At 62.5% G+C, this 57,671-nt stretch carries 42 protein-coding genes (1 of these 42 running past the window's edge); 27 read left to right on the top strand and 15 right to left on the bottom strand.

Going from position 1 to position 57,671, the window contains the following annotated elements; genetic code table 11:
* Window positions 1-757: 757 nt before the first annotated feature.
* From M0D67_RS33620 to M0D67_RS33635, 4 genes are all read left to right on the top strand, one after another.
* The gene (locus M0D67_RS33620; RefSeq protein ID WP_266241227.1) at window positions 758-3,490 is read left to right on the top strand and encodes a type VI secretion system Vgr family protein; all 2,733 of its coding nucleotides are present in this window, start codon (window positions 758-760) and stop codon (window positions 3,488-3,490) included.
* 39 nt (window positions 3,491-3,529) lie between these two features.
* A complete protein-coding gene (locus M0D67_RS33625) occupies window positions 3,530-5,500 on the top strand; it encodes a phospholipase D-like domain-containing protein (protein ID WP_266241228.1) in 1,971 nt (656 codons plus the stop codon).
* 67 nt (window positions 5,501-5,567) lie between these two features.
* The gene (locus tag M0D67_RS33630) at window positions 5,568-7,166 is read left to right on the top strand and encodes a tetratricopeptide repeat protein (protein WP_266241229.1); all 1,599 of its coding nucleotides are present in this window, start codon (window positions 5,568-5,570) and stop codon (window positions 7,164-7,166) included.
* 49 nt (window positions 7,167-7,215) lie between these two features.
* Entirely contained in the window at window positions 7,216-7,479 is a 264-nt protein-coding gene (locus tag M0D67_RS33635; RefSeq protein WP_154562036.1) for a PAAR domain-containing protein, read from the top strand.
* Window positions 7,480-7,714: 235 nt separating this feature from the next.
* Here the strand turns inward: M0D67_RS33635 and M0D67_RS33640 are convergent, their stop codons facing one another.
* Together M0D67_RS33640 and M0D67_RS33645 are read right to left on the bottom strand one after the other, a co-directional pair.
* On the bottom strand, window positions 7,715-8,062 hold the full coding sequence (locus M0D67_RS33640) for a hypothetical protein (protein ID WP_154562034.1): 348 nt from the start codon (window positions 8,060-8,062) through the stop codon (window positions 7,715-7,717).
* Window positions 8,063-8,510: 448 nt separating this feature from the next.
* Window positions 8,511-9,029 carry a hypothetical protein gene (locus tag M0D67_RS33645; RefSeq protein ID WP_171925000.1) on the bottom strand — a complete coding sequence of 173 codons (519 nt, stop codon included), beginning with the start codon at window positions 9,027-9,029 and terminating at the stop codon, window positions 8,511-8,513.
* Between the two features lie 758 nt (window positions 9,030-9,787).
* On the opposite strand from M0D67_RS33645, the gene M0D67_RS33650 reads away from it, so the two are divergent.
* The 11 genes from M0D67_RS33650 (at window position 9,788) to M0D67_RS33700 (ending at window position 19,851) form a co-directional block, all read left to right on the top strand.
* Complete coding sequence (locus M0D67_RS33650; RefSeq protein ID WP_154558920.1) at window positions 9,788-10,546, top strand: hypothetical protein; 759 nt, start codon at window positions 9,788-9,790, stop codon at window positions 10,544-10,546.
* Window positions 10,547-10,588: 42 nt separating this feature from the next.
* Window positions 10,589-11,758 (top strand): transporter substrate-binding domain-containing protein, encoded by a 1,170-nt coding sequence (locus M0D67_RS33655; protein WP_154558921.1) that lies wholly within the window; start codon window positions 10,589-10,591, stop codon window positions 11,756-11,758.
* A gap of 243 nt (window positions 11,759-12,001) precedes the next feature.
* The gene (locus M0D67_RS33660; RefSeq protein WP_266241230.1) at window positions 12,002-13,306 is read left to right on the top strand and encodes an NAD(P)/FAD-dependent oxidoreductase; all 1,305 of its coding nucleotides are present in this window, start codon (window positions 12,002-12,004) and stop codon (window positions 13,304-13,306) included.
* The gene (locus M0D67_RS33665; RefSeq protein ID WP_266241232.1) at window positions 13,303-14,154 is read left to right on the top strand and encodes a DUF1365 domain-containing protein; all 852 of its coding nucleotides are present in this window, start codon (window positions 13,303-13,305) and stop codon (window positions 14,152-14,154) included. The genes M0D67_RS33660 and M0D67_RS33665 overlap by 4 nt, the downstream gene beginning before the upstream one ends.
* A gap of 12 nt (window positions 14,155-14,166) precedes the next feature.
* Window positions 14,167-15,378, top strand: a complete 1,212-nt coding sequence (locus M0D67_RS33670) for a cyclopropane-fatty-acyl-phospholipid synthase family protein (RefSeq protein WP_154558924.1) — start codon at window positions 14,167-14,169, stop codon at window positions 15,376-15,378.
* A 111-nt stretch (window positions 15,379-15,489) separates the two neighbouring features.
* Window positions 15,490-16,275 (top strand): type I methionyl aminopeptidase, encoded by a 786-nt coding sequence (gene map / locus M0D67_RS33675; RefSeq protein ID WP_154558925.1) that lies wholly within the window; start codon window positions 15,490-15,492, stop codon window positions 16,273-16,275.
* A gap of 185 nt (window positions 16,276-16,460) precedes the next feature.
* Window positions 16,461-16,994 carry a GNAT family N-acetyltransferase gene (locus M0D67_RS33680; RefSeq protein WP_266241234.1) on the top strand — a complete coding sequence of 178 codons (534 nt, stop codon included), beginning with the start codon at window positions 16,461-16,463 and terminating at the stop codon, window positions 16,992-16,994.
* Between the two features lie 208 nt (window positions 16,995-17,202).
* Window positions 17,203-18,036 carry a septum site-determining protein MinC gene (minC, locus tag M0D67_RS33685; protein WP_154558927.1) on the top strand — a complete coding sequence of 278 codons (834 nt, stop codon included), beginning with the start codon at window positions 17,203-17,205 and terminating at the stop codon, window positions 18,034-18,036.
* Between the two features lie 104 nt (window positions 18,037-18,140).
* Window positions 18,141-18,956 (top strand): septum site-determining protein MinD, encoded by an 816-nt coding sequence (gene minD, locus M0D67_RS33690; protein WP_054035077.1) that lies wholly within the window; start codon window positions 18,141-18,143, stop codon window positions 18,954-18,956.
* A gap of 14 nt (window positions 18,957-18,970) precedes the next feature.
* Window positions 18,971-19,234, top strand: a complete 264-nt coding sequence (minE, locus tag M0D67_RS33695) for a cell division topological specificity factor MinE (protein ID WP_028196771.1) — start codon at window positions 18,971-18,973, stop codon at window positions 19,232-19,234.
* Window positions 19,235-19,539: 305 nt separating this feature from the next.
* A complete protein-coding gene (locus M0D67_RS33700) occupies window positions 19,540-19,851 on the top strand; it encodes a YXWGXW repeat-containing protein (RefSeq protein ID WP_154558928.1) in 312 nt (103 codons plus the stop codon).
* Between the two features lie 233 nt (window positions 19,852-20,084).
* Here M0D67_RS33700 and M0D67_RS33705 read toward each other — a convergent pair whose 3' ends face one another.
* Window positions 20,085-21,500, bottom strand: a complete 1,416-nt coding sequence (locus M0D67_RS33705) for a chloride channel protein (RefSeq protein WP_154558929.1) — start codon at window positions 21,498-21,500, stop codon at window positions 20,085-20,087.
* 212 nt (window positions 21,501-21,712) lie between these two features.
* On the opposite strand from M0D67_RS33705, the gene waaC reads away from it, so the two are divergent.
* Window positions 21,713-22,723: a lipopolysaccharide heptosyltransferase I gene (gene waaC / locus M0D67_RS33710; RefSeq protein WP_154558930.1), complete on the top strand. Its 1,011-nt coding sequence runs from the start codon at window positions 21,713-21,715 to the stop codon at window positions 22,721-22,723.
* 720 nt (window positions 22,724-23,443) lie between these two features.
* Window positions 23,444-23,575, top strand: a complete 132-nt coding sequence (locus tag M0D67_RS33715) for a hypothetical protein (protein ID WP_266241240.1) — start codon at window positions 23,444-23,446, stop codon at window positions 23,573-23,575.
* A 154-nt stretch (window positions 23,576-23,729) separates the two neighbouring features.
* Here M0D67_RS33715 and M0D67_RS33720 read toward each other — a convergent pair whose 3' ends face one another.
* The 3 genes from M0D67_RS33720 to M0D67_RS33730 form a co-directional block, all read right to left on the bottom strand.
* Window positions 23,730-23,909 carry a hypothetical protein gene (locus tag M0D67_RS33720; RefSeq protein ID WP_093643889.1) on the bottom strand — a complete coding sequence of 60 codons (180 nt, stop codon included), beginning with the start codon at window positions 23,907-23,909 and terminating at the stop codon, window positions 23,730-23,732.
* 98 nt (window positions 23,910-24,007) lie between these two features.
* Complete coding sequence (locus M0D67_RS33725; protein ID WP_054035072.1) at window positions 24,008-25,315, bottom strand: MFS transporter; 1,308 nt, start codon at window positions 25,313-25,315, stop codon at window positions 24,008-24,010.
* Between the two features lie 247 nt (window positions 25,316-25,562).
* A complete protein-coding gene (locus tag M0D67_RS33730) occupies window positions 25,563-26,117 on the bottom strand; it encodes an energy transducer TonB (RefSeq protein ID WP_154558931.1) in 555 nt (184 codons plus the stop codon).
* 391 nt (window positions 26,118-26,508) lie between these two features.
* On the opposite strand from M0D67_RS33730, the gene M0D67_RS33735 reads away from it, so the two are divergent.
* Window positions 26,509-33,930 carry a non-ribosomal peptide synthetase gene (locus M0D67_RS33735; protein WP_266241242.1) on the top strand — a complete coding sequence of 2,474 codons (7,422 nt, stop codon included), beginning with the start codon at window positions 26,509-26,511 and terminating at the stop codon, window positions 33,928-33,930.
* Window positions 33,931-34,157: 227 nt separating this feature from the next.
* Here M0D67_RS33735 and argH read toward each other — a convergent pair whose 3' ends face one another.
* Window positions 34,158-35,564: an argininosuccinate lyase gene (gene argH, locus M0D67_RS33740; RefSeq protein WP_266241244.1), complete on the bottom strand. Its 1,407-nt coding sequence runs from the start codon at window positions 35,562-35,564 to the stop codon at window positions 34,158-34,160.
* A gap of 99 nt (window positions 35,565-35,663) precedes the next feature.
* Complete coding sequence (locus M0D67_RS33745; protein ID WP_266241246.1) at window positions 35,664-36,476, bottom strand: helix-turn-helix transcriptional regulator; 813 nt, start codon at window positions 36,474-36,476, stop codon at window positions 35,664-35,666.
* 168 nt (window positions 36,477-36,644) lie between these two features.
* Here M0D67_RS33745 and M0D67_RS33750 point away from each other — a divergent pair, with 168 nt between their 5' ends.
* Together M0D67_RS33750 and M0D67_RS33755 are read left to right on the top strand one after the other, a co-directional pair.
* Window positions 36,645-37,397: a class I SAM-dependent methyltransferase gene (locus M0D67_RS33750; protein WP_266241248.1), complete on the top strand. Its 753-nt coding sequence runs from the start codon at window positions 36,645-36,647 to the stop codon at window positions 37,395-37,397.
* Window positions 37,398-37,526: 129 nt separating this feature from the next.
* Window positions 37,527-37,856: a hypothetical protein gene (locus M0D67_RS33755; protein ID WP_266241250.1), complete on the top strand. Its 330-nt coding sequence runs from the start codon at window positions 37,527-37,529 to the stop codon at window positions 37,854-37,856.
* Between the two features lie 59 nt (window positions 37,857-37,915).
* On the opposite strand, the gene ppc is transcribed toward M0D67_RS33755, so the two are convergent.
* Window positions 37,916-41,110 carry a phosphoenolpyruvate carboxylase gene (gene ppc, locus M0D67_RS33760; protein ID WP_266241252.1) on the bottom strand — a complete coding sequence of 1,065 codons (3,195 nt, stop codon included), beginning with the start codon at window positions 41,108-41,110 and terminating at the stop codon, window positions 37,916-37,918.
* Window positions 41,111-41,518: 408 nt separating this feature from the next.
* Between ppc and hemC the strand changes: the two genes are divergently transcribed.
* From hemC to M0D67_RS33775, 3 genes are read left to right on the top strand one after another with little or no spacing between them, the layout of a single operon-like run.
* A complete protein-coding gene (gene hemC, locus M0D67_RS33765; RefSeq protein ID WP_266241254.1) occupies window positions 41,519-42,523 on the top strand; it encodes a hydroxymethylbilane synthase in 1,005 nt (334 codons plus the stop codon).
* Window positions 42,523-44,544, top strand: coding sequence for a fused uroporphyrinogen-III synthase HemD/membrane protein HemX (gene hemDX / locus M0D67_RS33770; RefSeq protein ID WP_266241256.1), 2,022 nt, complete (start codon window positions 42,523-42,525; stop codon window positions 44,542-44,544). Before hemC ends, hemDX begins: the two co-directional genes overlap by 1 nt.
* 2 nt (window positions 44,545-44,546) lie before the next feature.
* The gene (locus tag M0D67_RS33775; protein WP_154558940.1) at window positions 44,547-45,737 is read left to right on the top strand and encodes a heme biosynthesis protein HemY; all 1,191 of its coding nucleotides are present in this window, start codon (window positions 44,547-44,549) and stop codon (window positions 45,735-45,737) included.
* Window positions 45,738-45,926: 189 nt separating this feature from the next.
* On the opposite strand, the gene M0D67_RS33780 is transcribed toward M0D67_RS33775, so the two are convergent.
* From M0D67_RS33780 to M0D67_RS33790, 3 genes are all read right to left on the bottom strand, one after another.
* The gene (locus M0D67_RS33780; protein ID WP_266241259.1) at window positions 45,927-47,246 is read right to left on the bottom strand and encodes an MFS transporter; all 1,320 of its coding nucleotides are present in this window, start codon (window positions 47,244-47,246) and stop codon (window positions 45,927-45,929) included.
* Window positions 47,247-47,330: 84 nt separating this feature from the next.
* A complete protein-coding gene (locus M0D67_RS33785) occupies window positions 47,331-48,089 on the bottom strand; it encodes an SDR family oxidoreductase (RefSeq protein ID WP_154558942.1) in 759 nt (252 codons plus the stop codon).
* Window positions 48,090-48,167: 78 nt separating this feature from the next.
* The gene (locus M0D67_RS33790) at window positions 48,168-49,607 is read right to left on the bottom strand and encodes an aldehyde dehydrogenase family protein (protein WP_266241261.1); all 1,440 of its coding nucleotides are present in this window, start codon (window positions 49,605-49,607) and stop codon (window positions 48,168-48,170) included.
* A 273-nt stretch (window positions 49,608-49,880) separates the two neighbouring features.
* Between M0D67_RS33790 and ppa the strand changes: the two genes are divergently transcribed.
* Together ppa and M0D67_RS33800 are read left to right on the top strand one after the other, a co-directional pair.
* The gene (ppa, locus tag M0D67_RS33795; protein ID WP_154558944.1) at window positions 49,881-50,408 is read left to right on the top strand and encodes an inorganic diphosphatase; all 528 of its coding nucleotides are present in this window, start codon (window positions 49,881-49,883) and stop codon (window positions 50,406-50,408) included.
* Between the two features lie 304 nt (window positions 50,409-50,712).
* Entirely contained in the window at window positions 50,713-52,818 is a 2,106-nt protein-coding gene (locus tag M0D67_RS33800) for an FUSC family protein (protein ID WP_154558945.1), read from the top strand.
* 84 nt (window positions 52,819-52,902) lie between these two features.
* On the opposite strand, the gene M0D67_RS33805 is transcribed toward M0D67_RS33800, so the two are convergent.
* Both M0D67_RS33805 and M0D67_RS33810 read right to left on the bottom strand, forming a co-directional pair.
* Entirely contained in the window at window positions 52,903-53,229 is a 327-nt protein-coding gene (locus M0D67_RS33805; RefSeq protein ID WP_266241264.1) for a GIY-YIG nuclease family protein, read from the bottom strand.
* Window positions 53,230-53,238: 9 nt separating this feature from the next.
* A complete protein-coding gene (locus M0D67_RS33810; protein ID WP_266241266.1) occupies window positions 53,239-54,408 on the bottom strand; it encodes a GNAT family N-acetyltransferase in 1,170 nt (389 codons plus the stop codon).
* Window positions 54,409-54,541: 133 nt separating this feature from the next.
* On the opposite strand from M0D67_RS33810, the gene M0D67_RS33815 reads away from it, so the two are divergent.
* Both M0D67_RS33815 and glnK read left to right on the top strand, forming a co-directional pair.
* Window positions 54,542-56,242, top strand: a complete 1,701-nt coding sequence (locus M0D67_RS33815; protein ID WP_266241268.1) for an NAD+ synthase — start codon at window positions 54,542-54,544, stop codon at window positions 56,240-56,242.
* A 138-nt stretch (window positions 56,243-56,380) separates the two neighbouring features.
* Window positions 56,381-56,719: a P-II family nitrogen regulator gene (gene glnK / locus M0D67_RS33820; RefSeq protein ID WP_006048444.1), complete on the top strand. Its 339-nt coding sequence runs from the start codon at window positions 56,381-56,383 to the stop codon at window positions 56,717-56,719.
* Between the two features lie 238 nt (window positions 56,720-56,957).
* On the opposite strand, the gene M0D67_RS33825 is transcribed toward glnK, so the two are convergent.
* Window positions 56,958-57,671: the 3' portion of a porin gene (locus tag M0D67_RS33825; protein ID WP_154558949.1), read on the bottom strand. Its footprint extends 411 nt past the window's final position; 714 of the gene's 1,125 nt are visible here — the last part of the coding sequence; its start codon lies off the right edge, out of view; the stop codon is at window positions 56,958-56,960.

Here is a 57,671-nt window from a genome sequence, read left to right on the forward strand (position 1 = left end):
GTCCTCGGCTACGTTCGCGATGACCGCCGAGCTTCATTAATCAGCGTTTCCCTAGTCGAACCTGAACAATCCGGAAGCTCTTGTGTGGTGAGGCTTTACGGTCGAAATGGTGTATGGGAATTGCAGGGACCTGACATATTGATACATGAAGCTACGGCCTCTTTATGCCTTCGTTGTTGCTGCCTTGCTCAACCTCAGCAATGCCGCTGATGTGATGGCGTGACGCCGGTTGCACACAAGGCGAATTGTTCAGGGACGACTATTGAATTGCCTCTTGCGCATCGACTGTCCTACTAACTGATTCATTGCTAGTCGAATATTCGAAACATCGCTAGATCGTGAGCAGCTAAGAGAAAGAGCAAAGCGTATTGCGATTCGCTCAGCAGTTGCGGCCATTGCGTTATATGTTCCTTGGCCGTCCGGGACCGCGCCCCGCTGTCGTCGTGAGTCGCGCGCACCGTGACCGAGATTTATCTACCCAGCATAAAATCTGTTAATTCATGTCATGAAGTTGACTTGGAATTGCAGCACGGCTGATATGATCAGACTAGGCCCTCCCTTTTTGTGCCCGGTCAGCTCGCCGGAAATGGCCCATCTATATTTCATCAAACTCGTGGCGTGGCCCGGGAGCGTGCCAGTGGCATGGTGAATTTCGTATCGAGAATGGACATTGCCGGTAAATCGATCGACTACCGGGTCGCTAAAAGTCTTCTCTCGCTCACGACAATACGCACGTAAAAAGTAACTTGGGGTGGAAATGGATGCGCAGGATATTGTGAGAGCCATTCAGAGCGGGCTGATCCAGCAGGACCGTTTGTTGAAACTGGATACGCCGCTCGGGAGCAGTGTGCTGTTACCACAACGGGCGGTGGGCTGGTCGCGAATCGGGCGGCATTTCGAATTCACGCTCGACGTTCAGTCAACAAACGGCAATATCAAGCTTAAAAAACTGATCGGCCAACCGGTAACCCTTTGGCTTCAGCAGGCGGATAAATCCTATCGTCCCTTTCACGGCTATGTATTCGGCGTGCGGCGACTAGGATCAGACGGCGGATTAACCAGCTATTCGATCCGTTTTGCCTCGTGGATGAATTTCCTCAAATTCCGCCGCGACCAGCGTATCTGGCAGGATAAGTCCGCCGACGTCATCCTGACCGATGTGTTCAATGCCCACCCCCAAGCGAAAGGCCAGTTTCAGTTCAAACTCTCGACACCGTTACCGCCGAGGTCTTATTGCACGCAATATGAAGACGACTGGAATTTTGCTCATCGGCTGATCGAAGAGGAGGGACTGTTCGGCTTCTGGACACAGGGCGAGGATGGCAAGTCGCATACGCTGACGATTACGGACCGGCTCGACACGTTTGAACCGCTCGCCCCGCAGACGGTGCAGTTTTCCCGCTACGGTACGAGCAGCGAACTGGACGCGCTGGTTCACTGGTCGAGCGAACGCACCCTGCACAGCGCGGTGCTGACAACCCGGACAGCCGATTACAAAAGCCCGTCGTCGCTCGCCAATCCGAAAGGCACCAGCATCCCCACGGTGTCGCACGAATTGCCGGACGAGCTGGAAGTCTACGAATACACGGGACCCTATAGTTACCAGAAGCAGGAACGCGGCGAGCACCTGTCGAAGATTCGCATGGAGCAATGGGAGTCGGAGGCGAAGCGGTTTTACGGTGTCGGCGGTGTGCGCGGCATCGACGCCGGGCGCTGGTTCGAACTCACCGGGCATCCAGAGCACGACCCCGACGCTGCCGACAGGCGGCAGTTCGCGATCATCGAAACGGTATGGCTGATTGAGAACAACATTCCGGCATCGAGTCATCATGCGAACTTCCCGCACAGCCTGCAAAACCGGTTAGCCCAGGCGCGTGAAAGCGCTCAGGACAGCCCGGCTTCCAGCGGGCCGCACGCGGATGGCTCAGGCGGTTTTTTCCGCGTCGAGATAGAGGTCCAGCGCAAGTCCGTCCCCTATCGTAGCCCGTTCGAACATCAGAAACCCGCCATGCAGTTGCAGACGGTGACCGTGGTGGGACCGGGCGGGCAGGAGGTCTATACGGACGAACTGGGCCGCGTGAAAGTGCAGTTTCACTGGGACCGCGTCGGCCAGCGCGATGACAGGAGTTCGTGCTGGGTGCGTGTCGCGCAGCCGTGGGCAAGCGGCGGCTTTGGCGGTATCCAGCTACCGAGAATTGGCGACGAGGCGGTCGTATCGTTTCTCGACGGCGATCCAGACCGGCCGCTCATCACGGCGCGCGTGGGCAACGGCGCGAACCGGCCGCAGTGGAACCTGCCCGACCAGCACATGCTGTCGGGGTTCGTCAGCAAGGAAATCGGCGGCAGCCAGAACAACGTCTGGTTGAAGGACGACACCACTGGGCAGGTGCAAACGCAGATACGTAGCGATCACCTCGAGTCGGGCCTGCACGCGGGCTATATCACGCGGGTAAGTGAGCCGTCCGGTCGCGGCGAGAAGCGCGGTGAAGGCGTGGAGCTGCGCACCGATGGGAATGCAGCCGTGCGTGGCGCGCGCGGGCTGCTGCTGACAACCCATCCGCGCTCGGGCGCAACCGGAGACGCGTTCAGCGTCGATGAGGTGAACCTCCAGTTGGCGAGCGCCCAGGATACGGCGGCGAGCCTCGCGCAGTCGGCTCAGACAGCGGGGGCACAGGATGGCGAACAGAAGGCAGTCGCCAGTACCCTGAAAGCTCAAGCAAAAGCTATCCAGGGCGGCGGTGCGCTAAAGCAGTTCGAGCAGCCGCATCTCGTGATGGCAAGTCCCGCAGGTGTCGCCACCAGCACGCCGGAGCAGATTCATCTGAGCAGCGGCAAGACCACCTCGGTCACAACCGGCGAGCACGTATCGATCAGCACAGGCGGCGGCTTTTTTGCCAGCGCACGCAAAGCGTTTCGCCTGTTCGTCACCGAGGCAGGCATGCGACTGATTGCGGCGGCAGGCGACATCGATGTGAAGGCGCTAAAGGACAGTATCAACCTGCTGGCGAAGCTGAACGTGACGGTGACCGCGACCAAGATCACGATCAGCGCGCAGCAGGAGGTCGAGATCAACGGGGGTGGCAGCTATACCCGCTGGACAGCCGGACAGATCAAAAGCGGTACGTCAGGCGGCTTCGAGGTGCACTCGGCAAGCCGGACTTTCACCGGACCGGACAGCGTGAGCACACCATCCATTCCTGCGCTGCCGCCGGAGAAGGAGCAACTGCATTTCGCGCTCGGAGCGTTGCCGGGCGAAGCGCATCAGTTCGCCAGTGAACCCTATGACCTCTACAAGGGCGGGGCAAAGATTGGCGAAGGCGTAACAGACGAATTCGGACGTGTCGTAGTGAAGGATCATGAGCTCGGCACGCCGGCGTATCAGGTCCAGCTTGCCAACGGCAGTCACTACGATCTGAACGTCAAGGATGCCCTTCAAGGCGATCCTGACCATGCCGACCAGCGGACCAATCGCGGCGAACGGCTGGCCTGATGCAATACATCCAGACACACTGATGACAAGGACCTGAACGTGGCCGACACCCTACAGTCCCAGAATCCGGCAACCGTCGCGATTGACGAACAGACCCGTACCGCGCAGGGGTCGGTGCAATGGTTACTGGAAAAACGCCAGGATATCGCGCCGATTACCTATGAGAACACGCTCGATTTCATGATCTGTGGCGAAGATGGATTCAGGTCGATCGCGAACGACCTGAAAAATGCTAAATCGACCGTGGAGATCATCTGCTGGGGGTTCGACCCAGGTATGGAACTCGTGCGCGGCGGCGACACGTGGCCGCGCGGGCAAACCTATGGGGCGTTGCTTGAAGAGATCACGACCCGCAAGGAGAACCCGGTTACGGTCAGGTTGATGGTCTGGTACGCCGAAACTGCCTCGGCCAAACAGAACAACGTACCCGGCTACTCCGACAATGGCCACAATCCATTCACCAATCCGGCGGCCTGGATAGTCGGCACTTCGTCGTCTCCCTACGACAGCAAGAAGCGCCAGGAATACTGTATTCAGTGGTGGAAAGACAATCTGCCGAAAGGCAATGTCAGCGGGAAAAATCCGCGTCTTCAGGTTGCATTCCGCTCCATCGAAACCGCCGATGCCCAGCACGCACTGGCCGACGAGGAGGACAAGCCGGTTTACGTGGCGGGGAATCCGGCTGATGAAACCGGTCTGATGGAAAATTATCCGACGCATCATCAGAAACCAATCCTTATCGATTACGCCTACGAAGAAGGGCGTTACGCAGTGGGTTACGTCATGGGACTGAACTCAGTGACCGACTACTGGGACACCACCGCCCACAAGATCGACGACCCGATACGGGAGGCGTTAGCCAAGGGCAAGCTCAAGGACGAGCAGGCGCACGAGGAGGCGACGCAAGGGCAACCCGCGACGAAAGGCTACGTGCACGGCAGACCGTACCAGGACTACGCGTGCCGCGTGGTCGGTCCCGCGCTCAAGCGGTTGCATCATAACTTCGTGAGCGACTGGAACATCTTCGCGCCAGACCATAAGGTCAACGAGCTGACGGACATACCGGCCAACATCCCGAAGGCGCCCAAAAATCCGGCACACGGCGTACAGATCGTTCGTACCCATCCGCGCGAGAAAGACAAGACGATCAAGGAACTGTACTATCAGGCGAGCAGTTTCGCCCGCAACTACATCTACATCGAGAACCAGTATTTTTTTTACCCCGCCTTCGCGCGTCAACTGAAGAAGACGCGGCAAACATTCTGCGAGGCCTGGGCGGCAAAGTCGGGCAAGCCCGTTTCGCAGATGCCGATGCTGCATCTGTTCATCGTTATCCCTCATCCAGAGGACGACGGGATGATTCCGCGCACGTATGACACGCTCACCGAGCTTGGCGCGAGCGACGGAATGTCCGCGCAGCGGAAGTACGTTGATGACGGCAATATCAGCCAGAACTATGCGGACGCAAAAACTATTACTGATACCGTCCAGACGCCGGACGGCCCCATCAGCACTGAACGCAAGGTGCTAGACCGCCCAAGCGCGCAGCAGCTTGCAGCCACAACTGGAATGAAAGTGAGTGTTGCCCGGTTGCGCACGAGCGGCCCGCACGGCGATGGCATGGCGTACCGCGAAATCTATATCCACTCCAAACTGATGATCATCGACGACGTGTTCCTTACGGTGGGTAGTGCAAACCTGAACCAGCGCAGCATGTCGTCAGACAGCGAAATCAATATCGGTGTGACCGGACTGGAATATGCTGGTTCGTTGCGCCAGGAGGTCTTCAGTCTGCATTCGGGCGGCGACATTCCCGGTAGTGGTAGCCCTACCGATTTGCCGGACGTTTTCAAGGCGTGGAATAAACGCATGGCACAAAATCGCGACATCCAGTTGGCGGGAAAGCAAAAGATGACAGGGTTTCTCCTGCCCTTCGAAGATCAACGTGCCACGAACACAATGCACGCCTCGGTGACGATGCCGTCTTCAGGAAATGCGGAATATGCCTAACATGTATCGATTCCGTATTGGGCTCATCGCCCTCGTTCTGCGATTTCTGGTCGCTAGCCTCGGTGTAATGGCCGCTGGCGCGCAGGCCAGCCCCTTTACTGCCCTCACCAGCAAGCTGAGCATCTCCATGTCCGACCTGCCGCGCTACGAAAAACTGCCGCTGTTCAATCCGCACCGCAAAGCCTTCACCTGCGTGTACCAGGACCAGCACCTCCCCCCTCTCGATCCGCAGGCCGAACTGTGGTTCCAGCAGGCATTGGCTCTCGATGATCCGAATGTCTATGTCACGAAACGTGACTACCCGAAGATTTATCAGTTGTACATGCAAGCGGCTGAACGCAATCACTGGAAGGCCATGCTCAATCTCGCCTCGCTGATTCTGAGCGACAATCCGGGCGTTCCGGAACACGATCCGGAAGCGGCGATTCGCTGGGTAGAGAAAGCGATGAAACTGGGGGTTCCTGACGCGTACGACATGATGGGCAGTTATCACCAGAACGGGATAGTCAAAGGCGGAAGTGCTACAAGCGCTTATGCTTTCTTCCAGCGCGCCGCCGATATGGGCAGCCCCTCCGCGCAGACCTTCCTGGGCTATAAGATGGCGGGTACCTATGACGACCCAGGTGAAGGGTTTTGGGGCAACTTACCCATTGCGACTCAGATGTTGGAGTGTGCGTTTGCGCAAGGCTATGGGGATGCCGCCGAAAAGCTGAGCCTGATCTACGCACGTCCCAATACCCCGGAAGCGAAGTTACGGGCACTCAAGATTCTGCACGAAGGCGTCAAACTTGGAAGTGCAAAATCCGCAAACAGTATTGCTCCCGAATTCAACGGCCTGGGTCTTAACGATGGCACCAATCTCGTCGGCCACATTGACAAGGCCCGTGCCCAGCGTTACAGCAAGCTTGGCGACGCGCTGGAGTTTTATGGTGGCCGTCTGAAGCTTCCCAATCTCGACAAGGTACTGCCCCTGCCTCCGGCCCCTTTGCCCAAATGGGACGGCGACGTGCAGACATTGATCGACGGCGCAAAGGCCGTGACACCACCGCCCAAACCGCAACAGGGCGCAGCACTGCAAGGGCGCGAATTCATTCCGCACGGATACGCTGTGTCGTCGGTGGAACAAAGCACGATGGCGGTTGCGGGCAACCAGATCGTGCCGCGCGACGGCTACTGGCTCGCGCTATACGGTCCAGCATCTGCTCCCAAGACCCAACTGATTCCCGCCCGCCGGAACACACCGGAGCGCTACCAGGCGGGTGAGCGTTTCGAGGCATCGTCTTCCGGCTGGCTCACCGCCGAACAGGTGCAATGGCATTACCTCGGTGAGGCCTATGTCCTACCCCCACAGCGGGACGATTTCCTGAAGCACATGATTGACGCAGGGTTCCTGCGCGAGATTCCGCAACCGGCTTCGCAAGTCAGGTGCAGTGGACAGCAGCGCTGTCCCCAAACCGGCATATGGGAAGGCCATGTTGCCAGCGATCATCCGATGGCCGTGCTGTACAACCGGTGGGATCAGCAGGCGTTCGTCGAGAAAGATCACGCATTTCCGCATCCCGGTGAGCGTTTCATCGACGCGGCGATCGCCGATGTGCAATGGACGTATCTTGGCAGTCCGAACGCGGAAACTGGCATGGCCGGTGTACGCGAGATCGATTTGTGATTAAGTCGGATCGGCAGGCCGTAGCACCGGCCAAAGTTGGAGGAAGTTGATGGTTCGTCAGGTCATTGTGGTTGGCGATACGCTGGCCCCTCACGGAGGCACCGTTACGACCGGTTCGAATGCCGACATCGTGGACGGCAAACCGGTTGCCCGCAAGGGCGATACGGTCGAGTGCAAGGAGCACGGTACCCAGACGATCGCGGAAGGTGACGGGAACAGCATGTTCGGTGGTGCTCCGGTTGCACTGCACGGGCATCGTGCGACGTGCGGCTGCACGCTGGTGAGCCGCTGTTCGACGGTGACCATGTCTTGACCTCGGGCGCAGTGGCGAGGAGTAGCACAACAACTTGTTCGATTGCGTCCAGCCTAATAGGCATTGCTTCGCGTCGCGCTTCACACTTGAGCGGTTGGACGCCGTAATCCTCGTTCGAGGAATTGACGTTCGGTGGCGCTCCTGCGAGGGCCACCGAGGCATCCTTAACGTACGTTCTTGCCGATCTGCGGTCGTCGGAATCGTGATGATGGCGGCCAAAGCCGCCATCATCTACTTAGTGCTTCGTTTCACTGGCAGGCGCGAGGCTGAGAGCGACAGCCTTGGTTTTGTCATCATGTGAGCAACAAGCCACTATGTGTCCCGTCAGCATGCCCCGATACAAGTCCACATCGATCTTTGCCCGTCGCTCCGACTGACTGGCAATGCCTTCCAAAGCCTCGACCAACTGCGCATTGTCTTCGGGTGACCATTCGCCAATCCGGATCGACTGCGCAATCGCCGCCAGCCGTCCAAACTGCTGCACATAGAAATCCCCAGCGCTAGCCGCTGCGTCGAGCAGCCCTTCGATGAACTCATCGCGCGTACGGGGTTTGGAAAAAGAAGAGGGGGTATTCGAAGTCATAAAAGCGCTCCCGATGGGTGATCAAAAAGCGCCCGCATCCGCTGTCATCGGGTGAGCGGGCACAAGACAAGGTTGACAGACCGGTACCCATCCACCGGCAGACCCCGAAAGGTCTCCTTGCCATGGCCCGCCCATAGACGTGCGAAGGCAACACACATGAAAACGCCGCTTGCGCGGCCTTGTGCGGATGGGGTGATTCGGGCTGTCAAACCCGGCCACCCTTGTCTAGGCGGCACCCAAAAGTATAAATCACCGCACCCAACTGGAGGCCAACCACCTAGGCAAATCGGTATCTTCTTCACGCTCTAAGTCCGCCACATTTGCATCCATCGTTGCGGTTCATAGATACGCAAATGTGGTCGCGTGTATCGCGACCGGACGGAGGCAGCATTTCTCTCGCCCCGACATTGGCGATCGGACGACATTGCGTTTACCCGCAAACTCCAGATCAGAAGCCATGCCAAACAGAAAGCGTCGCACCCGTATCGTGTGAATGCAGAACTGCCACACGTGCAGTTCCAGAAAAGACCCAGTCTTCGACGGTCAACGACAGTCTTCGCTGCGGTTGCGCACCGAGCGTTAGAGTCGCGTTCGGCAACTGGACTATCGAGAGTTGCGGCGCCGTCGACGGACCCAGATTGAGGTAACTCGATGCCTGCTGCGGCGCCGCCTCAGGCGTCGGTGTGGCGCTACCGGCGCCAAATCGGAAATCGCGGGTCGCCTGCGTGCTATAGAAATTATCGACTTGCGCGTAAAACGGCTTTCCCTGATCCGATTGATATTCCATTTCATAACGGTGCAGATACCGTTGCGGTTCCGGAATGGGCGGAACAACCGTCTCGGGCAGAGGCGCGATATTCGCAACGGTCATCTCTACGGGCGCGTCGATGACAACGCCACCCGCGAACGCATATCCGCTCAGAATAAAAAATATTGCGCCGACAATCCTTTCGTTCAGGCAGGTCATGGCCATGCCTCCAATGAAGGAATTGAAACGTCACGCTACTGACCGCTATGCCTGAATGGACCGCCGACCGCCCCTACAATTTCGTTTTTATCAATACATTGTAGTCAGCCCTTCGCTTCTGGCTAGCAATGTATGCAGCGCCCCCGCGCTCCGGAGATTGATGCGGACACGGTAAGGCCTGGCGCGCGAGCGGCCCAGGCCGGCACCTTGAACACATTGGATATGAAACGTTAATTTGAATCGATCGACGTTCTCGGCCTTTGTCCCTGCCGCCGCCGACATAGGGATCATTTGATCCTTGTGCTCCCTGCATCGCCCGTTTGATCGCGCTGCGTGACTTCCTTCACGACCCAACTTCGCTTCATCCCAAACGAAGCAAAAAAAAAGCGAGCACAGCACCGAATTCATGCCATTCGCATACTCGACGTGCGTTTTCCCGCTCACATGGACGAATTCAGCCTCAGCGGACACGGGAGTTGAAAGCAATTAGAAAATAATCCGATGCTTGCTTGTCGTAAATATTTCCGCCTGAATCCGACACGCGCAGCTCTTGCCCACTAGAGATCGATTCGAGTTCATGACCCGCCGAATTACGGTGAAAAAGAAGTGGCACTTCCCGAGTCGCCTGAGTGCCTGTAAAGTCATACAGCGTTTTCGCGTCGAGCCCAAAAACACAGACGCCAAACGCACCGCCACCACGATGTCCCGAACAGTTTGCAAGACCAGTTTTGTAAAACAGGCTTCAAAAGGGGATTCACATGTCAGTCGGCAATTCGGTCGTTGACACGACCAAAAGCAGCACGAAATACAAAGTCATCAAGTGGTCGATTATCGGGCTGTGCATCGCAATCGGCGCGCCGCTCGCCATCCTGCTGGTCAAAGGCCTGGTCGGCCTGATCCTCGCGGCGGTGATCGGGCTTGCGGCGATCAACTTCGGTCCCGTTCTCGCCATGAAGTTCGCGAACCAGAAGGTCAAGATGTTCGTGAACGAAGCAAAGTCGAACCCGATCGAGACGCTCTACAACGAACTGGCCGAAAAGCAGGAAGGGGCCGAGCGGTTCAAGAAGAGCATCACCGATTTCCGCACCGAAGTGAAAAACTTCGAAGATAAAACCGCGCAGTTCAAAAAACAGTATCCCGAAGACGCGGCCCGTTTCGAGACCCAACTCGCGACGATGAGAAAACTGCTCGCGTTTCGCGAAGGGCGCTATAAGCAGGTTCAGGACGAACTCAAGCGATTCTCCGACGCGATTGATCGGGCCAAAGCGCTGTGGGACATGTCGCAATCCGCGCAACGCATGAACAAGATCGCCGGCATGCAAACCAGCGACACTTTCGCGCAAATCAAAACGGACGCCGCGCTCGACTCCGTGATGAACTCGGTCAACAAAGCATTTTCCGAAATGGAAACGTCGCTGATGGAAAGCGCGGAAGTGCAGCAAGCCAAGGCCGCTACCGAGCTGGGCGCTATCAGTCCGCCCGCCCAGCAACTCGGCTCGCCCGCAGCGCCCAAATAATCAGGCGCGCACCGCTCGACTACTCAACTCGATCAAAAAACAATGAAGAAAATTCTGGGTTCGGTTCTTTTCCTGATCTTGCTGGCTGCCGGTTGGTATATCCACGAAGGCGGCCTGAAAAATCCGCTTAACAGCGGCCAGAGCGCCGACAAAGACACCGTCGCGGTGAACGGCGGGGTGAACGGAGTCGACACCGGCAACCCCAGCAGCGCCGACGTCAAAACGCCAGCCCCGAGCAATCCGGACGGTTTCGTGCCCAACAAGGACACGCTGAAGTCGATCCTGAGCAACGGTGTCGTGCGCGTCAGCGTCGAAAATCCATCGCGGCCGTTTTACTCGGAAGACAACGGCAAGCCGCAAGGCTTCAACGTCGACTTCGCCAATCTGCTGTTCGCACAGAAAGAGTTCACCTCGGGCGACCATCCGACCATCGCTGTCGACACGCATCACGGCGTGGACACGTATCCGGCGGTCCCCGATCAGCTGACGAAAACCGACAAGCAGGGCAACGCGGTCGTCGACGTCGCCATGGACGGCCTGACGTTCCCCGACAACACCCCGAGCGGCGTCGTCTATTCGATTCCCTATGTGGAGGACTTCGGCTATTCGTTGATCGTCGCCAAGGGTTCGTCGGTCCGCTCCGCCGCCGATCTGGCGGGCAAAACGGTCGGCGTTCTGCAGGGCGATCCGGACGTGAAAGCGTACGTCCAGAAAGCGTTCCCGAATAGCAAAATCGTCGAGTTGTCGGATGCGAGCATCGAAGGTCAGCGGTCGTGGATGTCGCACTTCCTGGACGAGCATCAGGTCGACGCCATCGTCTACGACTATCCGTTCGGCGTATCGGAGATCAAGGGCACTGACCTGACGTTCGCGGTCACGAAGCTGGACGGCTCCAACCTCGCGTACAAAATCGGCGTACGCAAGGAAGACAGCGCGCTGCTGATCTACCTGAACTCCGCGATCGCGAAGGTCAAGCAGTCGCCGGCCTATCTGGACCTGTTGCGTAAATACTTCATCAGCGACCAGGTGCTCACCACCGCTGCGACCGGCGGCGAGAAGACCTACGTGGTCCGCTCGGGCGACACGCTGAACGCCATTGCCGCGAGCCAGTTGGGAAGCGGTGCGCGATTTGTTGAAGTGCAGAAGCGCAATAACCTGCCGAACCCCAACCTCATCCTTATCGGTCAGCACTTGATCATTCCGGTGCGCTGACGCGGTAGATTTTTCTGCCGGGCCCTCGCGGCCCGGCATGAACAACTCTCCCCGATTGCCAATGTGAGCACGCCGCACGCCGGCTAGCTCTGTCTCGCCGGGTCGCGTGCCCGTGTCTGCCGCCCAAAATCCGCCAGATTTGCATCCGTTTCAACCCCCGCTACGTAAATCCCCTCAAGGACGCGCAACCCCCGTCATACCCAACTAACCGACCGCGCGCCCCTGAGACCAGGAGACGCGCCCATGAGCCAGCCCGCACCGACCTCACCACTACCGTGCGGCTCGCGGGTCGCGGTCATCGGCGCCGGTATCTCGGGTTTGGCCAGCGCCTACCTGCTGGCGCGCAATCATCAGGTCACGCTATTTGAATCGGCAGGCTACGCGGGCGGCCACACCAACACCGTGGACGTCACGCTCGAGGGTCACACGCATCCCGTCGACACGGGCTTCCTGGTTTTCAACGACCGCACCTATCCGAACCTGATCGCGCTGTTCGCCGAGCTGGGCGTCGAGTCGCACCCGAGTGAGATGACTTTCTCGGTCTCGCTCGACGAAGGCCGTCTCGAATGGGCCGGCACCAGCCTGAATACGGTGTTTGCGCAACGTCGCAACCTGTTCTCGCCAACCTTCATCGGCATGCTGCGCGACATCATGCGTTTCAACAGCAGTGCGCAAAGCAATCTCGAGCTCGCGATGCAAACACGCACATCGATGGGCGAACTGCTAGCGGCCGGTGGCTACGGCGGCGCGTTCCAGCGCCACTACCTGCTGCCGATGGCCGCGGCGATCTGGTCGAGCGCGACCGCCGACATCCTCGCTTTCCCGGCCACCACGTTCCTGCGTTTTTGTCTGAACCACGCGCTGCTTCAGGTGAATCGCCGGCCGCAGTGGAAAACGGTGGTCGGAGGAGGGCGCGAGTATGTGCGGCGTATCGTCGGCACGCTCGACGACGTCCGTATCGGTACCGCGGTTAAAGGCGTGCGACGCGATGCAGACGGCGTCGATGTCTTCACGGACAAGGGCACGGAGCGTTTCGACGCGCTGGTGCTCGCCACCCACGCGCCGACCTCGCTGCGTCTGCTGGACAACGACGTCGATCAGGACGAGCGCAGCGTGCTAACCGCCGTGCGCTATCAGCCGAACGTCGCGGTGCTGCATACGGATACGAATCTGCTGCCGCGTCGTCAGCGTGTGTGGTCGGCGTGGAATTATCTGGGGTGCCGCGCGGTCGACGGCACGCATCCGGTGTGTGTCAGTTATCTGGTCAATCAACTGCAGCCGCTGCCGTTCAGGACGCCCCTCGTCGTCACGCTCAATCCGGTTATGCAGCCGGCACCGGGCACCGAACTGCGCCGCTTCGTCTACGACCATCCGTTGTTCGATCTGGCCGCCATCGATGCGCAACACCGTCTGCCGTCGCTGCAAGGCAAGCGCCGCACCTGGTTCGCGGGCGCGTGGACGGGCTATGGTTTTCACGAGGACGGTCTGAAATCGGCACTGCGCGTGGCCGCCGATTTCGACGCGTCGCCGGCGTGGGCCAGGCTATGAATCCCGCTCGCGTCGAAGCCAACGTTGATCCGGCTGCCTGGCTTTTGACGGGCCAGGTGATGCACGAGCGTCTGCGGCCGAAGCACCATCGCTTTACGTACTCGGTGTTTTGCGTGCGCTGCGATCTGGATCGTCTTGCGTCGCTCGATAGCGGATGGTTCGGCGTCGATCGCTGGGGCCTGCTCAGCCTGTACCAGCGCGATCACGGTCCGCGCGACGGCAGCGATCTCGCCACATGGATGCGCGCGCAACTATCAGCGGTGGGTATTGAAGCAGCGGACGGCAAGATCTGGCTGCAAGCGTTCCCACGTGTGTTCGGCTATGCGTTCAATCCAGTCAGTTTCTGGTTTTGCCACGATCGTGACGGTCATCTGCGAGCGTTGCTGGCTGAGGTGCGCAACACCTTTGGCGATCGTCACAGCTATCTGCTGAGCGCTGCGGGCAACGTGCCGATCACGGCTGAAACGGAACTCAAATGCCGAAAAGTGCTACACGTGTCGCCGTTTTGCCGCGTCGAGGGGACCTACGAATTTCGCGTCAGGGAGACACCAAACAGCGCGTCAGTCTCTATCGACTACGAGGACGTTGACGGTTTGCTGATCCGCACGGCGCTGGGTGGCCGATTGAAACCCTTAACGCGCTCGACAGCGCTCGCCGCGCTGATCCGTCAGCCGTTGCTGACCGTCGGCGTCGTCGCACGAATTCATTGGCAGGCGTTGCGTCTCGCCATCAAGAAAGCGCCGTTCTACGGCAAACATCCCGCGCCGAGCCGCACCGCTGACGCATCCACCGACCACGCCACAGCCGGCCGACCGTCCGCCGCTGCGCGCCCCATTTCGTCCGATTGAGGAGATTCAGCCATGGCGCTTTCAAGAACCCTGAGCGAGCACCGAACCATCCCCGCGTCGGGCCGTCTGTTTCTCTCTCTGCTCGAACGGATTCAGGTTGGGCATCTGGTGTTGATCACGCCCGACGGCCAGCAGCGCGTGTTCGGCGATCCGCACGCGGCGCCGGGCGCGCACCTGGAACTGTGCGACTGGCGTGCGTGCGGCGCGATTCTGCGCAAAGGCGATATCGGTTTCGCCGACGCATGGCGCGCGTTCTGGGTCGACACGCCTGATCTGGCCGCCTTGCTGCGCGTGGCGATTCGCAACGAGCGCGCGCTGCAACGCACGGTCTACGGCGGCTGGCTCGCGCAACTCTGGTACGGGCTGCGTCATAAGTTGAGGCCAAATACGCGTGCGGGCAGCCAGCGCAATATTCACGCGCACTACGATATCGGCAACGCGTTCTACGCGCAGTGGCTGGATTCGACGTTCACCTATTCGAGCGCGGTGTTCGACGGCAATTTCTATCAATCGCTCGAAGCCGCACAGCACGGGAAGTATCAACGCATCATCGATACGCTCGGTTTGCGCGAAGGCATGCGCATTCTGGAAATCGGCTGCGGGTGGGGCGGTTTTGCGATGCACGCGGCGCGCCAGGGTATCCACGTGCACGGCATAACGATCTCGCCGGCGCAGCTTGAATTCGCCAAGCAACGTGTGAGTGAAGCAGGCCTGAGCGACCGGGTGAATCTTGAACTACGCGACTACCGTACGCTGACGGGCCAATACGACAGCATCGTATCGATCGAAATGTTCGAAGCCGTCGGCGAAAAATTCTGGCCGACGTACTTCGGCATCTTGCGCGAGCGTCTCCTGCCTGGCGCACGCGCGCTCGTACAAACCATCACGATCGACGACTCGCACTTCGCCGCCTATCGCGCAACCAGTGATTTCATCCGCGAATTCATTTTCCCGGGCGGCATGTTGCCGAGTCCGCAGCGTTTCATCGAAGCAGCGCGGCGTGGCAAGCTCACGGCGCGCACGTCGTTGGCATTCGGGCGCGATTATGCGGAGACCCTGCGCCGCTGGCGCAGCGCGTTCGAAGCGCAACTCGATACGATCCACACGCAAGGCTTCGATGAGATTTTCGTGCGGACGTGGCGGTTGTATCTGGCGTACTGCGAAGCCGGCTTCGACGAAGGACGCACGGACGTGATGCAATTCGTGCTCACCTCAGCGGACTGATATGCGTGTGCTCGCGGCGAATTCGGCGAGCGGACCCGACTCGCGGAGGCCCTCCGGCGATCCTCTGTACAATTGGCCGATCGTCAACATCGTTTCACCCCCACCGAATTCATGGCCATTACCTACAAGACTCCTGACGACATCGCCAAGCTGCGCATTTCCGGCCGCCTCGCGGCCGACGTGCTGGCGATGATCGGCGAGCACGTCAAGGCCGGTGTCTCCACCGACGAGCTCGACGCACTGTGCAACGACTACATTGTCAATACGCAAAAGTCGATTCCGGCAAATGTTGGCTATCTGGGTTTTCCGAAGACGGTTTGCACGTCCGTCAACCAGGTGGTGTGCCACGGCATTCCCAACCGCAGCGAAATCCTGAAAGACGGCGACATCATCAATATCGACGTCGCGATCATCAAGGACGGCTATTTCGGCGACACCAGCCGCATGTATTGCGTCGGCCAGCCGAGCACGGTGGCGCGCCAACTGATCGACACGACCTATGAAGCGATGCTGGCCGGCATCCGCGAGGTCAAGCCAGGCGCCACGCTCGGCGACGTCGGCTACGCGATCCAGAAGATCGCGCAGCGCGACGGCTTCTCGATCGTGCGCGACTATTGTGGGCATGGCATCGGCCGTGTTTATCACGAAGACCCGCAAGTGCTGCACTACGGTCAGCCGGGGCAAGGCGTGCGTCTGAAGCCGGGTATGGTCTTCACGATCGAACCGATGATCAACGCGGGCCGCGCCGGCACCGCGGTGCAGCGTGACGGCTGGACCGTGGTCACCAAAGACCGTTCGCTGTCGGCCCAATGGGAGCATATGATCGCCGTGACCGAAGAGGGCTACGAGCTGTTGACGCCGTGGCCGGACGGCACCGGCAATTACGAAGCGCCTTGAACGCAGTGGCCGGCGCGCCTGACGAACCGGCTATCAGGACGGTGGGCGTGCGAATTGCTGCGCAGTGGGCGCGCAGCGCCTGTACCAGGAACCGCCGCTGCAGTCCGATCCGGCAAATAAGGATTTGACTCGCGCGCCGGTTCGGTTAAAGCTATGCCTTAGGGTTTCAAGGGGTTTTCGTCTGCATGAGTCCGTCATTGACCGTTCGCCGTATCGCCGCTGATCAGGGCGCTGTTTTCCGCGAACTCCGTACTGCGTCGCTGCGGGAGGCGCCCTATGCCTTCGGCGAGACGCTAGAGGACGCGTTGTCGGCGGATGCCGCCACCTTCGACGCCACCGCTGCCGAACACGCTGTTTCGTTCATCTTCACCAGTTTCATCCTCTATACCGAGGGCCATCCGGCAGGACTAGTCGAAGCCTATTTCGACGACACCGCGGCGCGGCGCGCGTTCGTCTGCGAGTTGTGGGTGGCGCCGGCCGTGCGTCATCTGCGAGGCGGCGAGTTGCTGGTCGACACCGCCAGCGCCTGGCTCGCGGGCGAAGGCGCCATGGAAATCTACGCGTGGGTCGCCGACGCCAACCGCAATGCGATGCGCTTTTACGAGGCGCTCGGCTTCGGTCCCACCGGCGAGCATCGGCGCGTCGTGCGTGCGCCCGAGCAGGCCGAAAGCCTGCTGGTGCGGCACGTGCCGGCCACGTCGCAGGTATTTCAGCAGTGATCCCGCGAGCGGCGCGTCAGCCTGCCGCTCACATCCCATCCGCGTCGCTACAGCGTTCATGGCCGAATGACCGGCCAGGACGCGGCCTGAATGGCCGAGGCGTGGCCACGTCATGGGTATTCAGGCCGCCGTGGTGCGTTCTGTCGGCAAAAAAACTCGCTCCCCGCCTGGACGCCTGTAAAATACGCAAAATTTTTTGCCGAACGCTATGTCGCCCAAGAAATCGCCCTTTTTCGAACTCCGCAGCGGCTCTGTCGACACGCTCCTGTTTGTGGTCAAGACAACCGACCTCGACGCAATGCGTGCCGAACTGACCCGGCGCTTCGAGGCGACCCCCGAATTTTTCGCTAACGACGTCGTCGCGATCGACGTGCGCCGGCTCGCCGAGAACGAACGCGTGCCGCTCGCCGACATCGCGCAACTGCTCGACAGCGTGCGCATGCGCCCGGTCGGCGTGGTGGCCAATGCGCAGCAGACGTGGGCGGCGGAATCCGCGCTGCCGTTGCTCGAAGCGCGCGACCGTCGCGGCGCATCTGCTAAATCCGCTGACGAGGAAGCCGCCAATGCTGCCGCTACGGCGCCGGCTACCACCGCAGCGACGGCCACGCCGCCGGCCGATCTGTTTTCGGCAGTAGAGGGCACACCGGCCACGGCTGCCGCGGTCGAACCTGCGCCGGCCGCCGAGCCCGTGCGTCTCGCCACCTCGTCGCAGACCATGGTGGTCGACAAGCCGTTGCGCTCGGGCCAGCGCATCTACGCAAAGGGCGATCTGGTCGTGCTCGGTCTGGTGAGCTACGGCGCGGAAGTGATCGCGGAAGGCAACATCCATATTTACGCGCCGCTGCGCGGCCGGGCGTTGGCCGGCGTGCAGGGCAATCACGACGCGCGCATTTTCTGTACGTGTCTCGAGCCGGAACTCATCTCGATCGCGGGCATCTATCGGACGACCGAGAACCCGCTGCCGGCCGACGTGCTCGGCAAGCCGGTGCAGATCTGGCTCGAAGAAGAAAAGCTGATGATCGAACCGTTGCGGCTCACCTGATCGACGTGAAGCGCGCGCTGCCGTGAACGTACACGGCGCGCGGCGTTCCACGGCAAATATGGCCGCACATAATTGACGAATTTGACGAACACAGGGTAAGGGTAATGGCAAAAATCATTGTGGTGACTTCGGGCAAGGGTGGCGTGGGCAAGACGACCACGAGCGCGAGTTTTGCATCGGCCCTCGCATTGCGTGGCAGCAAAACCGCCGTGATCGACTTCGACGTCGGCCTGCGTAACCTCGACCTCATCATGGGTTGCGAGCGCCGTGTGGTGTACGACCTGATCAACGTGATCCAGGGCGAAGCCAACCTGAACCAGGCGCTGATCAAGGACAAGAAGTGCGAGAACCTCTTTATCCTCCCGGCCTCGCAGACGCGTGACAAGGACGCGCTGACGCTGGAAGGCGTCGAGAAGATCATCAACGACCTGATCGCGATGGACTTCGAGTACATCGTCTGCGATTCGCCGGCGGGTATCGAATCGGGCGCGCTGCTCGCCATGCACTTCGCCGACGAAGCGCTGATCGTGACCAATCCGGAAGTCTCCTCGGTGCGTGACTCGGACCGTATCCTCGGCATCCTGTCGTCGAAGACCAAGCGCGCAATCGAAAGCAAGGAACCGATCAAGGAACACCTGCTGATCACGCGCTACAACCCGAAGCGCGTGAGCGAAGGTGAAATGCTGTCGCTGACCGACATCCAGGAAATTCTGCGCATCGATCTGATCGGCGTGATTCCGGAATCGGAAGCGGTGCTGCATGCGTCGAACCAGGGCCTGCCGGCTGTGCACCTCGACGGTACCGACGTCGCCGAAGCCTATAAAGATGTCGTGTCGCGTTTCCTCGGCGAGCAGAAATCGCTTCGCTTTACCGATTACCAGAAGCCAGGGCTGCTGCAGCGCCTCTTCGGCACCAAGTAAGGGGAGCGCACGTCATGTCGATTCTTTCGTTTTTGCTGGGCGAGAAGAAGAAGTCCGCGTCGGTAGCGAAGGAACGCCTGCAGTTGATCATCGCGCATGAGCGCGCCGGCGGCCATGCGCCTGCCGATTACCTGCCTGCGTTGCAACGCGAACTGGTGGCCGTGATTTCAAAGTACGTGAAAATCTCCAATGACGATATTCGTGTGAGCCTGGAACGCCAGGACGATCTCGAAGTGCTCGAGGTCAAGATCGAAATACCGCAGGCGGGTTCCGCGTAACGTGCTGCGCGCTCTGTTTCGTCCCGTCGATGTGACGTGACGAGGTGGGGCGCGTAAGCGCTGCTGTTGCTGTTGTGATGCGTTCTTTGTATCCGTTGTGTCCTCCCGCCGTTTCCCTCGCAGTCGTCCCCGCTACTTCTGTGTTCATGTGCACCCGCACAGGCCTTCGCACGCCTGCATTTCGCGCGGCGAAATAATCCGTTGCACTTCAGCGTGCGCCGTTACACGCCCACAGTCAGCGCCTTCGTCCCCTCGTGCATTAAACGGATAACGCCGCATCCGGTGTCCATCCAAAGAGGGAAAACATGAACAAGACCTTTCGCTTGCTGATCGCCAACGCTGTTCTGATCGCTGCCGGTGCATCCGCTGTGGCCTCCGCTTCGGCCGAGGAAGTCGTCGTGATCGCGCCGTCCGCACCGCCGGCCGTGCGTTACGAAGCCGTGCCGGCGCCGCGTGTCGGTTATGTGTGGGATCACGGTCATTGGCGTTGGGACCACGGCCGCTATGTGTGGGACGCGGGCCACTGGCAGGCCGAACGCGTCGGCTACCACTGGGTGCCGGGCCATTGGGTCGAACACGGTCCGAACTACCGCTGGGTCGAAGGCCACTGGGCGTAAGTCCACCGGCTTCAACAGTGTGCGGCACGGCGGAATCGACACCGCTCGTGCCGCTCCCTCCAGTTTGACGACACAGGCGCCGCTCGTGCGTCCGGCGTAGCGCTTGCCTGTGTTTCAGAGGAACACGTGATGAAAAAGAATCTGCTCCTGATCGCCGTACTGGCGGTCATGCTGGCCGGTTGCGTGGTGGTGCCGGCACGGCCGGTTTATATGCGCGCGCCGGCGGTTGTAGTTTACTGACGCGGGGCGCCGTCTTCAGCAGGCGCATCGCCCGTGATCTCATCGACGACCGCCGGTTCGGGCGCGTCGACTTCGGGTACTTCCGGCACCGGCGCGGATGCCGGCTGCGGCAGCGGCGCCATATAGCGCTGTGCCAGCGACTCATACAACGGCGGCGCGAAGAAGCGCGCCACACGGCTCGCAATCAACGCGGTGGCCATCAGCGAAATCACCAGCGCATGACCATCGATCATCTCCATCACGATCACAAACGACGTAATCGGCGACTGCGTGACCGCAGCCAGATAACCGACCATCGCGAGGGCGATCAGCATCGGCAATTGCATCGAATCGAACACCATGTGCAGCAGATTGCCGAAACCCGCGCCGATCGACAGCGACGGTGCGAAGATGCCGCCCGGAATGCCCGGCAGGTACGAGCCGACCATCGAGATCATCTTCAGAAACGGATAGAACACGGACAGGTGCTCGTGTCCTTCGAGCAGGCCACGCGCTTCCGCATAGCCGCTGCCGAAGGTCGTACCGCCGGAGATGAGGCCGACCACTGCGATCACGAAACCGCACAGCGCCGCGAACGCGACCGGCCGTTCGCCGTGCAACTGACGCAGCGGCGCCGGAATCCAGCGCGCGGTGTTCAGCAGCAGCCAGCCGAACACGCCGCCCGCAATACCGGTGACGATTGCCGTGAGCAGAACGGCCACTGCCAGCAGATCGGGGAAGTGCGCGCCGATCTGGATGGTGCCGAAATAGGTGTAGTTGCCGTTCAGCCCCAGCGCGATCACGCCGGCGATGATGATCGCCGTAATCAGCACGCCGCTGGCGCGGGCCTCGAAGCTGCGCGTGAGTTCCTCGATCGCGAACACGATCCCCGCCAGCGGCGTATTGAACGCCGCGGACAAACCCGCTGCCGCGCCTGCAAGCACCAGTTGCCGTTCGATCTGCGCGTTCGAGCGTGGATACAGCCGCCGCAGATTGAACATCAGCGCCGCGCCGACCTGCACGGTCGGCCCTTCGCGGCCGATCGTGAAGCCACCGAGAATCGCCAGAAACGACACGGCGATCTTGCCGAACAGAATCCGGAACGACAGCAGTCGCGCGCCGTATTCGCCGGGCTTGGCATGCAGGGTGGCGATGACTTGTGGAATGCCGCTGCCTTCGGCGCCGCGGAAGAACGTGCGCGTGAGCCAGACGGCGAGCGCCGCGACCGCGGGCGTGACGATCAACGGCGCCCACACGTGCCGCTGCTGCATGGTGCGGAATTCGCCGTAGCCCCAATCGATCAGCCTGGCATACAGCACCGCCACCAGGCCGACCGCGATCGCGCCGAGCCAGAAGATGCCGTATTGACGCCACAAGCGTCTGGCGCGACGCACGATGCCGGAAGAGAGGGGAGGAAGTGCCCGGGACATGGGGATGTGCTGGCGCAAAGGCTGAATTATAAAGCGTGCTCTATCGTTTCAACTGTATGAAAGTATTTTGAAATATAGTAAAAAGGCTATTCGTAAGGCGCGCAGTGTAACGCTCTGTATTAATGAACGTACGGCGCACTGGAGCGTTCGGTGAAGATTATTCCAATCGTCGGCTAAAATGTTTGGATGTTCGAACAATTAATAGGTCCTCAATGAAGCGAGTCCTTATCGTCAAGGTCACTTCGCTCGGCGATATCGTGCAGGCGTTGCCAGTCGCCGCCGACATAAAACGCGCGTTTCCAGGCGTTGAAGTGGACTGGGCGGCCGACGAGGCCTTCGCCGAACTGGTGCATTGGAGCACGAGCGTCGACCGGGTGCTTTGCGCGCCGCTGCGCCGTTTCAAGAAGGCGCGCCGCTGGGGCGATTTCAAGGCGATCGCGGCGTCGATCGCCGAATTGCGCGCCTATCGCTACGACTACATCATCGATATTCACGGCGTGTACAAGAGCGCGATCATCGCCTTTCTGGCGCGTTCGTCGAAGCGTATTGGCTACCAGTCACAGGATCTGGGCGAGCGGGGCGCCGCATTTGCCTATACGGGGCGTTTTGGCCCGCGTCCGCAGCGCTGCGATGCGTGGCATGGCATGCGCATCAGCGCGAGCGAGGCACTGGGTTACGAGGTCGAAGGCCCGGCCGTCTACAATCTGCGCCTGCCAGAGCCGGCCACCGCGCCGTTCGCGGCTGACAGCGCGCCGGTCGCGGCACTGTTTCACGCCACCTCCAAAGACGACAAGAAGTGGCCGCTGCCTCATTGGGTGGCGGTCGGTCGCGAGTTGGCGCAGCGCGGTTTCCATGTGGTGCTGCCGTGGGGCTCGGAAGGCGAGCGCGCCGAGGCGGAGCAGATTGCGTCGCAGGTGCCGGGCTCGACCGTCCTGCCGAAGCTGAACGTGACCGAAATCGCGCAGATGATCGACGCGTGCGCGCTGGTGGTCGGGACCGATACGGGTTTCGTTCATCTGGCGCACGGATTGCAGAAGCGCACGGTCATGATTTTTGTGGCGACGCCGCCATCGCATTTCGGCATCGAAGCGCCGTTCCGCTCGATTTCGATCGGCGACGGCCACTCAGTGCCGCCGATCGCCCAGGTACTGGAGGCGATCGATTACGTGCACAGCGAACCGCGTGCTGCCGTCGCCATCCAGCACGGATCGGCCGCAGCCTGAGCGCAGCTTCGCAGCGCTTTCGCGCAATCGTTTGGCTAAAAGAAAAGAGGCGCGACGCGCAGGCGCCCAATCAAACGAGCGCTGCCACGGAACGCCTCCGAAAAGCGCCCGCGTCGGGGAACTACGGGCGGAGAGGAATCGCTGCAATGAACAAACTGACTCACGCACTGAGCGGCCACGTCGCGTAGCCGACTCAGTTCTACAGTGACCGCCGGCCGACGGTCGAGTTCAACGGCGCATTCATCAAGACAAGCCGCGCGCGTGCCGGCAGATTCGCGTGCCGCTTATCGGCGTGCCGCGGGCGGCTACTCGTGGCCGCTCCCAGCGTTTGGATCGGCGCCGCGCATTACACGCCTGTTAAATCTGTCGCTTTTCGTTGAGTGCCTAATTGGCTACTTGCGCGCTCTTTCTCGTGGTTACTGGCTCAGCCACGGCGCATGGAAACGCGCACTCGATACCCATAATCAGCGCCGCGATTCGCGCACCCGCCACGGGCAGGGCTTGCGCGGCGCACGCATGTTCAAAGCAGTATAGGCGGTGTTTTTGTCTGATGCGAGTCTGTCGTCGCCATGCTTCCGACGCCGCGGATTTCGGGGTTCGAAGGTGTAACACCTCAGAGATTTTCCCTTACAAATCGCAACGCTCGCGCGAGGCAGGGTCGTGTTCAATCGAGTCATTCGGGGTTTCGGCTCGAATGAATCTGACACGAAGGAGAACAATATGAAACGCTTAATCCTGACCCTGATCGCCGGCACGCTACTCGCAACGGCGCTCGGAGGCTGCATCGTTGCACCGGCGCCTGGCTATTACTACGGCGGCGGTTATTACCATCATGGCGGGTACTACCGGTAACGGCTTGCGGCGCGCGCGAGGCCTGGATGTAGCGCCACGCTGACGGCTGCCTCTTGCCTGCATAGGCACGGGGCAGCCGCTCAGCCGCTTCTTCGGATCAAGTCAGACCGCTTCCATCCGCCGCGCCCAACCAGGTATCGCGGCGCTCGCCCGTTCAGGCCAGCAGCATTTCGAAAGCGATTACCGCAGTAATGGCAGCCGCGTTCGCGGCCAGTGCTTCCACGACAATGCCTTTCCACGTCGCGGGACGAAAGCGCAAAGCCAGCAGCAGTGAACATAGCAATGCCAGCGCGATGATCATCACGATGTCCGCGTTGTGAAGATGAATACTCATCAGAGCCTCCCGGCTTGCCTTAGGGTTATTGGAATCGAGTATAGGCAAGTCAAAAAGACGCGCAAGGCAGGGGATTTACCAGCGCGCCTTTACCCTGATCACATCAGTTGGGCATCGCGGGTTTCGCGCATGCACAGCACGCCGATCAAGCTGACGGCCGCCGCAATCGACACATAAGCGCCCACCCACGGCAGCCCGCCGTGCGCGGCCAGCACCTGCGCGATATACGGCGCGACTGACGCACCGAGAATCCCGCCGAGGTTATACGACACGCCTGCACCGGTATAGCGCACGTTGGTCGGGAACAGTTCCGGCAGCAGCGCGCCCATCGGTGCGAAGGTCACACCCATCAGGAACAGTTCGATCACAAGGAACAGCAGCACCAGCGGCGTCTGGCCGCTGCCGAGCAATGGCGCCATCGTAAAGCCCGACAGGATCGCTGCGATGATGCCGACGATCAGCACCGGCTTGCGGCCATAACGATCGCTTGCCCAGGCCGACAGAGGCGTGGCGAGCGCCATGAATACGACTGCGATGCACAGCATGCCGAGGAACGTCGGCCGGGGAATATGCAGGACCGACACGCCGTACGACAGCGAGAACGTCGTGGCGTTGTAGAACAGCGTGTAGCAGACCACCATCGCCAGTGCGCCGAGCAGGGTCGGTAGCCCGTGCTGCGAGAACAGCGTGGCGATCGGCACCTTCACGCGTTCCTTGCGTTCGATGGCCGCCTGGAAGGCCGGCGTCTCGGCGATCTTCAGGCGCACATACAAGCCGAGCACGACCAGCACCGCGCTGACGAGGAACGGCACGCGCCAGCCCCAACTGCGGAATTGCTCGTCGCTCAAAGACAACGCCAAGGCGAAGAACAGACCGTTGGATGCCAGAAAGCCGATCGATGGCCCCAGTTGCGGGAACATCCCGAACCAGCCGCGTTTGCCGGCCGGCGCGTTCTCGGTGGCGAGGAGCGCCGCGCCGCCCCATTCGCCGCCAAGGCCGATACCCTGACCGAAGCGCAGCACGCACAGCAGGATCGGCGCAAGGCTGCCGATCGAGTCGTAGCCCGGCACGAAACCGATCAGCGTGGTGGACACACCCATCACCAGCAGCGAAGCCACCAGCGTCGATTTACGGCCGATCCGGTCGCCGAAGTGGCCGAACAGGAACGAGCCGATCGGCCGTGCGACGAAGGCGATGCCGAACGTGACGAAAGCCGACAAAGCCTGGGCGGTCGCCGAGCCGTGCGGGAAAAACACCGGTCCGATGACGAGCGCCGCGGCGGTGGCGTAGACGTAGAAATCGTAGAACTCGATCGCGGTGCCGATGAAGCTCGCGAAGATGATCCGCGCGCTGCTGGTCTGCCCGGACGCATTGGGCTGGGCCGCGGAAATCGGCGAAGTGGACATGCAGGGTCTCCTTATGTCGTGATGCTGTTGGACGCCGTGTTTCGATGGGCGGGCTGCGCGTGGTCGGTCGGCATCTTTGTTTAAGTTCGTGTGCTTCGGCGCGTCTCGCTGGCGATTGAAGCCTTCTTCAACGCCGGCGATGAAGCGACAGCTTACAACGGCGGACGTCAGCCGTCAGCCGTCAGCGCTCGCGCGCGAAAGCGGACATACCAGGGGAGCAACCAGGTGGAGTGCGTGAGGCGAGCGTTCAGTCGATGGCCTGCGCTTGCGGCGAGGCGAACTCGCGCAACTGGAATTTGCCGTTGTCGTTGAACAGCCAGTCTTCGAACAGTTCGAGCTGGCCACGGCCGTTCAGCAATTTACCGGGCGGTTGCGGCAGCGGCGAGGCGCGCCGCAAGGAGGCGAGCGCGGTGCTTTCGGCTTCGTCGTCGCCATTGGTGCGATACACCGACGACGCCAGCACCTGACCATCGCGATCCACCGTGAACGACACCACGACCAACGAGCGCAGCATCGCTTGCGGCGTGCCGTGTAACACGTAGGAAGGGCTGCGTTCGACGATGCGTTGCGCGACCGCGCTGCGGTACTGGTCGAGCGTCGCACTATTGACGGCGGCCACCGGCGTGATGACAAGCGGGCGACCAGGTGGCGTGATCGTGCAGCCTGCCGAGGCTGCGAGCGCGGCCAAAACCGAAGCCGCCGTGAGCGCCGAAGTTGCGCTATGCGCATGCGACAGGGAAGCGCTAACGCGTGAAGCGAAGCGTCCAGTCAGGCGGCGAAGGTGACGTGTGCGGGTGGACATCGTCGAGGAAAGCACTGTGACAGGATCTAACTTGATGGTAGTCAAAAAAAGCTAGGATGCAATGGTCGTTCACCCTGTATGCCGATCCCGAGCCATGTGATTCGACTTGCTTGCACGCCGCGCATGGCGTCCTTTCCATTGCCTTTCTGCTGCATGCATGAGCGCATTCAGTCTGATGCGATCTGCCTGACACGAACCGTGTTTAGACAAAGTTCGCCACGCCGATTCGCATACAACAGGACTTCTAAGAGTTTTCCTATGGTGTCGACAGCCTCACGTCAATAGCGTGGGCCGGACCATCGGGCGAAGCGCCGCAGCGCGGTCATGAGCCGCGCGCGACCGGCGCTGCGCGAGCCGATCGGTCCTGTCCATCCCGACAACGAGGTATCGTTTGGAACACTCTTCCTTTGCGTTGACGCGCACGCAATCCCGCACGTTGGCGCACGCCGCCGCCGGTCCCAATCTCTGCGCCGTTTACCGGATCGACGGCCGTCCGGACGTCGAGCGTCTGTCCTCCGCCGTGGCGCAACTGGTGGCCCATTGCCGGCCGCTTGCCTACCGGCTCGTCGAAGCCGAACAGGGCATGCGCTGGGTCATCCGCCGCGATGTGCGCGCGGAACTGAACGTCATCGATCTCGACAGGCGCGACGCGCGCGAGGAAGCCGCCGTGCTGTCGTTGATCGACGGCCTATGCGCGCGTGCCTTCCGCATGGACGCCGGACTGCCGTGGGCGTTCACGCTGTTACGCGCTGGCGCGCACAGCTATCTTGTGTTCGCCTGCCATCCCGCCTTGCTCGACCGTTTTTCGCTGACGCCGTTGTTCAACGCGCTTTCCCGGGCCTATCGTGGCGAGGCGCCGGGCGCGCCGCTCGGCATCGATCAGCAAGGCCTGCTCGACGCCGAGCGCGAACTCCTTGCGAGCGACCGTTTGCAGACCGACCTCGATTTCTGGATCGGCCAGGTGGGTGACGCCTCGTTCGAATGGCATGCGCCGCGCCGGCAGAACGCGCTCGCCGACAGCAGTTTTACGGTGCGCCTCGACGCGCAAACAGGCGCTGCATTGCGCAATGAAGCAAAAACGCTCGGCGTCGCGCCCGATCTGCTGATCAAACTGTGTGTTCACGTGCTGCTGCGCCGCATGACCGGCAGCCGCGCGGTGCTCACCGTGCATCACCAGCGCGGCCGCTGCCAGCACGACGAGACGATCGGTTTCGATGAACGGCGGCGCTTCCTGAAAACCGACTTTGACAACACGATGACGCTGCGGCAGTTTCTACGGCACGCGGCGGCACGCGCCGGGATGGCCGATTTTCACGCCGAACTTCCGGCTTTCGAAGTGCTGCACGACATCGAGCGGCGCGAGCCAGGTTTTGTGCGCGCGACCAATGTGGTGTGCGAGACCGACAGCCTGCCCTACGACGCGCTCACGCTCGGCACGCTGCCGGTGGCGTTGCTCGCACCGTACTCGCGCCGTTTCTCGCACGAGGACGTCGGCATCTATCTTGATGTGCGCGAGGAGATCGCGTTGCACGTGCATAGCCGCCATCCCCAGGAACTCGACGGCCTGCGTCTCGCGTTCGAGCATTTGACGGCGCTGCTCGGGCGCCTCGGCGAAAGTCTCGAGCAGAAACTCGATGCGCTCGATCTTTTTACGCCGGCGTTGCGGCAGCAGTGCGCGGCGTGGTCCGATGGCGGCCCGCCCGCGGCACCCGCGCGCGACGTGCTCGATCTGTTCGCGCAGACAGCGCTCGAGCACGCCGAGCATCCGGCGGTCAGCGGCCCGGACGCCGCTTTCACGTACGCGCAACTGGCGCTTGCCGCACAGCGTGTGGGCGCAGCCCTTGCCTCGCTCGGGCCGGACGCATCGGATGGGCGGGACGCGTTGATCGGCATTTGCGTCTCGCGCGGTGCACGCATCGTTCCGGCGATGCTCGGCGTGCTCGCCAGTGGCGCGGGCTATTTGCCCCTCGATCCGCAGATGCCAGACGAGCGCTTGCGCTACATCGTCAAGGATGCGCAACTGCGAGCCGTGATTGTCGACGCCGCGACGCACGAGCGCTTGAGCGGGCTGGCCGATTGCGCGCTGTACCGGATCGAGGATCTACTGGAATGCCCGGCGGCCGGGGCGACCACTCCCCAACGTGCGCCAGCCGATCCGCAGCGCACCGCCTACGTGATCTACACCTCAGGCACAACGGGCAAACCCAAGGGTGTCGTCATCGAGCGCGGCATGCTGGCGCACCTGATCGCTTCGCTGACGGGCCGGTATCGGCGTGATGCAGGCACGCGCTGGCTACAGTTCGCGTCCGTCAATTTCGACGCCAGCGTGTTGGAGATCTTCAATCCGCTGACGCACGGCGGCCACCTGATTGTCGCGCCCGAGGCGGTGCGCACCGACGCCGATGCGTTGTCCGCCTTCCTCAGCGCCGAACGCATCACGCATGCGTTCCTGCCGCCGGCGATTCTCAAGCTGCTGCCGCGGCGCGCGCTGCCGCATCTGGACACGGTGTTATGCGGCGGCGAAGCGAGCGACGACGAAACGATCCGCTTCTGGTCCGGCGTGCTGCGCCTGTCGAACATCTACGGGCCGACCGAGACCACCGTGATGGCGACCGAAAACACCTTCGACGGCGACAAGCCGGCCAATCAACTCGGGCATCCGCTTCCCGGCTACCAGATTCATCTACTCGATGAGGAAGGCGCAGCGGTGCCGCTCGGGGGGATCGGCGAGATCTGCATCGGCGGTGCGGCCGTTTCGCGCGGCTATCTGCTGCGGCCCGAACTGACCGGGCAGAAGTTCCGGGCGAATCCGTTCGGCCCGGGCCGTCTCTACCGTTCCGGCGACCTCGGCCGTTTCCAGCCGGATGGCGCGATCGAGTTTCTCGGCCGCAGCGATTTTCAGGTGAAGATTCGCGGCTACCGGATCGAGCTCGGTGAGATCGAGGCCAGCATCGTCGAGCAGCCAGAGGTGCGCAGCGCCTATGTCGGCACGTGCGAGCGGCAGGGCGGCACGGCGCTGGTGGCCTGGTACGTGGGTGCCGCGCTTGAGCCGGCGGTGCTGCGGGCGCGTCTCGCGCATTACATGGTGCCGGCGTTCCTGCTGCCGATCGAAGCGCTGCCCCTGACGCTGAACGGCAAGATCGACCGCAGCAAATTGCCGGCGCCGCAAGCCGGTTCGGCTGACCCTGCAAGCCGCGCTTTCGACACCTTCGAGCTGGCGGTGCAAGCGATCTGGTCGGAGGTGCTGGGCGTGCCGCTCGAGAGCGTCGGCGAACACAGCCACTTCTTCCAGTTGGGTGGCCACTCGCTACTCGCCACGCTCGTGTGCAATCGCATCAACGCGAGCTTGTCCGCGCCGGTCAAGCTGAAGACGCTGTTCGAGCATCCGCAGTTCGACGCGTTTTGCGCAAGGGCGCGGCAGAGCGTCGAGCCAGGCGCCGCGCTGCCGCCGCTCGTTGCGCAATCAGGCGCACCCATGCCCGCGCCAGTGGCAAGCCGGCTCGTGCGGATGATGCACAGCCGCGCGCTCGGCAAGCCTGACGATAACGCGTACAACATTGTGATGCGGGTGGACTTCGGCGGGGCCGCGAATCCGTTGCGATTGCACGAGGCGCTTGTTGCCGTGCTCGCGCACAACCCGATCTTCAACGCGAGCTTCGCGGAACGCGGCGGACAATTGCTGATATTGCCGGGCACCGCCACCCTGCCGACGGATTTGCGTATTCCGCTAGAAAGCTGCGATGCCGATGCTATCGACGCGCGTGCCGAAGCCCTGCGCGCGCTGCGTTTGCCGCTCGACTGTGCGCCGTTGTGGCACGCGCAACTGCTGTTGTCGCCGCAAGAGCACCGCACCACCTTGCTGTTCTGCATTCATCACGCGATTTTCGACGGCTGGTCGTTCAAGCTGTTGCTGGATGAACTGACGTCGCGCTACGAAGGTAAGCCGGTTTCCGGCGAGCGGCTTTCGTGGTTCGACTACGGCCATTGGGCGCCGCAACTGGCGTCGTCGCCGCGCTTTGCCGCCGCGCGCGACTACTGGATGCGCAAGCTCGACGCCGTGGCCTTGCGCACCGAACTGTCGTTCGACGCAGTGCAGCGCGAGCCCAACGCGAACCGCTCTTTGGCCTTGCATGTGCGGTCCGCCCAGATGCGGCGCCTGAAGCAGATTGCCGAGGCGCACGACATGACTTTGCCGCCCGTGCTGTTCGCGCTGTACCTCGTATGGCTGTGGCGCGTGAGCGGCCAGCAGCAACTGGCCTGCGCCTATCCGTATGCGGGCCGCGATGTCCCGGGCAGTGAGGGAATCTATGGGATGTTCGTCTCGATGGCGGTGCTGGTGCAGCGCATCGACACGCGGCAAGGCTTCGGCGAACTGGCGCGCGCGGTGCAACGCCAGATGCTCGAAGACCGCGATCATCTGCTCGCTACGCCTTACGACACCGATAACGGCCAGCTCGGCGCACTGAACACGATTTTCAGTTTGCAGAACGGCATTGAGCTGAACGGCCGCATCGGCGAGGCGGCGTATCACGCTGAGGAATGTCCTCCGTTGACGTCGAAAGCGGACCTGTCGGCGATTTTCTATTTGCGGCCCGATGGCGGTCTGGACGGGCGCTTCGAATACGACAGCTCGGTGCTGCACGCGGCCTCGGTCGAGCGGATGGCCGAGGTGTTCATGACGCTGTGCGACGCCGCGGCTCACCAGCCGGATGCGCCGGTCGGCGAGCTCGCCTGGCTGAGCGACGCGCACCATGCGCAATGTCTGAGCTTCGCTTGCGGCGAGCCGCTACCGGATGCACCGCAATCGATCCCTGCGCGTTTCGCCGAGGTGGCAGCGGTGCACGCGTCGCGCGTTGCCGTGCGCTGCGGCGAGCAGCAGCTCAGCTATCGCGAACTCGACGCGCTCAGCGATGCCATTGCCCGTGGCTTGTCAGCCTGCGTGCCGCCCGGCGCGCGCATCGGTTTGAGCATGGAGAAGAGCGTCCTGCTGGTGGCGACGGTGCTGGGTGTGCTCAAAGCGGGGTGCGCGTACGTGCCGCTCGACCCAGCTTATCCCGCCGAGCGCTTGCGCTATTTCGTCGAAAACTGTTCGGTCGATACGGTGCTGGCCGATGAGCCGAGCCGCTGCGCGCTGGAGGCCGCAGGTCTCGGTGAATTGCGCAAGCTTGACCCGGCGATGCTGGCAGAGGGGACGGCGGGCACCGTAACTGAAACGGAGGTTCAGGCGGAGACTGACGCGCAGAAGGTGGCCGGGAAGCAGGCCGAAAAGCAGGGGGAGAAGCGGGCGGAGAAGCAGGCTGAAGAGCAGTCAGCGCACATGCACCGGCCGCACGCTGTCGCCCCCGAGGCGCTTGCTTATGTGATCCACACGTCGGGCTCGACCGGCAAGCCGAAGGGGGTGCTGGTCGAACACCACAGCGTGGTTCGAATGGTGGCCGGCGCGAGCCGCGCGCTCGGCTACGCGCCAGGCAGCGTCAGCACCCTGGCGGCGTCCACCAATTTCGACGCGAGCGTGCTCGATCTGTTCCTCGCGCTGCTGCACGGCGGCACGCTCATCGTGTTGCCGGAGGAGGCGCGCCGCGATCCGCTGCTGCTGCACAGTGTGTTGAAGTCGGAGCGCGTCACGCACGCATCGCTTGCACCGGTCGTGGTGCAGAGCTTGCCGCGCGAGCCGCTGCCCGATCTGCAACTGCTCGGCTTCGGCGGCGATACGCTGGACGAACCGAGCGCCGCCTGGTGGAGCGAACACACGCAACTGTTCAGCCTGTACGGTCCGACCGAAATCACGGTGATGGCCTCGTGCGGGCAAGTGCTGCCGGGCGGGCCGAGCCGCATCATCGGCAAGCCGCTGCCGGGCTACCGGCTCTATCTGCTGAATGCCCAGCGGCAACTGACGCCGCCCGGCACGGTCGGGGAAATCTACATCGGCGGCGAGAATCTCGCGCGGGGCTATATCAATCAGTCGGCCATGACGATGGAGCGCTTCGTGGTCGATCCGTTTCGCGATGCACCGTACGCGCTGATGTATCGCACCGGCGACCTCGGCCGCTTTCTTGCCGACGGCACGATCGAATACTTCGGCCGCAACGACGCGCAGATCAAGCTGCGCGGTTTTCGCATCGAACTCGGCGAGATCGAGAATTGCATCGCGGCCGCGCCGGGTGTCGCGCATGCTGCCTGCCGGGTGTGGGGCGAGGGCGAGGCGCGCTATCTGGCTGCGTACTACGTGGCCGCGCCGGGCGAAGGAGGCGGCGCGCTCGATGAAGACACGCTGCGCCGTCATGTGGCGCAGGCGCTGCCCGACTACATGGTGCCAGCGTGTTTTGTCCGGCTGGACGCTCTGCCGGCATCGCCGAACGGCAAACACGATCGCAAGGCCCTGCCGGCGCCGTCACGCGCCGGCGGTACGCAGCCGCACCAAGGCGTCGAGCAACGCATCGCCGAAATCTGGCAGACGCTGCTGCGCGTCTCCGGCATCGGCCGCGACGATAGTTTCTTCCGGCTCGGCGGCAATTCGATTCTGGCCGTGCGGATGCAGGCGCAATTGCGCGATGCGCTCGGCATCCAGTTTCAGATGGCGGCGTTTTACCGTTCGCCGACCATCGCGACGCTCGCGGACGGCGGTCACGAGGACATGATCGAACGCGCCATTGCTGACGCATCGCAGCCGTTCGTTGTCGAGCAGGCCGCGCCCGCTTTTTCTGATGCCGTAGAAGCAGCGCCGATTCGCACAATGCTGCTGACCGGCGCGAGCGGCTTTCTCGGCATTTACCTGCTGCACGCGTTATGCGGGAGGCTCGACAAGGTGATCTGCCTGCAACGTTGTTCGAGCGCTGCCGCAGGGCGCGCCGTCTTGCAGGACAAGGCGCGCGAGGCGGGTCTGGCAATCGACTTCAGCCGCGTCGACGTGATCCCCGCCGATCTTGCCGCGCCGCAGCTTGGACTCGACACACCACGCTGGCGGCAACTCGCCGCGGAGGTCGACGCGATCCTGCATTGCGGCGCGTTCGTGCATCACCTGCATAGCTATGAGGCGATGAAGGAAGCGAACGTCGGCGGCACCGAGGCATTGCTGCGGCTCGCGCTGACGCAGCGGCAAAAACCGTTCTGCTTCGTCTCGACACTGTCGGTCGGCGAGATGCTGGCGGGCGCCCGGCGCATCGACGAGCGCGTGAATGACGCTCGTCCCATGCTGGACAACGGCTATCTGTTGACAAAGTGGGTGGGCGAGCAGCGGGTCGCGGAGTGTGCGCGCTGCTTCGGTTTGCCGGCGGTGATCGCGCGGCCGGGCAATATCACCGGCCACAGCCGTACCGGCTTCAGCAACTTCGCGCACAACCATTTCTGGCTGTTCAATAAGGGCTGCCTGCAGTTGGGCGCTTATCCGGAAACGGCCCAGGAAGTGGAGATGATGCCGGTCGATCTGCTGGCCGGCGCGGTGACGGCGGTGGCACTGCATCCGCGTGCCGGCTTGCGGGTGGCGAACCTCAACAATCCGCTCGTGCTCAGCCAGCGGCAGTGGTTCGCGGCGCTCGCCGGTTGCGGTTTGCGTGCCGAGCCGCAGCCGGCGGCTGACTGGCAACGGCGGCTGGCGGATCTCGACGCGTCGAATGGTCTGGCGCTGATTCGCGACTTTTATACGGGCGATCTGTCCGCCGCGCCCTTGCCGGTCGAACAGATCGGAACGTTGACGGAGCTGGCGCGGCACGGTGTGGATCTAACGGTCGACTACGGTGCGCTGATCCGGCTCTACGTCGGTTATCTGCGCGATGCGGGTTTTCTTGATCCATTGCCGCAGACGGTAGTGCCCTAAAGCGCTCTGGGGGCGCAAGCGACCGGCGGTGCAGCGCCGGTTCAGCTTGCGCACCGGACCATTGCGCGCTTTGTAATAGGCCGAAATATGACCGGATTTGCCCGCGGCCAAAACACGCCTACACTTCGATGGCCTCTTTCGAGAGGCATCGGTGGAAGTCTTTCATTTGGCCCGCTTCGCGCGGGCTTTCTTTTTGCGCGCCGCGCCCGTGCGCGCCGGGCCTTACCTTACTTCAACGCTTCCCGTGCCGCCTTGACCGCCGCGAGCACCTGCTCGGGCGCCGTGCCGCCCGGATGGTTGCGGCTCGCTACCGAACCTTCGAGCGTCAGATACGAGAACACGTCTTCGCCTATCAGATGCGCGACGTTCGGCAGTTCCTTACGCATTTCTTCCAGCGTCAGGTCGGCCAGGTCGCAGCCGCGATCGGCACACACGCGAACCGCCAGCGCCACCGCTTCGTGCGCGTCGCGGAACGGCAGGCCGCGCTTGACCAGGTAGTCGGCGAGGTCGGTTGCCGTGGAGAAACCTTGCAGCGCGGCGTCGCGCATGGCTTGCGGCTTCACCGAGATGCCGGCGACCATTTCAGCGAAAATGCGCAGCGTGTCCGCGACCGTATCGACGGTGTCGAACAGCGGCTCCTTGTCTTCCTGATTGTCCTTGTTGTACGCGAGCGGCTGGCCTTTCATCAAGGTCAGCAGCGCGATCAGATGGCCGTTCACGCGGCCCGTCTTGCCACGCGCGAGTTCGGGCACGTCCGGATTCTTCTTCTGCGGCATGATCGACGAACCGGTGCAGAAACGGTCGGCCAGATCGATGAAGCCGACGCGCGGGCTCATCCACAGCACGAGCTCTTCCGAGAAGCGCGACACGTGCGTCATGATCAATGCCGACGCTGCCGTGAATTCGATCGCGAAGTCACGATCGGACACCGCGTCCAGCGAGTTTGCACAGATGCCGTCGAAGCCCAGCGTTTTCGCCACCGCATGACGGTCGATCGGATAGCTGGTGCCGGCCAGAGCGGCGGCGCCCAGCGGCAGGCGATTCACGCGCTTGCGGCAATCGACCATGCGTTCGGCGTCGCGCGAAAACATTTCGACGTAGGCGAGCAGGTGATGGCCGAACGTGACCGGCTGCGCGACTTGCAGGTGCGTGAAGCCCGGCATGATGGTCGACGCGTTTTTTTCCGCCATCTCGAGCAGGGCAGTGCGCAATTCGGTCAGCAGGCCGCCGATGCGGTCGATTTCGCCGCGCAGCCACAAACGGATATCCGTCGCCACCTGGTCGTTGCGCGAGCGGCCCGTGTGCAGGCGCTTGCCGGCGTCGCCGATTAGCGCGGTCAGGCGCGCTTCGATGTTCAGGTGGACGTCTTCCAGATCGAGTTGCCACTCGAACTCGCCTCGCTCGATTTCACCCTTGATCTGCGCCATGCCGCGTTGGATTGCGGCGAGGTCGTCGGCGGCGATGATCTTCTGCGCGGCCAGCATCGAGGCGTGCGCGAGCGACCCTTCAATATCGACGAGCGCCAGACGCTTGTCGAAGAAAACCGACGACGTGTAGCGTTTGACGAGCTCCGACATCGGCTCCGAGAAGCGAGCCGACCAGGCTTCGCCTTTTTTGTGCAGTTGGGACGTCATGGTGTTGGGCAGTTGAACGAGCGGTGAAGAGGCAGACGGCGTTTGCGTACGGTACAGGCGCCATCGAAACGGGCGAAAGACTGGGATTTTAACACTGGGCTATTCCCGCACCAGCACCACCAGCTTCAGATCCTCGCGATGCGCGGGCTTGAAGGTGATCTGGTCGTAGACGAGGCGGCCGTCGCGCGGATGGTTGAATTCGCGCCGGCCGCCTTCGCGGCCGCCGACATCCTGCGAGGCCCAGAAGCGTGCGAACGCGTCGCTGGCGGCGGTGAGGGAGTCGATCAGCCCGCGGGTGGGCGCGTCGTTCAGATGGCGGATCGAGTCGGCGCGGAATTCGGCGGCGAGGCGCCGTGCGCGCGTTTCCCAGTCGACGATCAACTCGCGTGCGGCCGGTTCGGTGAAGGTGTAGCGCAGCAGATTGCGGTCGTGCGTGCCGTCCAGCCAGCCGACGAACAGATCGGCGGCGCGTTCGTTCCAGGCGAGCGCGTTCCACTGCCGGTCGAGCACGTAGGCCGGTGCGTTCACGAGTTGCACCGCTTCCAGCAGGGTGGCGGGCGCGTCGGCGGCGGCCGGATCAGGCTCGGCCGGGTCGCGCTGCGCAGCCAGTTCGAACAGATACGCCCGCTCCGCGCGCGACAGTTGCAGCGCGACCGCAATCCGCGCCAGCGCATCGGCGGAAGCGGAGACGGGACGGCCCTGTTCGATCCACGTGTACCAGGTCGGGCTCACGCCGCACAACTGCGCGACTTCCTCACGCCGCAAGCCGGGTGTCCGGCGGCGCGGACCGGGTGGCAGACCGAGCGCTTGCGGCGAGAGCCGTTCGCGATGCGCACGGATGAAATCGCCAAGTGCGCGGGCGGGCGTGGCTTCGAGCGGCGGCGGACTGTCGGCGGAGGACGGCGTGGTCATTCTGGTTGGGCGGCACTTGGCGGGGTGGTGTTATTGATACCAGAATAATTGCTTAACTTGTACTGGTACACGGCGGGCTCTATTGTAGCGGCTGGAACGACGCAGCGCCGTCCAGAAAGACCCGGGCTCAAGCCCGGCGCAACCCCACGTAAATAACCGGAGCCTCCCATGAAGCATCACGATCAGGTCGCCGACGCCTTCGGCTCGACCGCCGCCGCGTATTTGACGAGTCAGACGCATGCCACCGGCGCCGATCTGCAGACGCTGGCCGAATCGATCGCCGCGACGCCAGATGCGAAGGTGCTCGACATGGGCTGCGGAGCAGGTCACGCGAGTTTCGCGGTAGCGCCGCACGCAAAAGAAGTGGTCGCCTACGACATCGCGCCGCAAATGCTGGCGACCGTCGACGGCGCGGCCAAAGATCGCGGCCTCACCAACATCCGCACGCAACAGGGCGCGGCCGAAACGCTGCCGTTCGACGATCATTCGTTCGACTGGATCATCAGCCGGATGAGCGCGCATCACTGGCACGACGTGCCGCTTGCATTGGCCGAGGTGCGGCGCGTGTTGAAGCCGGGCGGCAAGGTGCTGTTCATCGACATCGCCGGCGCCGAGCATCCGCTGCTCGATACGCATATTCAGGCGGTGGAATTGCTGCGCGACGGCTCGCATATCCGCGACTACCGCGCGGATGAATGGATTGCATTGTTCGAAGCGGCCGGTTTCAAGGCATCGATTCGCGAGTGTTGGCGCATTGAGATTGAGTTCAGTTCGTGGGTGGCGCGCATGCGCACGCCGGAGCCGCGCGTGGCGGCGATTCGCTCGCTGTGGAGCAACTCGCCCGATGAGGTGCGTCAGTATTTCGATGTACAGGACGACGGTTCATTCAAGCTCGACGCGCTGATGATCGAGGCGCAGTAGGCTGACATGGAAGCGGAACGGCCGCCGCCGCGGCCCGGCGACGCGCACGGCTTAACGCAGCGACGGACCTAATAACGAGATGTGCGCCGTGATAACCTCCGGATCACTTATTAATTCAGAGGTGTCCGGATGCAACGTTGGTTACTTTTTGTGGCGGCCGCCGCGCTGTCTGCCGGCGCGTCGGCCCAATCGGATCGGGACTACTATCGCGAACAGGGCACCACCTTGCCGCGCGCACTGTCGTCCAGTCCGGTCACGCCGCAGTCATCCAGTTCGACGAACAGCATCACGGCGCCCGGTTCCAATGTGAATATGTCGCCTCAAGCACGCCGCGACCTTGACACACGCCTGCAGTCCGAGCTTGCCGAGCGTGAAAATCACAAGCAGGTGTGGCGCGAGCCTCCGCTCAAATTCAACATTCCAGCCTCAGAAATGCCAAAGCCGAACACGGCGAAATAATCCGTGTTCGGCTTTGGCGGAGCGGTGGCTGAATCAGCCGCCATTCAAACCGTCCTCGATCAGCCCGTATTGCGCAATCCAGCCGCAATCCCGTTGATGCTCAAATGAATCCCGCGCCGCACGCGCGCGTTGGTATCGCCCGCGCGGTGACGCTTGAGCAACTCGACCTGCAAGTGATTCAACGGATCGAGATACGGAAAGCGGTTCTTGATCGAACGCGCAAGCAACGGATTCTCCGCAAGCCGTTCGCTCTTGCCGGTGATCTCCGACAACACCTTCGACGTCCGCTCCCATTCCGCGACGATGCGCTCGAACACATGCTTGCGCAGCTTCTTGTCCGACACGAGCTGTGCGTAGCGCGAGGCCACCGCAAGGTCGGTCTTCGCCAGCACCATGTCCATGTTGGAGAGCAGGTTCGCGAAGAACGGCCACGTCTTGTGCATTTTCTTGAGCAGCGCAAGACGGCGGGTGCGCTCGGCGTCGCTCGGCGCGCTGTCCAGATGCGCGGCCACCGCGCTGCCGAAACCGTACCAGCCGGTCAGCAGCAAACGGCATTGGCCCCATGAGAAGCCCCACGGAATCGCACGCAGATCTTCGATCTTGCGTTGCTTCGGATCCTGCAATTTGCGCGAAGCCGGACGGCTGCCGATGTTCAACTCGGCGATCTCCGAGATCGGCGTCGACTCGAAGAAATACTCCTTGAAGCCCGGCGTTTCGTAGACCAGCGCGCGATACGACGCCATCGCCGCGTCGGACAATTGCTGCATCGTCTCTTCGAAGGCGGGCAATTGCGCGGGCGCAATGCCGTGCGGCAACAACGACGCTTCGAGCGTTGCGGCCACCACCGTTTCCAGGTTGCGCCGGCCGATTTCCGGATTGCCGAACTTGCTGGCGATCACTTCGCCTTGCTCGGTCAAGCGGATCTGGCCGTCGACGGTGCCCGGCGGCTGCGACAGAATCGCCTGATACGTCGGACCACCGCCGCGGCCTACCGTGCCTCCGCGTCCATGGAACAGGCGCAGGGTCACGCCGCGTTCATTGAATAGCGACACCAGCGCCAGTTCGGCGCGGTACAGCTCCCAGTTCGACGTCAGGAAGCCGCCGTCCTTGTTGCTGTCCGAATAGCCGAGCATCACTTCCTGCTCGTTACCCTGATGTTCGATCAGTGCACCCACGCCCGGCAGCGCGATCAGATCGCGCATGATATGCGGCGCGTTGCGCAAGTCGGGGATCGTCTCGAACAGCGGGATCACCATCAGCCCTGCTTGCGCGGGATCGTGCGCGTCGCCGAGGCGGCCGTGCAGCAGGCCGGTTTCCTTCTGCAGCAACATCACTTCGACCAGATCGCTGACGGTTTCCGTGTGTGAAATGATGTAGTTGCGCACCGCGCGCGCGCCGAACTTCTCGCGCGTGACGCGGGCCTCTTCGAGTACGCCGAGCTCGCTCTTCACGAGATCGGAATACTCGGCGTAGGGCAGGCGCAACGCTCGCGGCTGTGAAAGTTCGGCGAGCAGCACCTTGAGCTTGTCTTCTTCGGAGAGCGACGCGTAGTCGTCTTCGACGCCCGCGCGCTTCAGCAACTCGGCGATCACCGCTTCATGGATGTCGGAGCTCTGACGCAAGTCGATGCTCGCCAGATGGAAGCCGAATACTTCGGCGGCGCGCGCGAGCGGCGACAGGCGGGGTGCCGCGAGCGGCGCGCCATGATGCTCGGCGAGCGAATCGATCAGCACATGCAAATCGCGCACGAATTCGGCGGAGTCGTCGTACGGCTTGGCGCGTATCGGCGCCGCGCCGCGGCCTGCGCTGCGCACCGGCACGCTGCCTTCACCGAGACGTACGCGCGCACTTGCAGCGAGTCGCGTGTACATGCCGATCAACGCACGGCGATACGGTTCGTCGGTGCGGTGCGGCGACTGGTCGGGCGAGATGGCCGCGAGTTCTTTCAACGCGTCGCTTGCGCCCGCGAGCAGGTTCGACACCGACAACTCGGCGCCCAACTTGTGCACCTGCTCCATATAGTGTTCGAAGATCACGGCCGCCTGGCGGGTGATTGCGTGTTCGAGCGTTTCGGCCGTGACGTTCGGATTGCCGTCACGATCGCCGCCGATCCAGCTACCCATCTGGAGGAACGGCGGCAGGCGCGCCTCGAGACCGTGCTCGGCGAGCGCTTCCTCGATGTCGGCGTAGAGCGCCGGAATTTCTTCGAGGAAGGTCGCGCGGTAATACGACAGCGCGTTTTCGATTTCATCGGCTACCGTCAGACGCGAATCGCGCAGCATCCGCGTTTGCCAGAGCGACGTGACGCTCGCACGCAGCATCGCTTCGTTATGCGCGCGTTCGCGGTTGGTCAGTTGCTGATCGCGTTCGGCGAGGAGGCGCGCGACGTCATGCTGCGCGTCGAGAATGCTCTTGCGCTGCACCTCGGTAGGGTGTGCGGTCAGGACCGGCACGATCAACGCGTCGTTGAAAAACTGCTGCAGGACCGGCGTCGCGGCGGCGCCCGCCTCGACGAGCCGTTCGAGTGCGTGCGACATGGTGCCCGGTTGCGAGGTCGAGCCGGCCAGCGCGTGAATCCGGTGACGGCGATTGCGGTGGCGGTCTTCAGCGATATTCGCAAGATGCGAGAAGTAGCTGAACGCACGCACCACGCTGACCGTTTGCTCCGGGCTCAGCGAACGCAGTTTCTTGTCGAGCGTTTGCGCGGCGGCGCTATCGTCCTCGCGGCGAAAACGCACGGCGGTCTGGCGGATCGTCTCCACGACGTCGAACACCGCGTCGCCTTCCTGTTCGCGCAGCACGTCGCCGAGTAGGCGCCCCAGATAGCGGATGTCCTGGAACAGCGGATGGTCCTTGTCCTCACGCGTGCGGCCGCTGCTTTTCGACGCGGGTGCAACCGTATCCGGCGAAACGGCCTGCAGCTTGGGCGCCTGAGTGGCTTCCGGCGCGGCAACGCTTGCGACGACCTTGGTCTTCGGGGACTTCGCTTTGGCCGGTTTCAGCGTCTGGGCGGCGTTCGTGGCTTGCGTCGCCTTAGCTGTCCTGACGGCCTTCACTGCCTTGTCCGCCTTGGCGGGCGTGGAGGCTTTGGCGGATTTGGAGGCTTTGGCGACGTTGGCGGCCTGGCTTGCCTTGGCAGCTTTGCCGGCGCGTTTGGCCGGTGTGGACTGGGCAGCCGTTGCGGCGTCAGCCGCTTGAGCGTTGGGCGATGCAGTGTTGCGGCGGGCAGGGCGCGCCGATCCGGAAGACGTCACGATGGGTTTCCTCAGGGAAGCCAGGGTCTGTTGAGTGATGAACTGCTACTGCGGAACTGCACTAAGAGTTGCAACGGGAACTGCGCGAAACCTGGACAAACCGGTATGCGCCGATGGCAATACGCCGGAGAGGGTGGCCGCGTGCGCATTTGCATGAAGCGCACGAGGTGTGTGACGTGCATTGCATGCACGACAGCCACGGTGCGCCGCATTGCATCATCCCGCATGCCGCGCCCCGGTGCGCGAACGACCGTGCTTGAACAGGCTGGGATGAGGCAGGCGCGCGCTGTGCGAGGCCCGTCTCCTCCATCGATACCGCGCCGGCACGGCGCTCCGCTGTGCCTTGAGACACAAGGGCGCGTGCTAACATTGATTGTTATTACATCCCGTCATTCGATCAGCAAGCTAATGAACACCGAGACGTTTTCTGCGCCACCCCACACGCTTGTGATTGCGTCGCGAGAAAGCCGCCTTGCCATGTGGCAGGCGGAGCATGTGCGATGTGCGCTGCACAAATTATATCCATCTTGTGACGTAAAAATCCTTGGAATGACGACACGTGGCGATCAAATTCTCGATCGCACTTTGTCGAAGGTTGGTGGTAAGGGCCTCTTCGTCAAGGAACTGGAAGCGGCGCTAGCCGACGGCCGCGCCGATCTGGCCGTGCACTCGCTCAAAGACGTGCCCATGACATTGCCGGCGGGCTTTGCGCTCTCCACCATCATGGAACGCGAAGATCCGCGCGACGCGCTGGTGTCCAACGAGTACGACTCGCTGGCCGCGCTGCCGGCCGGCGCCGTGGTCGGCACCTCCAGCCTGCGCCGCGAGGGCATGCTACGCATGCGTTATCCGCACCTCGTGGTGCGGCCGTTGCGCGGCAATCTGGACACCCGTCTGTCGAAACTCGATCGCGGCGACTATGCGGCGATCATTCTGGCGGCGGCCGGTTTGAAGCGTTTGGGTCTCGGCGAGCGCATCCGCGCACTGCTCGATCCCGAAGACAGCTTGCCAGCAGCCGGTCAGGGCGCGCTCGGCATCGAGATTCGCGCCGATCGCGCGGACCTCGCGGCATGGCTCGCACCGTTGCATCACGAACATACGGCAGCGGCCGTCGAAGCGGAGCGGATGGTCTCCCGTGCCCTCGGCGGCAGTTGCGAAGTGCCGCTCGCGGCCTATGCACACTGGCACGACGGCGCGCTGCATCTGCGCGGTATCGTCGCTACGCCCGACGGTCAGCGTGTGTTGAGCGCGCAGGCATCGGCGCCGGCGCCCACCGTCGAACGTGCTGTGGCGCTCGGCAAGGAAGTGGCGGACGCGCTCGAACAGCAAGGTGCGATGGAAATCGTCCGCGCGTTGAGCACGGCCAGCGGCCCCGCCGCCGGGTCGACGGACAGCGCGGCGACCGGCGAGTGATGGCGGCCGATATCCCGGGCAACGCATCCTCATCCGTCGGCAAGGCGGCGTTCACTGTCGTGATTACGCGACCGGCCGGTCAGTCGAACGCGTTGATCGCGCAACTCGAGGCAGCGGGCATTGCCGTGCTCGACTTTCCGCTGATCGACATCGCGCCTGTCGCTGACGAGGCGCCGTTGCGCGCGGCGCTGGCCTCTCTGGAACGCTATGCACTGGTGGTGTTCGTCTCGCCCAACGCGGTCGATCACGCGTTTGCCAGGAGCGATGCGATCTGGCCGCACGCGCTGCCGATCGGCGTAGTCGGGCCGGGCAGCGTGCAGGCGCTGGCGCGCCACGGCGTCGCGGCGCCGGCGTACAACATCATCAGCCCACCGTCCGTACCCGACGACGATACGGCGCGCTTCGATTCCGAAGGCCTGTTCGCGGCGATCGATACCGCGCTTGGCGCGACGAGCCTCGAAGGCAAGCGCGTCCTGATCGTGCGTGGCGACGGCGGCCGCGAATGGCTTGCTGACCGCTTGCGCGAGGCGGGTGCCGAAGTCGAAACGGTCGCGGCCTATCGCCGCCTCGTGCCGGAACCGTCGATCGGCGGCTGGGCGCGCGTGCACGCGCTTCTGGCCGGCGCACCGCACGCCTGGCTGCTCACCAGCTCGGAAGGGGTGCGCAACCTGCATGAACTTGCGCTGGAGCATCTGACCGCCGACGAAATCACGCAACTGAAGCACGCCAATCTGGTCACGCCGCATCCCCGTATCGCGCAGACCGCGCGGGCATTGGGTTTTGATAGCATTACGGTGTCCGGTGCGGGCGATGAGCGTATTGCCCGCGCCTTGCTTGCCGCCGTCCCGACCGTTGTTCAACCGGTACCGTCCAACCCGGCTCATTCACCGGCTAAATCACGCATGACTGAAACGAACGCATCCACGAACGCTTCACCCCAGCCGGCCGCAACCACTGCGTTGCCGCCGAATCCACCCTTCACGCCCTACGAAGCGCAGCAAAAGCGCCGCAGCGCGAGCGGACCGCTGCTGTGGTTTGTTGTCGTGATCATCGCTTGTGCGGCGGGGGTGGGCGGCTATGCGCTCAATCGCAAGGTGGAGCGCACCCAGCAGCAGATCGCGCAACGCCAGCAGGCCAACGACGCGCAGACCAACGAATTGCGCGTCAAGACCGATCAGGCGCTGGCCACGGTGCATCAATCCGAAGCGCAGGTCGCGCAACTCGAAGGCAAGCTCGCGGATGCGCAGACCGCGCAGCAGGCGCTGCAACAGCAATACTCCGATCTCGCCCGCAATCGCGACGACTGGACGATGGCTGAAGTCGGCCAGATGCTGTCGGCCGCGAGCCAGCAATTGCAGCTCACGGGCAATACGCAGCTCGCGCTGTTCGCGCTGCAAAGCGCGGACACGCGTCTCGCCGCGTCGGATAGCCCGCAGGCCGTGACGGTGCGCAAGGCGATCGCGCAAGACATCGACAAGCTGAAGGCCGCGCCGTCCACCGATCTGACGGGTATGGCGATCAAGCTCGACAACGCGATCGACCAGGTCGACAACCTGCCGCTCTCCGGCGAAGCACCGATTGCCCACGCCACACCGAAGGCCGCCACCTGGGCCGATACGGCGAAGGTGGCCGCGGCCACCGGCGAGCCGCGCTGGAAAGTGTGGTGGCGTGAAGTCACGACCGGCATTGGCCAGCAGCTCACCAGCCTCGTGCAGGTGCGCCGCATCGACAACGCCGACGCCATGCTCGTCACGCCCGATCAAGGCTACTTCGTACGCGAGAATCTGAAACTGCGCTTGCTGTCGGCGCGGCTTGCGCTGCTCTCGCGCAACCAGACCACGCTGAAGTCCGACCTGCAGGCGTCGCAGGCCGCGCTCACTCGCTACTTCGACAACACGTCGAAGAAAACGCAGACCGTGGTCGATCTGGTCAAGCAGGTGGATGCGGGCTCGGCCGCAGTTGAACTGCCGAATCTGAACACCAGCCTGCAGGCCGTCAATCAATACCGGAGCCGAGGTTAATCATGGCAATCCGGGGACTTCTATGGCTCGCGTTGCTGTTCGCCATCGCGGTGGTGCTGGCGGTGGTCGGACGCTTCGACATGGGGCAGGTGCTGCTGGTCTATCCGCCGTACCGCGTCGACATCTCGCTGAATCTGTTCGTGGTCGGGCTGGTGGTGCTGTTCATCCTGCTGTATGCGCTGCTGCGCATCGTGCGCAATATCTGGCGCATGCCGCAGCGCGTGGCGGCCTACCGTGCGCGCTCGCGTGTCGCGAAGGCGCACGCCGCTTTGCGTGACGCGATCGGCAATCTGTACGCCGGGCGCTTCTCGCGCGCTGAAAAAGCCGCGAAAGATTCGCTCACGAATGGCGACAACAAGGGCGCAGCCGGTTTGATCGCGGCCACCGCGGCGCATCGCATGCATGAATATGCGCGGCGCGACGAGTGGCTCGCTCAGATCGACGGGGCCGACTGGCAGGACGCCCGCCTGATGGCGACCGCCGACATGCGTGCCGATGGCCGCGACGCGGACGGTGCACTCGCCGCGCTGACTGAAATGCAGTCGCAGGGCGCACGGCGGATTCACGCGCAGCAGATCACGTTGCGTGCGCAACAGCAATTGAAGAACTGGAGCGAAGTGCTCAAGCTCGTCAAGACGCTGGAAAAACGCGAGGCGATCCATCCGGCGGTGGCGGTGCGTTTGCGTCAGCTCGCGGCGGAAAACCTGCTGCGCGACCGGCGTCATAACGCTGATGCCCTGCTGGAATTGTGGAATTCGCTGTCGGCGACTGAACGTCATTCGCCGCGTCTTGCTGATCTCGCGGCCGAATTGCTGGTGTCGCTAAATCGTCCGCAGGAAGCCCGCAAGATTGTCGAAGAGGCGCTGGCGCAGAACTGGGACGCGCGTCTGCTGCGCCGCTATCCGGACACGACCGGGGGCGACGCGTTGCCGCTGATCCAGAAGGCCGAAGGCTGGCAGAAGGATCGCCCGGAAGACGCGGACCTGATGTTCGCGTTGGGCCGCTTATGCCTGCATCAGCAGTTGTGGGGCAAGGCGCAATCGTTCCTCGAACGTGCACTGAAACTGGCCGACAACGAGACGCTGAAAATTCGTTCGCATCGCGCGTTGGCGCGTTTGCATGAACAGATCGGCGATTCCGCCAAGGCGAGCGAGCATTATCGCGAGAGTGCGTTGGCGATGAATATCGTTTGATGCGTTGAGTGCTGCGGCGAGCGGTTGAGACGCGCCGCTGTAGACCGCAATAGACGCATATGAAAAAGCCCCGGCGTTGGAAGATGCCGGGGCTTTTTCTTTGGAACGTGGAGCGCGTTACGCGTAACTCAGGACTTTTGGCGGTGGTTGCTGCGTTACGTCGTCTGCGAGATCGTCGGTCAGCCGCGCTTACTTATTGACCATCTTCGCCGGCACACTGATCGCCAGCAGACCGCCGAGGATCATGAACGCCGCCAGCATATACATGCCGGAGTCGTTCGCGGCAGTTGCCTGCTTCAGCCAGCCGACCGCGTACGGGCTGAGAAAGCCCGCGAGATTGCCGATCGAATTGATCATCGCGATGCCGGCCGCCGCGCCCGTGCCGGCGAGAATCGCCGTCGGCAAACTCCAGAACAGCGGCAAGGTGGTGAGGATGCCCATGGTCGCGAGCGTGAGCGAGGCCATCGCCAGCACCGTGTTGTGCGCCCACACCACGGAGAGCACGAGGCCGATCGCCCCGGCGAAGGCCGGCAACGCGATATGCCAGCGCCGCTCGCGCTTGCGGTCCGCGCTGCGCGACACGAACACCATCGCGACCACCGCCGCCGCGAACGGAATCGCCGACAGGATGCCGATCATGAACGCGTCTGTCACACCGGTCGCCTTGATGATGGTCGGCAGCCAGAAGCTCACGCCATAGAGGCCCATCACGAACGAGAAGTACGTGAGGCTCAGCATCAGCACGCGGCCGCTCGTGAGCACCTGGCGAATCGGCATGTCGTGCTTGGTGGCTTCTTCGGCTGACACCTGACGTTCGAGCAGTTCCTTCTCTTCCTTGGTGAGCCACCTGGCCTTCGAGATGCGGTCATCCAGCATCAAAAACACCATGATCCCGACGATCACCGAAGGAATCCCTTCGAGCAGAAACAGCCACTGCCAGCCATGCCAGCCGTTCATGCCGTTGAAGCTCTTCAGGATATAGCCTGAGACCGGGCCGCCGATCACGCCTGACAACGCGATTGCCGTCATGAACCAGGTGGTCATGCGGCCACGCCGGTGCGACGGATACCAGTAGGTGAGATACAGGATGATGCCGGGGAAGAAGCCTGCTTCGGCGAGCCCGAGCAGGAAGCGCATCACGTAAAACATGGTTGGCGTGGTGACGAACATGGTCAGCATCGAGATCACGCCCCACGAGACCATGATCCGTGCGATCCACACCCGCGCGCCCACCTTGTGCAGGATGACGTTGCTCGGAATCTCGAAGATGAAATAGCCGAGGAAGAAAATACCCGCACCGAAGCCGTAGACCGCGTCGCTTAGGCCCAGATCGGTGGTCATTTGCAGCTTGGCGAAGCCGACGTTGACGCGATCGAGATATGCGACCACGTAGCAGAGCATCAGGAACGGCGCGAGCCGCCAACTGACCTTGCGGTAGGTCGCCTCTTCGAAGCTGGAAGGTGGCGCTCCCGCGCCGGGATGGTGAAGCGGATTTGCGGGACTAGCCATGGTGTCTCCTCTTTTCTTGTGGAAATGAAGTACCGCCGTCGATCGCGATTCTAGCCGTGCTGGATGGTTTGGTTAGCATGGCGTTTACACGCAGCGCCCACCGTCCACTTCGAGGCACACGCCGGTGACGAACTCGGCCTCGTCCGAGGCGAGATAGAGCGCCGCGTTGGCGATATCCTGCGGCGTCGAAAACCGCCCGAGCGGAATGCCGGCGAGAAAGCGCTTGCGGTTTTCAGGCGTATCTTCGACACCCATGAATTCGGTCAGCAGCGCCGTCTCGCCCATCACGGGGTTCACACAGTTCACCCGAATGCGGTCCGGGCCCAGTTCGACGGCGAGCGACTTGCTGGCGATGATCACCGCGCCCTTGCTGCCGTTGTACCAGATGAGGCCTGGCCGTGGCCGCACGCCGGCCGTCGACGCAATATTGATGAAAACGCCACCGCCTTGCTGGCGGAAATACGGCACGAATTCCTGCACGCTCCAGTAGATGCTTTTGACGTTCACCGCATAGACGCGGTCGAATTCGGCTTCCGTCACGTCGAGCACCGGTTTGTTGCGATGCGTGGTGCCGGCATTGTTGACGACGATTTGCACGCTGCCGAAGTCTTCGAGCGCGGCCTCGCGCAGTTTTTGCCAATCCTCGCGTTGCGTGACGTTGCCGGCCACCGCGATCGCCTTGCCGCCGGCGATGGCGATTTCGCTCGCCACACGTTCGGCCGCGGCGCCGTTCAGATCGTTGACCACCACGTTCGCGCCTTCGCGCGCGTAGGTCTTCGCGATGCCTTCGCCGAAACCCGAGCCGCCACCCGTGACGATGGCTGTTTTACCTGTCAACCGCATGATGTCTCCGTTGCTTGTTGTGGATGGTGATGCTTTCACTAACTTCGCTGCGAATTCAACCGCACTCACTCAGCCTGCCTAGCCGTGACGAATGGCGATGGTTTTCAACACCGTGAAGCCATACAGCGCTTCGAAACCTTTTTCGCGTCCATGGCCTGAATGCTTCACGCCGCCGAACGGCAATTCGACGCCGCCGCCCGCGCCATAGTTGTTGATGAACACCTGGCCGGAGCGCAGACGCCGCGCAAGGCGCATCTGCCGGGCGCCGTCGCGCGTCCAGATACCCGCGACCAGACCGTACTGCGTGCCGTTGGCGAGCGAGAGCGCTTCGTCTTCGTCGGCGAACGACATCGCGGCGAGGACGGGGCCGAACACTTCGTCGCGCGCGAGACGGTGGCTTGCGGGCACGTCGCGCAGCAAGGTGGGCGCCTGATAGAAGCCGCTTTCGGGCGCTTCGGGGATGACTTCGCCGTGCGCCGCCATCGGGATGCCGTCGTGTTGGGCGTCGGAGAGGAAGTCCCACACGCGCTGTTGCTGCTTCGCATTGATCAGGGGACCGCAATCGAGATCGGCATGCGACGGTCCGACCCGCAGCGCGTGGAACGCGCTGCTCAGCCGGTCGAGCAACGGTTCGTAAATCGCCCGGTCGATCAACACGCGGCTGCCCGCCGAGCAGGTTTGCCCGGCGTTCTGCACGATCGCCGATACCAGCACGGGCAGCGCCGCCTCGAGATCCGCGTCGGCGAACACGATTTGAGGCGATTTGCCGCCCAGTTCCAGCGTGACCGGCACGTGGTTCTCCGCGGCCATTTGCGTGACGAGCTTGCCGGTTTCGGGCGAGCCGGTGAAGGAGATGTGATCGATGCCGGGATGACGCGCAAGCGCCGCGCCCGCTTCATGCCCGTAACCGGTGACGATATTCAGCGCGCCCGCCGGCAAGCCCGCCTCGGCCGCCAGTTCGGCGACGCGCAATACCGAGAGGCACGCGTCTTCCGCCGGTTTGACGACACACGCATTGCCGGTGGCGAGCGCCGCGCCGACGCTACGGCCGAAAATCTGCATCGGGTAGTTCCACGGCACGATGTGGCCGGTCACGCCGTGCGGCTCGCGGATCGTCAGCACCGTGTAGCCGGCCTGATAGGGGAGCGTTTCACCGTGCAGCTTGTCCGCCGCGCCGGCGTAGAACTCGAAATAGCGCGTGAGCGCAGCCGAATCGGCGCGCGCCTGTTTGAGCGGCTTGCCGGTGTCGCGGGCTTCGAGTTGCGCGAGTTCTTCCTGATGGACGGCCACCAGCATCGACAGCCGGTACAGCACGCGGCCGCGTTCGGCGGCGCTCGCTTCGCCCCATGCGCCTTCGAAGGCGCGGCGGGCGGCATGGACGGCGGCGTCGATATCGGCCGCGGTGCCGCGAGCCAGCCGGGTGAACGGCTGGCCGTCCGAGGGATCGAGTACGGCGATCGTTTCGCCGCCTGATGCAGCGGACCATTCGCCGCCGATGAAATGCCGGGCTTCTTCCATGCATGCTCCGTGAGGTGTCACCCAGCCGTGATTCAAGCCGAGGTTCAGGCCGAGGTTCAGATACGCGATGTTCACAAACGAGAGGCACAATCGAGCGACGCCAGACGATTATCGCGCCGATCCAACCAGAGGTGCCATCGGCCGATTGGCTATAATGGCGTATTCCGCACTGTCCGGCCGTAGCGCCTCGTGCTGGCGAGTTTCGCGATTCACGCCGCTCGAGTTCACGCGCCGCACGCCGTGTTCCGAATTCCATCTGATCAGAGAGCGCTCATGAGCTTCAATCACGTCCCCGCAGGCAAAGACCTTCCGCAAGATTTCAACGTCATCATCGAAATCCCGGCGCAAAGCGATCCGGTGAAGTACGAAGCTGACAAGGAAACGGGCCTGCTCCACGTCGACCGTTTCATCGGCACGGGCATGCGCTATCCGGCGAATTACGGCTACATTCCGCAAACGCTGTCGGGCGACGGCGACCCGGTCGACGTGCTGGTGATCACGCCGTTCCCGCTGCTGGCTGGCTCGGTGGTCCGCGCCCGCGCGCTCGGCATGCTGCAAATGACTGACGAATCGGGCGTCGACGCCAAGCTGGTCGCCGTCGCGCATGACAAGGTCTGCCCGATGACCGCTGATCTCAAGTCGATCGACGACGTTCCGGCATACCTGAAGGACCAGATCAAGCACTTCTTCGAGCAATACAAGGCGCTGGAAAAGGGCAAGTGGGTAAAGGTCGACGGCTGGGCCGGCATCGAAGCCGCTCACAAGGAAATCACCGAAGGCGTGGCGAACTACAAGAAGTAAGCTGCGTTACATCGGTGCTTGATGAAAAAACCGCGTGAGCCTGCAAGGGCCACGCGGTTTTTTCATCGGCGGCGTTTTCAGGAATTCCGCTCCCCGCCCAGCGTGTCTTGCGGTCAGTGCGCCTTCCTGGCCGGGCGTTGCAGCGCATAGACACAACGCATCGAATGGATGAACCGAAGGCATTTTTATATATGAGTGTTAACCCTTATCATTCGGCGGCCACGGCAGGTTTTCCGCCGTCGGCGTATTAATGCGCTGAGGTAGCGCCAACGTGCGTTTTTTTTTTTGGAAGCCCACCGTCCGGATGCTGAATCGCAAGTCCAACCCTTCGTCGCTGCGCTGGCCGAGCCGCCTTTACGCGAGCCTGTACGCGCTCGTCACCGCGATCTACCGCAGACGGCCGGTATGGATGGTGTCGTTTTCGACGAGCGAGGCCAATCTGTCGGAAGGGCTGAGAGCCGCCTGCGCGTCCACCGCTATGCTGGTGCTCGGCAATCTGCTGCACGACCCGGTTTTTGCATGGGCCGCGATCGGCGCTTTCTGGACCTGTCTCGCCGACGCGGCCGGCTCGAATCGCGCGCGCTTCGCCTCGATGATGGGCTTTGCGCTTCTGTCCACCGTGTGCGGTGGCGTGACCGCCTTCGCGTCAGGCGAGGGGGCGGTGTTCGCGGCGCTCGCCATTCTGGTATTCACGGCGCTCGGCGCGTTCGGCAGGATCTGGGGCGCCGCGACATCGCAGGTGACGATTCTCGCGGCGACCGCCTGCGTGGTGATGGTCGACCGGCCGATGCACCACCTTCGCGAAGGTGCGGCGTTTCTCGGCATCTATCTGGCCGGATGCCTGTTCGCCGTCGTGCTGAGCTTGACCGTCTGGCGCATTCATCCGTTCGGCACGAGCCGCGCTTCGCTGCGCGCGGTGTATCTGCGTCTGGCGGACATCGCCTTCGACAGCGCGCGACTGCTCGAAGAGCGTGCAGCGCCTGGCGAGTGGGCCACGCATGCCGCGAAATTTCGCGCTGATGCACGCGCTGCGCTGGAGCGCTCACGCAAGGCACTGGCGAACGTGCCTGGCTCGAGAACGGCCGGCCGGGAAGCCTACGACAATCTGCTCGCCCTGCTGACCGAGAGTGAAGCGCTTTTTGCCTACCTGATTGCGGTCACCGGCGCCTGCGAAAAAATCCCCGAAGACGCACGTCGCGCCAGACGTGCGGCCCGGCTGCTGACCGGGCTGGGCGAGGTTCTGCGAAGAATCGGCGCGGCCACCAACGAAGCGCAATGGAACCGTCTCGCCGACCTGCAACTCCGTTTGCGACGCCTGGCGCGGCGACTCGAATCCGCGCTGATGGAACCTGTGACATTGAAGTTCGACTTCGAACTGGTCGATTTCGCACCGACGACTGCCCAGCCGCTCGGGTGGTCGGACAGTGCCGTCAGACTGCTGACGCGGGCGTGGTCGACCCTCAAGGCAAACTTTTCCGTTCAGTCGGTCGGCTTGCGCCACGCCGCTCGCGTAGGCGTCACGACCACGGCGGGCTTTCTGGTCATCCGGGCGCTCGGGCTTCCCTTCGGCTACTGGGCAACCATGGCGACGCTGCTGATCCTGCAACCGTCCATTGCCGCGACCTGGCCACGGAGTATCGAGCGCGCCGCAGGGAGCATCGTCGGGGGCGTGCTGGCGGCCGGCATAGGCTATGCGATCCATTCGCCTCTCGGCATTTCATTGGCGGTGTTTCCGCTGGTGGTGGCCACCATGGCGCTGCGTCCCGTCAGCTACAGCCTGTTCGTACTTTTCCTGACCCCGACCTTCGTGCTCGTGGCCGACTTCGCGACGCCCGGCGCCAGCGAATTCGCCTTCGCGCTCACACGGCTCGGCAACAATGTGCTTGGCTGTGTATTGGCGCTGCTGGCAACGTTCTATCTGTGGCCGACGCGGGAAAAAGTCGACTATCGCGCCTATCTGAGCGACGCGGTGCGAGCCAATCTCGCGTATCTGAGGGCGGCACTGGAGTCGCCGGACCGAAGCGAGAAGGACATGGAACGCCTGCGCCGAGCTGCTGGCCTGGGCAGCAATAACGCCGAGGAGGCTATCGGCCGCATTCGACTCGAAAAGCTCGAGGACTCGATGGTCGACACGGTGACGCTGACGGTACTGAGCGTATTGCGAAAAATGGCGGGAACCGCGACCCAACTGCGCTTGAGTACGAACCGGCGCAGCATGCACGATGAACTCGACGCGTGGATTGCGGCCACGAGCACGGACATCGACGCGGCTTTGAACAGGACGTTGCGGCCGATCCGGCACGACCTTCCCCCGCGGGAGCGGTTGACGTCGCTGGAGGCGGACGCGGTGGGCGAAATCGCGCTGATGCATCGGCTGCTGACTGAGCGGATGCGAGAGGCGAGGGGGTAGGCGGTGAGCAGAAGCATCCGCCTTGGCATGGTCCGCTGACTATCGCTTTGCAGCCAGAGCGCGCGTGACGAAGCGAAGTTGCTGTTAAGACGTGCCGGTTTCTTTTTCCACTTCCTCCGTGGCAACCGGCTCGGGTTCGGGCACGGGCAACACCGATTCGAGCGTGCGCAGTCCCGCTCCTAGCGCCCGCTTTTCGGCAGGCGACAAACGCTTGACCCAATACTCGGCGCGCGAAGCGCTTGATCGGTCGGCCAACTCAAACGACACCAGCACCTGCACCGGTTTGCGCGAGCGCGTATAGCGCGCGCCTTCACCGCTCACATGTTTGTCGAAGCGAGCCTGCACATCGGTGGCAATGCCGGTATAGACGCTGCCGTCCGAGCATTCGAGCAGATACAGAAACCACGCCATGGGTACGCTTCAACCTTTGAACGGATTGTGTTCGCGCAGCTCGTCCACATACGCGTGGATGCTGTTCTTTTCGTTGTCGAGGAAGTGGCCGACCGCATCGGCGAAGCCCGGATGCGCGAGCCAATGCGCCGAGCGCGTCACAGTCGGCAGAAAACCGCGCGCCATCTTGTGCTCGCCCTGGGCGCCGCCTTCGAACGCACCGAGCTTTTCTTCGATGCAGAATTCGAGCGGCTGATAGTAGGCGGTTTCGAAGTGTAGGCAGGGCACGTGCTCCAACGCGCCCCAGTAACGGCCATAGAGCGTACCGCCGGTTTTCCCGTCGCGCTGATAGACCACGAGCGAACTGGCGATCGGCTTACCTTCGTATTCGGCGATCACCAGCAGCAGATTTTCCGGCATCGACGCACCGATCATCCGGAAGAAATCGAGGTTCAGATACGGACTCGAAAAGTGCTCGCGGTAGGTTTGCCGATAACACTTGCTGAAGAATCGCCAGTCGGCGTCCTGGATGTCTTCGCCGCGAATCCGCCGCATCGTCACGCCGGCTTCCTGAACCTTGCGACGCTCCGCACGAATGTTCTTGCGCTTCTTCTGTTCGAGCGTGGAGAGGAAATCGTCGAAGTCGCGATAGCCGTCGTTCAGCCAGTGGAACTGCACGCCTTCGCGCTGCATCATGCCCATGTCGGTCAGCGCAGTGCTTTCCGTTTCGGTCGGAAACAGCACGTGCAGCGACGACACGTCGGCCTGCTCGGCGAACGCCATCAGCGTCGCGGCCAGATGCCTGAGCGCATGCGTATCCGCCGATAACAGCCGGTTGCCCTGCACCGGTGTGAACGGCACCGCGCACAGCAGCTTCGGGTAATACGGCAGGCCGTTGCGTTTGTACGCGTCGGCCCACGCCCAATCGAAGACATACTCGCCGTACGAGTGCCCCTTCAGATATACGGGCGCGGCCGCCGCGAGCTTGTCCGTGCGCGGGTCGGTGAGCGTGACGAATTGCGGCGCCCAGCCGGTATCGGCGACCGCGCAACGGGTCGCGTGCAGTGCGCTCAAGAACTCGTGCCGCAGAAACGGCGTGGGTTGCGCTTGCAGCGCAAGGAGGGCATTCCATTCCGCGGCGTCCACCTCGGAGGGCGACGCCAGAATGCCCGTGCGATAATCAAAGCGTTCCTGGTTCAATCTGTGTGACTGTTCCCAATGAGCGGCGCCAAGCGTTTAGCGATGCGTCGTTCGTTTATCCGATTTGTCCGTTGCCGTCGAGCTAACCAGCCACGGTACTCGCAAGCCGTCTGGCTTGCCTGTCGATCCTGCCATGAAGACCCGAATCGCTCTTGCCCAAATCAATGTCACCGTCGGCGACTTCGCCGGCAATGTCGCGAAGATTGTCGCTGCCGCGCGCGCCGCGCACAACGATGGTGCGAAGCTGCTGATTGCGCCAGAACTCGCGCTATCCGGCTATCCACCCGAAGATCTGTTGCTGCGTCCCGCGTTCTACACCGCGAGTGCGGCGGCGCTCGCCGATCTGGCCACGCAACTGAAGCCCTTCGCCGGCTTGCATGTGATCGTCGGCCACCCGCTGCGTGACTTGACGCACAGCGCGGCAAACGGCCATGGTAATGCAAACGCGCCGATCGGGCGCGGCGTGCCGCCGGTCGATACCTTCAACGCGGCCTCGCTGATCGTCGACGGGGAAGTGGCCGGCACCTATCGCAAGCAGGATTTGCCCAATACCGAGGTGTTCGACGAGAAGCGCTACTTCGCTTCCGACCCGCAGCCGTTCGTGTTCGAACTGGACGGCGTGAAGTACGGCGTGGTGATTTGCGAGGACGCGTGGCATGCGTCGGCCGCGCAAATGGCGAAGGCGGCGGGCGCGCAAGTGCTGCTGATTCCGAACGGCTCGCCCTATCACCTGAACAAGGAAGCGGTGCGCTTCGACATTCTGCGCGCGCGGATTCGCGAGACCGGCTTGCCCATGGTCTATGTGAACATGGTCGGCGCGCAGGACGAACTGGTGTTCGACGGCGGCTCATTCGTACTCGATGAAAAGGGCGAGCTGGTCGCGAAGATGGCGCAGTTCGAGGAAGGCAACGCGATTGTCGAGTTCGACGGCGGCAAGCCGGTGCTCACGGTGATTGCGCCGGAACTCTCGCTCGAAGCGCAGGTGTATGCCGCGCTCGTGATGGGCGTGCGCGACTACATCAACAAGAACGGCTTCCCCGGCGCGCTGATCGGCCTGTCGGGCGGTGTGGACTCGGCGCTGGTGCTGGCCGTCGCGTGCGACGCGCTGGGCGCTGACCGCGTGCGGGCGGTGATGATGCCGTCGCGCTACACCGCCGACATTTCCACCACCGACGCAGCCGACATGGCGCGCCGCGTCGGCGTGCGTTACGACGAAATCGCGATCGCGCCGATGTTCGACGCGTTCCGCGGCTCGCTCGCCGAGGAATTCGCCGGCCGTGCCGAAGACGCCACCGAAGAAAACATTCAGGCCCGCATCCGCGGCACCTTGCTGATGGCGTTGTCGAACAAGTTCGGTTCGATCGTGCTGACCACCGGCAACAAGAGCGAGATGGCGGTGGGTTACTGCACGCTCTACGGCGACATGGCCGGCGGCTTCGCGGTGATCAAGGACATCGCCAAGACGCTGGTCTACAAGCTGTGCCATTACCGCAATCAGGCCACGACTTTCGGCAAGCAGAACGTGATTCCCGAGCGGATTCTGACACGCGCGCCGTCGGCCGAGCTGCGCGACAACCAGACCGATCAGGACAGCTTGCCGCCGTACGAAGTGCTCGACGCGATCATGCGCATGTACATGGAAGAGGACCGCTCGCTTGCCGAAATCATCGCGGCGGGCTACGCGGTCGACGACGTGAAACGCGTCACGCGCCTCATCAAGATCAACGAGTACAAGCGCCGTCAGGCGCCGATCGGCATTCGCGTCACGCATCGCGCGTTCGGCCGCGACTGGCGTTATCCGATTACGTCGCGCTACACCGAGCCGGTGGAGTGAGCCTCAGGCGAACGGCTGCGGACTTACCCCATAGCAGACCAGAAGCACGCGCCGGATTGCCGCAACGCATCCGGCGCGGCGTAGAATAAAAATCATCCATTCTCCTTTCAACCTTCCCATCACGAGACGAGGTCCGCCATGAAGCGCATCACTGCAGTCATCAAACCGTTCAAACTCGACGAAGTGCGCGAGGCGCTTGCTGAAGTCGGCCTCACGGGGTTGACCGTGACGGAAGTCAAAGGCTTCGGTCGGCAAAAAGGCCACACCGAGCTCTATCGTGGTGCAGAGTATGTGGTCGACTTTCTGCCGAAAGTGAAGATCGAAGTGGTCGTCGCGGACAACCAGTGCGATCAGGTGATCGACGCGATCATCGGCGCGGCGCGCACCGGCAAGATTGGCGACGGCAAGATTTTCGTCGCGGACGTGGAGCGTGTGATCCGGATTCGCACGGGTGAGGAGAACGAAGCGGCAGTTTGAGCGGTTCGACTCGCACTGTTGAAACGCAGAGTTAAAGCGCCGGTATTGACATCCGCGGCACGCACGCACCGATCAGGTGCGCCGGGGAGTGGCAAAACCGTGCGCGCAAATAAAAAACGGTGCGATACCCTTTCGGACATCGCACCGATACGCGCCTCTCGCAGCAGCGTGAAAAAGATTCTCTTGGAGAACTTGTTACTACGCCCCGAAGGAAGTCCCCCCGGGGCACACTGTTCGATTAGAACGAGTGCTGAATACCTGCATACACGCCGGTCTGGCTCTTGCCATGCAGCGGGTTCTCGTTGTACGAGACCGTGCCGTCCGAAGCGGTGATGTTGCCGCCATTGCCTGCGCCGTTCGCGTCCAGACCGAAGTTAGCCGTCTTGCTGTTGCGCACGGTGGCCACCTGGAGGTCCAGCAGCGTGCGCTTGGACAGGTTGTACGAGCCGCCGATCGTGTAGATCGTTGCGTTACCTCCGCCCTTGTTCGCATTCACGTGATAGACCGCCGCGATCAGTGCGGCAGCCGGCGTGGCTTGCCACGTCACACCACCCCATTCGTGATCGAGCGAGGTCGGCGACGCGCCTGCTGCGCTAGCCGCGCCCGACGTACGGATCGCCTGGTACGCGGCCTGGACCTTGAACTGGCCGAGGAACACGTTGGCCGCGGCCGTGTATTCACGCGAGAAGTTGAACGGGTCGGTGAACTGGCCGTTCTTGTTGTTGCGGATTTCGTCGTACAGACCGCGCACCTGGAACAGCGACGACGTATAGGTCAGTTGCAGACCGGCTTCACGGCCTTGCGGCGTCGAGCCGTTACCGTTCCAGCTCGTCGCATTCGACAGGGCGTACTGACCATACATGTCAAAGCCGTACAACTTCGGCGATTGGTAGGCAATGTTGTTGCTCGATTGCGGCCAGTTGCGGCCACGCACCAGCGATGCCGACGACCA

This window comes from Paraburkholderia sp. SECH4 (assembly GCF_030511745.1).
GTDB classification, from domain to species: Bacteria; Pseudomonadota; Gammaproteobacteria; order Burkholderiales; family Burkholderiaceae; genus Paraburkholderia; species Paraburkholderia madseniana.

What these genes read in the sequence shown, in the direction of transcription:
- M0D67_RS33620 (WP_266241227.1), top strand. Translation starts at nt 758, where the DNA reads ATGGATGCGCAGGATATTGTGAGAGCCATTCAGAGCGGGCTGATCCAG.
- M0D67_RS33630 (WP_266241229.1), top strand. Translation starts at nt 5,568, where the DNA reads ATGGCCGCTGGCGCGCAGGCCAGCCCCTTTACTGCCCTCACCAGCAAG.
- M0D67_RS33635 (WP_154562036.1), top strand. Translation starts at nt 7,216, where the DNA reads ATGGTTCGTCAGGTCATTGTGGTTGGCGATACGCTGGCCCCTCACGGA.
- M0D67_RS33640 (WP_154562034.1), bottom strand. Translation starts at nt 8,062, where the DNA reads ATGACTTCGAATACCCCCTCTTCTTTTTCCAAACCCCGTACGCGCGAT.
- M0D67_RS33645 (WP_171925000.1), bottom strand. Translation starts at nt 9,029, where the DNA reads ATGACCTGCCTGAACGAAAGGATTGTCGGCGCAATATTTTTTATTCTG.
- M0D67_RS33650 (WP_154558920.1), top strand. Translation starts at nt 9,788, where the DNA reads ATGTCAGTCGGCAATTCGGTCGTTGACACGACCAAAAGCAGCACGAAA.
- M0D67_RS33655 (WP_154558921.1), top strand. Translation starts at nt 10,589, where the DNA reads ATGAAGAAAATTCTGGGTTCGGTTCTTTTCCTGATCTTGCTGGCTGCC.
- M0D67_RS33660 (WP_266241230.1), top strand. Translation starts at nt 12,002, where the DNA reads ATGAGCCAGCCCGCACCGACCTCACCACTACCGTGCGGCTCGCGGGTC.
- M0D67_RS33665 (WP_266241232.1), top strand. Translation starts at nt 13,303, where the DNA reads ATGAATCCCGCTCGCGTCGAAGCCAACGTTGATCCGGCTGCCTGGCTT.
- M0D67_RS33670 (WP_154558924.1), top strand. Translation starts at nt 14,167, where the DNA reads ATGGCGCTTTCAAGAACCCTGAGCGAGCACCGAACCATCCCCGCGTCG.
- map (WP_154558925.1), top strand. Translation starts at nt 15,490, where the DNA reads ATGGCCATTACCTACAAGACTCCTGACGACATCGCCAAGCTGCGCATT.
- M0D67_RS33680 (WP_266241234.1), top strand. Translation starts at nt 16,461, where the DNA reads ATGAGTCCGTCATTGACCGTTCGCCGTATCGCCGCTGATCAGGGCGCT.
- minC (WP_154558927.1), top strand. Translation starts at nt 17,203, where the DNA reads ATGTCGCCCAAGAAATCGCCCTTTTTCGAACTCCGCAGCGGCTCTGTC.
- minD (WP_054035077.1), top strand. Translation starts at nt 18,141, where the DNA reads ATGGCAAAAATCATTGTGGTGACTTCGGGCAAGGGTGGCGTGGGCAAG.
- minE (WP_028196771.1), top strand. Translation starts at nt 18,971, where the DNA reads ATGTCGATTCTTTCGTTTTTGCTGGGCGAGAAGAAGAAGTCCGCGTCG.
- M0D67_RS33700 (WP_154558928.1), top strand. Translation starts at nt 19,540, where the DNA reads ATGAACAAGACCTTTCGCTTGCTGATCGCCAACGCTGTTCTGATCGCT.
- M0D67_RS33705 (WP_154558929.1), bottom strand. Translation starts at nt 21,500, where the DNA reads ATGTCCCGGGCACTTCCTCCCCTCTCTTCCGGCATCGTGCGTCGCGCC.
- waaC (WP_154558930.1), top strand. Translation starts at nt 21,713, where the DNA reads ATGAAGCGAGTCCTTATCGTCAAGGTCACTTCGCTCGGCGATATCGTG.
- M0D67_RS33715 (WP_266241240.1), top strand. Translation starts at nt 23,444, where the DNA reads ATGAAACGCTTAATCCTGACCCTGATCGCCGGCACGCTACTCGCAACG.
- M0D67_RS33720 (WP_093643889.1), bottom strand. Translation starts at nt 23,909, where the DNA reads ATGAGTATTCATCTTCACAACGCGGACATCGTGATGATCATCGCGCTG.
- M0D67_RS33725 (WP_054035072.1), bottom strand. Translation starts at nt 25,315, where the DNA reads ATGTCCACTTCGCCGATTTCCGCGGCCCAGCCCAATGCGTCCGGGCAG.
- M0D67_RS33730 (WP_154558931.1), bottom strand. Translation starts at nt 26,117, where the DNA reads ATGTCCACCCGCACACGTCACCTTCGCCGCCTGACTGGACGCTTCGCT.
- argH (WP_266241244.1), bottom strand. Translation starts at nt 35,564, where the DNA reads ATGACGTCCCAACTGCACAAAAAAGGCGAAGCCTGGTCGGCTCGCTTC.
- M0D67_RS33745 (WP_266241246.1), bottom strand. Translation starts at nt 36,476, where the DNA reads ATGACCACGCCGTCCTCCGCCGACAGTCCGCCGCCGCTCGAAGCCACG.
- M0D67_RS33750 (WP_266241248.1), top strand. Translation starts at nt 36,645, where the DNA reads ATGAAGCATCACGATCAGGTCGCCGACGCCTTCGGCTCGACCGCCGCC.
- M0D67_RS33755 (WP_266241250.1), top strand. Translation starts at nt 37,527, where the DNA reads ATGCAACGTTGGTTACTTTTTGTGGCGGCCGCCGCGCTGTCTGCCGGC.
- hemC (WP_266241254.1), top strand. Translation starts at nt 41,519, where the DNA reads ATGAACACCGAGACGTTTTCTGCGCCACCCCACACGCTTGTGATTGCG.
- hemDX (WP_266241256.1), top strand. Translation starts at nt 42,523, where the DNA reads ATGGCGGCCGATATCCCGGGCAACGCATCCTCATCCGTCGGCAAGGCG.
- M0D67_RS33775 (WP_154558940.1), top strand. Translation starts at nt 44,547, where the DNA reads ATGGCAATCCGGGGACTTCTATGGCTCGCGTTGCTGTTCGCCATCGCG.
- M0D67_RS33780 (WP_266241259.1), bottom strand. Translation starts at nt 47,246, where the DNA reads ATGGCTAGTCCCGCAAATCCGCTTCACCATCCCGGCGCGGGAGCGCCA.
- M0D67_RS33785 (WP_154558942.1), bottom strand. Translation starts at nt 48,089, where the DNA reads ATGCGGTTGACAGGTAAAACAGCCATCGTCACGGGTGGCGGCTCGGGT.
- M0D67_RS33790 (WP_266241261.1), bottom strand. Translation starts at nt 49,607, where the DNA reads ATGGAAGAAGCCCGGCATTTCATCGGCGGCGAATGGTCCGCTGCATCA.
- ppa (WP_154558944.1), top strand. Translation starts at nt 49,881, where the DNA reads ATGAGCTTCAATCACGTCCCCGCAGGCAAAGACCTTCCGCAAGATTTC.
- M0D67_RS33800 (WP_154558945.1), top strand. Translation starts at nt 50,713, where the DNA reads ATGCTGAATCGCAAGTCCAACCCTTCGTCGCTGCGCTGGCCGAGCCGC.
- M0D67_RS33805 (WP_266241264.1), bottom strand. Translation starts at nt 53,229, where the DNA reads ATGGCGTGGTTTCTGTATCTGCTCGAATGCTCGGACGGCAGCGTCTAT.
- M0D67_RS33815 (WP_266241268.1), top strand. Translation starts at nt 54,542, where the DNA reads ATGAAGACCCGAATCGCTCTTGCCCAAATCAATGTCACCGTCGGCGAC.
- glnK (WP_006048444.1), top strand. Translation starts at nt 56,381, where the DNA reads ATGAAGCGCATCACTGCAGTCATCAAACCGTTCAAACTCGACGAAGTG.